This is a genomic window from Azospirillum brasilense (assembly GCF_003349955.1).
Lineage (GTDB): Bacteria > Pseudomonadota > Alphaproteobacteria > Azospirillales > Azospirillaceae > Azospirillum > Azospirillum brasilense_B.
In genome coordinates, this window is sequence record NZ_QLKQ01000065.1 from 1 (window position 1) to 44,337 (window position 44,337).

Sequence of the window (44,337 nt, forward strand, 5' to 3'; positions counted from 1 at the left end):
CTCCCTAACCCTCCCCCTCTGCGAGGTGGAGGGAACTGCCGCCGCTTCGCGGAAGGCACCCTCTCCCGCAGAGCGGGGGAGGGTCGGGGAGGGGGCAAAGTTTCCAGTAGGTTCAGTTCACCAGCGGCGGGCGGCGCATCCCCGGCAGGGGAGAGGGATTGCTGCGTTGCGGCCGGTCGCCACCGGATGCGGCCTGCTCCGCGGCGTCGAGCATGGCTTCGGCCTGCTTCTGCACGGCGGCGGCGCGGGCCTGGTCCATGGGGTCGGTGCTTTCCTTCCGGACATAGCCGGCGGCCTGCTCGGCGAGGTCGAGGGTTTCCACCACCTCGTCCATCGTTTCCTCCAGCGCGGTCACATCGACCTTTTTGCCGGTCATTTCGTCGTCTCCCGTCGTTGCGGTCGGACAAGCCAACAGGAGCTGGGCGTTCGCCGTTCCCGATTTGGTAATCCGTGCAGCCACCGGAAAAAAATCGGGAAGAGCGTGGGAATAGTTTTTTGCAGCGCACGTTCGTCTGTGTGTCCGGTGGCGCCCGCCACCCATCCTACCCAGGCTTGCGAAATCCCCACATGAGCAACCCGAAGCGTTCGATCCGGTCTGCGGCCTTGGCCGCGGCGATGCTCGCCGTGACTGCCGGCCACGCGTCCTTCTGGTCCTGGCGCAACGCGCCCACTCCTGTGGACGCCGTGCCGGGTCGCATCGAATCCGTCTCCTACTCCCCGTCGGGCCGCAGCTACGACCCGAACCACCAGCCGGTGGTCGATGCGGTGGAGCTGGACCGCGACATGACCGCCATCGCCGGCTTCGCCGACGGTGTGCGCACCTATTCCACGCTGGGCTCCCAGGGCGACGTGCCGGCCATCGCCGCCAAGCATGGCCTGGACGTCACACTGGGCGTCTGGCTGAGCGACGACAAGGCGCGCAACGAGCGCGAGGTCGCCCGCGCCATTGTGCTGTCCCGCACCGTGCGCGGCATCGAGCGCGTCGTGGTCGGCAACGAGACGCTGCTGCGCGCCGAGCTGACCGACGCGGAGCTGGCCTCCTACATCCGCCGCGTCCGCGCCGGCGTGCCGAAGCACATCAAGGTCGGCACCGCCGACGTGTGGTCGGAGATCGTCAAGGCCAAGGAGACCATCGCGGCGTCGGACTACATGGGCGTCCACGTCCTGCCCTACTGGGAAGGCGTGCCGGTGGACAAGGCGCTGACCTGGATCCGCGACCGGCTGGACACCGTGCGCAAGGCGCATCCGGGCAAGCCGCTGTTCGTGGGCGAGGTGGGCTGGCCGTCGGGCGGCGAGAACTTCCACGACGCCTACCCGACGCCGCAGGCCCAGGCCTTCGTCGTCCGCAACTTCGCCGCCGAGGCGGGGATGCTCGGCATCGACTACAACGTGGTCGAGGCGTTCGACGGCGTGTGGAAGTCGAGCATCGAAGGCTCGCCCGGCCCGACCTGGGGCGTGCTCGACGCCGACCGCGCGCCGAAATGGCCGCTGGCCGGCGACGTCCCGGCGCCCTGGGGCGACCGTGCCGGCGCCGCCGTGGCGCTGACCCTCGGCCTCGCCTTGTCGGCCTTCGCCGCCTTCCGCCGCCGCACCAACATGACCTACGCGCTGGCCGCCTCGGTGGGCGCCAACATCGTCGGCTTCGGCGTCGGCTCGGCCGTCGCCGGCGCCTACGCCGAATATTTCACCTTCGGCGCGGCGACCACCTGGGGTTCCGCCTTCCTGCTGGGCGCGCTGATGATGTCGGTGGCCTTCGCCGACCTGACCGAGGTGGCCCGCCGCCTGTTCACCGGCCGCGCCCCGGCCCTGCTGCCGCGGGTTCCCGCGGTGCCGGAGCACAAGCCGATGGTGTCCGTGCACATCGCCGCCTGCCGCGAGCAGCCTGACGTGCTGGCCGCCACGCTGACCTCGCTGGCCCGCGTCGACTACCCGGACTACGAGGTCGTCGTCCTCATCAACAACACCGAGGACGAGGCGCTGGTCCGCCCGGTCGAGGAGCTGTGCGCCGAGCTGGGTCCGAAGTTCAAGTTCCACTGGTACAAGACGATTTCCGGCTTCAAGGCCGGTGCGCTGAACGCCGCGCTGCGCCACACCGACCCGCGCGCCGAGATCGTCGCCGTGCTCGACGCCGACTATACGGTGGAGCCGGACTGGCTGAACAAGCTGGCCCCGACCTTCGCCGACCCGCGCGTCGGCATCGTCCAGGCCCCGCAGGAGCACCGCGACGGCCATGAGACGCCGCTGAAGGCCGCCATGACCGCCGAGTACCGCCCCTTCTTCGACGTCGGCATGCAGGAGGGTCTGACCTCCCAGGCCTTCGTCTGCCACGGCACGATGATCATGCTGCGCCGCTCCGCCATGGAACAGGTCGGCGGCTGGTCGGAGGAGGGCATCTGCGAGGACACCGAGCTGGGCATCCGCATCCTGTCGGCCGGCTACCGCGCCGCCTACACCGACGAGCGTCTGGGCCAGGGCCTCGCCCCCGACAACTTCATGCAGTTCCGCAAGCAGCGCGACCGCTGGGTCTTCGGCTCCACCCAGATCCTGCGCGCCCACTGGCGGAAGTTCCTGCCCGGCGCCACGGAGCTGACGCTCGGCCAGAAGGTCGGCTACCTGACCAACTGGGCGCGCTGGTGGTCCGACGCGGTGGGCGTGCTGGCCGCCGGTGCGGCGGTCACCTGGACCTTCGCCTCGCTGGTCCTGCCGCTGCACCTGCCGCCGGTCCAGGCCACCGCCGCGGTGCTGGGCGCCCTGGTCCTGCGCGCCGGGTCGAGCCTGCTGGCCTCGCGCTACGCCTCCGGCAACTCGTGGAAGGAGAGCTTCGGGGCCTGCGCCGTGGGCATGGCGCTGTCCACCACGGTGGCGCTGGCCGCTCTGCGCGGCGTGGTCCGCAAGCGCGACGCCTTCCGCGTCACCGCCAAGGGCGGCAAGCGGACCCAGGGCGCCTTCTGCGCCAAGCCGGAAGCCTGGCTGTCGGGTGCGCTGCTGGTCTCCGCGGTGACCGCGTGGCTCGCCAACCCGTTGGGCACCCTGTCGCTGGAGCTGTGGGCGATCCTGCTGACGGCGATGGCCGTGCCCAACCTGATGGCCGTGGGCCTCGCGATCGGCGACATGCTGCCCGCCGGCACCCCGCGCCCGGCGCCGCTGCCCGCCCCGCAGGGCGTGGTCCAGCCCGCCGCCGCGCCGGCCAAGGCCGCCAACGAGCCGGTCGCCGCGTAACCGCGCAGCTCTGAACGGAGAAAACCCCCTTGCCGCCGGCAAGGGGGTTTTTCTTTGTCGATGGTTCAGCGCTTGCCCTTCTTCCCCTGGATGCTGGTGATCTGCTGGGAGGCAAAGTTCCCCTGGCCCATGGCGGCGTTGAAGGCGGTGCCGACGTTGTTGAACTGGATGCCGCCGCTGGCCAGGGCCGCGGGCAGATGCGGCAGCGGGCCGAAGTTGGTCATCATCGGATCGAAGAAGCCCTCGGGCGGCAGGCCGCCGTTGCCGGTGGTCACGCCCGGCTGGGGTTTCGGGGTCGGAGCCTTCGCCGGAGGCGGGGCCTGCGTCGGAGCGGCGGCCTGGACCGGGATCGGCGTTTGACCGACGGGAGCCGGCGCGGCCGCCTGCTCCGCGACTCCGCCCCCAGCGCCACCACCGGAGCCGTCGCCGCCCTGGATGACGTACTGCTCCGTCACGTTGCTGTCGCCGAAGGACAGGGCCAGCGAGCTGTCGAAGTTGTTCACGATGAAGGGCGCGTCGATGAAGGTGAAGTTCGGCACGATGGGTTCCGGCGGCGGCTGACGGCTGGCGGCCAGCGCCTGCCCCTTGTTGAAGCCGCCCAGGAAGCCGGCGTCGCCGCGGATCTTGGCGATGGCCTGCTGGTGGGTGGCCTGCCGGCTGACGGTGGGGTTGGTCACCGTCGCCCCCGGAGGCGCGCCGCGCCGGGCGGCGTTGACGAAGACGGGCTGGCGCGGCAGCAGCGGCGGCATCCCCATGCCCATCCCCATCGACATGCCGACCGCCGCGCCGAGCTGCGGGTTGACGGAGAAGCCGCCGGCGTCCTGGGCGGCGGCGGCTCCGCCCAGCAGCGCCAGGGCGGCGAGGCCGGACAGCAGCGGCGCGAAGCGGCGGATGCGGATCATGGCGGGGCTCCTCTGTTCGGCGGTGTGCGCTGATCCTAGGGCGGCCGGGCGGGGCGCCGCTGTGAGGCGGACCACAGCTGGGGCGCTTTACGCCTCTTCCTCAAAAGGGAAGTTCTTGCCGAAGGGGTGATCGGGCATCGGGGCGGCCTGCGGGGGCATCGGCGGCATGGGCATCGGCTTGAGGTCGGGCTGCGACGGGCCGCGGCGGCAGGCGGTGTGGCCGTTGACGGTCTCGCAGGTCAGCGCGCCCGGCCCGGTCACGCAGGTCGTCCGGTCGTTGACCGTTTGGCACGACAGCGAGCCCGAACCGCGGCTGCACACCGTCTTCCCGTTGACCGTCTGGCAGGCGAGGTTCTCGGCGGCGGCGGTCTGCGGGGTTCCGGCCAGGACCAGGATGGCGGCGAGCGCACCGAAGACCGGCAGGGCGAAGCGGAGCATGGCGGCAGTCCTCCCATGAGGAATCCGAAAGGGGGCGCCGCCTTGCGGATTGGCGGCGCCGGTCGGGGTGGATCACTGGGTCTTGAGACTATTGGGCCTTGAGACCGAACAGATTCTGCCCGGCGGCGTTGCCGATGCCGGCGGCGACGTTGGTCGTCACCCCGACGTTGGTGTCGAGCAGGCCGCCCTTGCCGAAGCCGAAGGTGACGCCGGTGACGTTCTGCTTCGCCTTGTTGCCGATGCCGGCGGCGACGTTGGTGGCGACGCCGACGTTGGTGTTCACCAGCGACCCGCCGGTGCCCTGCTGCATGGTGAAGACGTTCTGCTTGGCCTTGTTGCCGATCCCCGCCGCGAGGTTCGTCGCGACGCCGACGTTGGTGCTGGAGAGCGATGGCGCCGCGGCGAAGGGGCTGCCGAAGCCCGGCTGCATCATCATCGGGTTGACCGGCATGCCGCCGGTCTTCAGGTCGTTGGCGAAGGCGTGGGGGGCGGCGAGCAGCGTGGTGGCGGCGACGGCGATCAGGGTCAGGCGGCGCATGGGCTGGGTCTCCTCCGGGGCTATGGGGCCGTGTGTGGCTCGATGTCCGTGGAGGAGAGGGTAGGCGGGTGCCGCCCCCGCCGCTGTGGCCTGGGCCACAGTCGGGGCGTGATTTGAGACGGTTCTAGAAGTCCGCTTGTCCGATCGGCTCCGCCTCGGCGTCGCGGTGCTCCAGGCTGGCGCGCACGGTGCGGCGCAGGTCGTCGGGCTGGATGGGCTTGTGCAGCAGGGCGCATTGCGCGCCGGCGGCCTCGCGCAGCCGGTCGGACGAGGTGTCGCCCGTCAGCAGCACCCCCGGCAGATCGGGTCCGAAGCGGCGGCGCAGCGTGTCCATCAGCATCAGCCCGGTGTCGCCGTCCGGCAGGCGGTAGTCGGTCAGCACGAGGTCGGGAGCCAGCGCGCCGTCCACCAGCTCCAGCGCTTCCGCCACCGAGCCGGCTTCCGTCACGCGGTAGCCCCAGCCGTCCAGCATCAGGGCCAGCGCCATGCGGATCACCGCGTCGTCCTCGACCAGCAGGACGGAGGCGTCGCCGTCCGCCTCACCGCTTCCGGCGGCGGAGTCGTCCGGTGAATCGCCGCAGTGCCGCTGGTCGAGAATGGCCCCCGCCGGCAGGGTGACGGCGAAGCAGGAACCCCTGCCCGGCGCCGAGGTCACCTCGATGGTGCCGCCGAGCATGTGGACGAGGCGCCGCGCGATGCTGAGCCCCATGCCCAGCCCTTCCCGCCGGTCGCGGGCGATGTTGCCGATCTGGTAGAAGTCCTGGAAGATGCGGTCGAGCTGGTTCTCCGGAATGCCGATGCCGGTGTCCCACACCTCGAAGCGCAGGGCGCCGCCGCGCCGCCGCGCGCCGAACAGCACGCGGCCCTGCCGCGTGTAGCGGATGGCGTTGGTCAGCAGGTTGCGCAGCACCCGCTCCAGCAGGCCGCCGTCGGTGCAGACGCCCAGCCGCACCGGCACGGTGCGCAGCGTCAGCCCGGAGGAGGCGGCGACCGCCCGGAACTCCCCGTGCAGCCGCTCCATGATCGACCCCACCTCCACCGGTGCGGAATGGGGGGTGACGAGGCCGGCTTCCAGCTTGGAAATGTCGAGCAGGCAGTCGAGGAGCCCGCCGAGCGAGGCCACCGTGTCGCGGAGCTGGGTGGCGATGCGCCGCGCCTCCTCGGGGATCGGCTCCTTCAGCAGCAGCCCGGACAGCAGGGTCAGGGCTTGGGCCGGCTGGCGCAGGTCGTGGCTGGCCGCCGCCATGAAACGCTCCTTGGCGTCCAGCGCCACGTTCAGGTCGCGCTCCATCGACTTGATGGCGGAAATGTCGGTGACGCTGGACACCACCGCCTCGGGCCGTCCGTCGGCTCCCGGCACCGGATGGCTGGAAACGCGCAGCCAGCGGGTCGGAGCCGCCGCCTCGTCGCCCTCGGCGATGCCGACGATCTGCTCGACCACCGGCTTTCCGCTGTCCACCGCCTTGGCGGCGGGCGGCAACCCGGTCAGCCGGGCGCCATCGGCGCCGATGAAGCGCCGCCGCGCCGCGCGGCCCGCCCGGTCGCCGGGCTTGCGGCTCTCGAAGGGGTGGGCAAGGGGATCGAGCAGCACGCCCGCCGGGCCGGCCATCAGCCGTTCCGCCATGGCGTTGGCGACCATCACCGTGCCGTCGCCCGAACGCATCACCAGCCCTTCGGACAGCGATTGGACCAGCGTGCGGTGCCGTCGCTCGCTCTCGGCGAGGGCCTGTTCCGCGGCCCGGCGGGCGGTCACGTCGCGGAAGGCGACCACCGCGCCGGTGATCGACCCGTTCTGGAGAATCGGGGAAACGGTCAGTTCCGCCACGAAATCCTCGCCCCCCTGGTGCCGCAGGAGCCCGTGGGCCACCTGCCGGACCAGCCCGTCGGCCAGCGACAGCGTCAGGGCGCGCCGGCCTTCCTCCTCGGCGTCGCCACCGATCAGCGCGGCGAAGGAGCGGCCGACCAGCTCGCTGGCGCCGAAGCCGGTCATCGACTGGGCCGCGGCGTTCACGAAGGTGACGGCGCCGCGCGCGTCCAGGCCGCAGATGCCGTCGGCCACCGCCTGAAGGATGTGGTGATAGGCGGCACGGGTGCGCTCCGCCTCGTCGCGGGCGTCCTGAAGCTCGCTGACCCAGGCGTTGCGCTCCGTCACGTCGGTGATGGTCAGCAGGACGTCGCCCTTGTCGACCCCGTCCGGCCCGGCCTCCAGCTCGACGACGCGCGCGTCGGTCAGCCCGTCGATGGCGCTGTGGGCGCCGACGAAGGCGTATTCCTGCCGCGTCCATTGCCCGGAGTCGCGCAGCCGGGCCAGCGCCGTGAACAGGCGGCCATGATCCAGCGACTCCACCATCAGGGTCAGCGGGCGGCCCTTCAGCCGGCGGAGCGGCAGGCCGAACTGCCGCTCCGCGGCGGCGTTGGCCTCGCAAATGATGCCGGCGGCGTTGACGGTGAAGCAGGCCAGCGGCACCGACTGGAAGAGCTGGAGATACTGGATGCGCGAGGCTTCCAGCGCCTGCTGGGCGGTGCGCAGCTCCTCGTTCTGGATTTCCAGCTCGGCCTGATGGACGTACAGCTCGTGCAGAACCTCCTTGAGCGTGGTCGCCGAGACCTCCGCTCCTTCGAAGCCGCCCGAGTTGAGAGCCTGTTCCGCGCGCTTGCGAAGCCGTTCGTTGCGGAATACGTTCACGCGGCGCCCCCGGCCGTCTGGTTCTTGGCAGTCAATGGTCCGGATTTCTTCTGGCCGTTCCGCCGTCCGCTGGCGCGCAGTTCCATCCGCTTCCGGTTGGTGATGTCGATGTGGCTGACCACCGCTCCCCCTGACAATCCGGCCAGACGGCAGGCGTGCATCATGAACCAGCGCTCCTCCTTGTCGGAGTGACAAGGGTATTCGATGGTGAACTGCTCGATGTCGCCGGACAGGATCCGGCGCAGCCCGTCGTTCACGGCACGGGCGATGTCTTCGCCTTCGGTTCCTTCCTCGGCGTTGCACACATCAAGATAATTGGTTCCCGGCCCGCAGCGGTCCAGCGCCGGGGCGCCGTTCTTCTCGCCGAACATGCGCCAGGCGTGGTTGACCATGGTGATGGCGCCATCGGAATCGATGACCGCCACATGCTCGGGCAGGCTGTCCAGCACCGTCTGGAGTCGGTGCTCCGCGGCCTTGGCGGCGGTGACGTCGACAAAGGTGACGACCACACCGGCCACCTGATTCTTTTCGGTCAGGTACGGAAGGATCCGCGTCTGGATCCAGCGGTCGCCGCGCACCGGGACATGGCGTTCCACCGGTTTGTGGTCGTGGAAGACCCGTTCGATGTCCTTGAGGAAATCCGGATACTCGATGTTGGTCGACAGGTGTGAGATCGACCGCCCGACGTCGCGCGGGATGATGTTGATGAAGCGCGCCGCCGCCGGGGTGAAGCGCCGGATCACCATGCCGGCGTCCAGGAAGACCGTGCCGATCTCGGTCGAGCGCAGCAGGTTGTCCAGGTCGTTGGTGACCTCCGTCAGCTCCTCCACCTTCGCCTGATACTCGGCGTTGACGGAATACAGCTCCTCGTTGACGGACTGCAACTCCTCGTTGGTACTCTGCAACTCTTCGTTGGAGGCGAGAAGCTCCTCGTTGGTCGCCTGCAGTTCCTCGTTGGCGGTCTCCAACTCCTCGATGGTGGCCTGCAGGTTCTCGCCGCGGGAAACCAGCTCCTGCTCCAGCCCGCGGATGCGCTCCGCGGTGTCGGTGTCGAAGTCGAAATCGCTGTCCGGCAGGGCCAGCGCCGGGGCGCTGGGGTCGAGCACGATCAGCGCGAAGCGCCGGCCGGTCTTGCGGGCGACGAAGGGCTTCACGCGCAGGCTGACGGCGGGCAAACCCTCGCGGTCCTTCACCGGGATGTTCGACAGGGCGAATTCCTCGCCGGAGCGGAAGGCCCGCGTCAGCGCGGTTCCCACCACCATGGAAACCGAGGAGGGCAGAAGTTTCAGCGCGTTCAGCGTGGCCTCGCCCGGCGGCACCTTCAGGATCGTCGACGCCTCGCCGAACACGTGCATGATGTTCATCTGCTCGTTGACCAGCAGGCTGGGCGGCACATAGGCCCGCATCAGGGTCGAGATCGCCTCGTCGATGGCGGCCCCTTCCTCCTGCGCCTGCGACATGGTCTCGTCGCCATGGCGGTGCACCGGGGCGGCGACGGTGGGGACGAGCAGCCGCGACAGCCTGTGGGTGCCGGTGCGCAGGCTCTGGAACAGCTTGTTCCGGCTGTCCAGCACGTGGAACTCCGCCGACAGGTCGCCCAGCGTCTCGCTGGTGCCGAGGAACAGGAAGCCGCTCTGCCGCAGCGCGTACTGGAACAGGCTCAACACCTTCCGCTGAAGGGGCGAGTCCATGTAGATCAGCAGGTTGCGGCAGCTCACCAGGTCGATCTTGGTGAAGGGCGGATCGCGCATGATGTTGTGGGCGGCGAAGACCACCATCCGGCGGATGTCGCGCGACACCAGATAATGGTCGCCGCGGGCGATGAAGTAGCGGGTCAGCCGCTCGTGCGACACGTCCTCGGCGATGGAGCGCGGGTATTCGCCCAGGCTGGCGATCTCGATGCTGTCCTGGTCGATGTCGGTGGCGAAGATCTTGACGTCGAAGGACCGCCCCATCCGTTCCTGCGCCTCGGCGAAGAGGATGGCGATGGAATAGGCCTCCTCGCCCGTGGCGCAGCCGCAAACCCAGACGCGCACCATGTCGGTGGGGCTGCGCTTGGCCAGCAGGGTCGGGATGACCTTGTCGGCCAGGGAGGCGAAGGCCCCCTCGTCGCGGAAGAAGCGGGTGACGCCGATCAGCATCTCCTTGTAGAGGCTGACCGTCTCGGCGCTGTTGCGGCGGAGCAGGGCGGCGTAGTCGCTCATCGAATCGAGGCCGGCGGTGTGCATCCGCCGCTCGATCCGGCGCAGCAGGGTCGCCAGCTTGTAATGCGAGAAATCCACCCCGGTGACCGAGCGGATGGCCGCCACGATCTGCGCCAGGGGGTCGTTGTCGCGGTCCTGCGGTTTGGTCGGGACGGGCAGGTTGCGCGACAGCACACGGCCGGCGTGTTCGATCAGGCAGCCCGGCAGCTTGTCCGCCGTCTTCACGGCGTCCACCTGCCCGGTGGCGATCGCGCTGCGCGGCATGCCGTCGAACTGCGCCGATTCGGGGTCCTGCGCGGCGGTGAATCCGCCCGCCGACTTGATCGCCAGCAGGCCGCGCGTTCCGTCCGACCCGGTGCCGGACAGCACAACGCCCAGCGCCCGCGGCCCCTGGTCCTTGGCGAGAGCGGTGAAGAAGATGTCGATGGGCAGGCTCATGCCCCCGGCGGCGTCCTTGGCGGTCAGGATCAACCGCCCGTCCTCGATGGACAGGTGCTTGGCGGGGGGCAGCAGATAGACGGTGTTGCGCTCCACCGCCATGCCGTCCGCGGCCTGCACCACCGACATTGCGGTGTGCTTGGCCAGCAGATCGACCATCAGGCTCTTGTGGACCGGCGACAGATGCTGGACCACCACATAGGCGAGGTCGCTTTCGCCCGGCACGTTGTCGAAGAAGCGCTGGAGTGCTTCCAGACCGCCGGCCGACGCGCCGATGCCGACGATGCAGCAGACCCGGTCACGCCCTTCCGGATAGGGGCCGTAGACGGAGACCGTGTCCTCACCCTCGTCGGGTGGCGTGGGGGCGTCGGCGATGGGGTGATCGTTGTCTTCTGGTTCCACGGAGCACTTCGGGTCTGCGGGAGTAAAGGACGGTCTACTGAATTATTTGCCGTCCGACCGTGACATTCAAACCCTCCCTCGCGCGGTGCCTTTCCTTTTTCATGCGCACCGGCGGTTTTAAAACGGCGAAGGGTTAGGCGGCTATATAGGAAGCGTTCCTGCCAGTCAATCCGGACAATCCGCCCCCTTCAGGAGCCGCATCGCGCCGGCATTCGGAAGATCAGGCGCGGAGCGGCGTGTGTTCTGTCCTTGACGTTGCGCATATGACTAATGGATTTTTGGCGATGTGTTTAATGATTTTCAATTTCAGCTTCGGCGCGGCGCTGAGCCGAGACTTTCGAATGTACGGTGATTTTCCATATCCATTTCCTTTCAATGCCCCGAGAGCGATTGCGTGAATTCATTGTACTCAGACGTCTCATTCCTTTTTGCGATCGCCGTGCTTCATGGCGGGGGTGAAAGATAAAAATCGATGGGATTTGCCACCAGCGCACAGCTTACCCAGAAGGTATGATGTGATACGGGCACAACACTGTGCAGGATCTGTTGCCCCGTTCGCTTATGTCGCTTTACGCGATTGGCGCTTTGCGCAATCTTTAATCCGTAGCCACTAATCATGAGAAACGTAGGAAAGGAGTGCGCCAGATGGAGCGCGAGGACGAATGTGCTCTCGACCGATATATCGCGGCGATTCCGCTTAACCTGAGAGTAGTGGCCAGGGCTGCTTACGAGGAGCTGTCGAACAATCCCTTCCTGCCGGTCTTTTCCAAGGACGAAATCGCGCGGTTGGTCTGCTCGCCAGGATTTCAGAGTTACTTGGAAAGTGAAAACCGGACCAACGCCGGTCCGTTGATGATGCTCTGTTCGGCGGGGTTTGCGACGCGCCATTGACGACGCATTTCTGACGAGACGCAGCCGTCACAACGCGACGCAGCCACTCTCCTGCAGGCCGGCGGCCACCCCGCCGGCCTGAATTTTGTCCGACGGTTTTACCGTTCGAGGCCCAGCGGCGGCATGCGGGCCTCCACCGCGCCGCTGCTGGCCGCCTTGATCAGCGGGGCCAACTCGGCCAGCGCCGGGCGCAACCCGGCCAGAACCGCCACGGCTTCCACCAGATCGCCCTTGCCCGAGGCGAGATCGAGGATTTCCCGGATCAGCGGCTTCGGGCGCGGATAGCCGGTCACGGTGACCGGATCGTCCGGCGCCAGCTTCGCCGCCTGCTTGGCGAGCGTCAGCGCGGTGGCGACTCCGCCCAGCTCGTCGATCAGCCCGAGATTTTTGGCCTGGGCGCCGGTCCACACGCGGCCCTTGGCGGCGTCCCGCGCCTGTTCGGGGGTGAGGTGCCGGGCCTCCGCGACGCGGGACAGGAAGGTGGAATAGCTGCTGTCGATGATGGCGTTCAACCGCTCCTCCCCGGCGGGGCCGAAGGGACGGAAGGGCGACCACAGGCCGGCGTTGGGGGCGGTGTCGAGGACGCCCCAATGCACGCCCAGCCGCTCCGACAGGCCGGCGACCGACATCTTGCCGGCGACCACGCCGATGGAGCCGGTCACGGTGGCGGGGGAGGCGACGATGCGGTCGGCGGCCAGCGCGATCCAATAGCCTCCGGACGCCGCCGTGCCGCCCATGGTGGCGATCACCGGCTTGCCCGACTGGCGGGCCTTGACCAGGGCGCGGCGGATCGTCTCGGACGCGGTCACGCTGCCGCCGCCGCTGTCGATGCGGAACAGGATGGCCTTGACGTCGGGATCGTCCACCGCGTCCTCGATGGCCGACACGATCGTCTCCGACCCGGCGGTGACCTCGCCCAGGCCGGGCTTGCCGCTGTCGCCGCCGGTGATGGTGCCGGTGGCGTGGATCAGCGCGATGGTCGGGCCGCTGCGGTTGGGCGGGCCGGCGATGCCCAGATAGTCCGCCGCCTCCATGGTGTCGGCGCCGGGCGCCGCCCCGGCGCGGCGCAGAGCCTCCTCCCGCGCCTCGTCGGCATAGCCCAGCCGGTCGACCAGCTTGGCGTCCACCGCCTCGCGGTCGATCAGGGGCGCGCGGTCCATCGCCGCCTTGACGGCGGCGGGGGGAAGGCGGCGGCTCACCGCCACGCCGTCGACGATCTGGTTGGTCAGGTCGCCGAGCAGGGATTCCATCATCTCGCGGTGGGCGGGCGTGAAGTCCGTCCGCATGACGCTGTCGGCGAGGCTCTTGTACTCCTCGCGCTGGAAGACCTGCGGCTGGATGTCCAGCTTGTCCAGCGCGCCGCGGGCGAAGGGGATCTGCGCCGACAGGCCGGTCAGGCCGAGCAGCCCCAGCGGCTGCATCCACACCTCGTCGAAGGCGCTGGCCAGCAGGTAGGAGCGGTTGCCCGCCCCGGTGTCGCCGTAGGATTCGGCGAAGGCGATGGCGAAGCGGCCCGACGCGCGGAACCGCTCCACCGCCGCCCGCAGCTCTTGCACCTGGGCGAAGCTGGCGCCGTCGCCGCCGAAGCGGGCGAGCACGCCCTTCACCCGCGGGTCGGTGCGCCCACGCTCCAGCGCGTCGAGCACCTCCTGGAAGGTCGTCTCGTGACCGAGGAAGCTGCCCAGCCGGTCCACGCTGCCTTCCGCCAGCGGGTCGCGGAGGTCCAGCTCCAGCACCACGGTGTCGGGCAGGGAGGGCTCGTGCCGGACCGCCAGGACGACCCCGGTGACCACGGCGGCCACCACGAGGAAGCCGATGAGGGCGAACAGGCGGACAAAGAACCTCAGCATCCGGGGGCTCCGGTGGTTGCGCGGCGTCAGCGGTCCTGCTTGTGGTAATCGCGGTTCGGCATCATGTCCACCGCCGAGGCGACGCGGTTCGACATGTTGTAGAAGGCGGCGGTGTCGGCGATGTCGAAGATGTCCTCCTCGCCGAAGCCGGCGTCGCGCAGCGCCTGCCGGTCCGGCTCGCCCATGGTCCAGGGCTCCTTGGTCAGCTTCCATGCGAAATCGAGCATGGCGCGCTGGCGCGGCTCCAGCGTGGCGGCGCGGTAATTGAAGGCGAGCATCTCGCCCAGCTCCGGATCGCCGGACAGCTTGCGCACCGCCTGCCCGTGGGCGACGAGGCAGTAGTAGCAATGGTTGGCCGAGGACACGACCACGGCGATCATCTCGCGCTCCAGCTTGGACAGGCCGCTCTCGCCGACCATCAGCTCGTTGTAGAGCTGGGCGAAGGTGCGCAGCTTCTTCGGGCGCAGGCTGTAGGCGCGCAGCACGTTGGGGACGAAGCCCAGCTTCTCCTCGCACTTGGCGAAGAGCGCGGCCATGTCCGGGTCGAGGTCGGGCGTCTCGGGAACGGGCAGGGCCATGACGTGATCGGGCTGCGGCATCGCGGTGGTCTCCTCCGGTGTGTCGGCTTCGTTTCGGCCGGCGTCGTTTCGGCCGTCAGGGTAGCCGGGCGGCGGCGCTTCGCAAAGCCCCACCTCCGGTCAGTCTCTCTTCACCGAGGGTTGCAACCCAGCCTTTCGTGCGTTGTCTCTCGCCAAGCCATGGTTGACCATGCGAAGACTGCATCCACTTCCAAAGCAGTGGTTCCAGCGATGAACGATCCGGGCGGCAAAGGCGCGCCCAGGCTCGGCCTCCTCTCGGTTCTGGTGGTCGAGGACAGCGCCTTCATCCGCAACGTGCTGACCGCGACCCTGCGCACCATCGGGGTGGGCGCGGTGCATGCCGAGCCGGGTGGGGCGGAAGCCATCCGCTTCCTGGAGGAGCGCCGTGCCGCCCTGCCGCCCGGCACGGCGCCGGTGGACGTGATCATCACCGATCTGGTGATGCCCGAGGTGGACGGGCTGATGCTGTTGCGCTGGCTGCGCTGCAGCCCGAAGTCGCCGGACCGCTTCCTGCCCGTGCTGATGCTGTCCGGCGCCGCCGACCGCCATTATGTGGAGCAGGCGCGCGACCTGGGCGCCACCGACTTCATCGCCAAGCCCTTTTCGGCGGCCATCATCGCCAGCCGCCTGCTGGCGGCCATAGCGCGGCCGAGGCGCTTCGTGCTCGCCAAGGGGTATTTCGGACCGGACCGGCGGCGGACGCAGCGGTCGGTGGCGATGGATTGCCGGATGACCGGACCCAGGGAAATCCTGGTGGTGCACAGCGCGTCCAGGGCGGCGGGCATCGACCGCTATCCGGTCGTCCATTTCGACCTGCCCAACCGGCTGGGCGCCAAGATGGGCATCGCGCCGAAGGACCCCGTGCCGACCCTGCCCGACGAGGTGCTGGCGGCGGCGGAAGCGGAGATCCAGAACCGGGCGGGCGATTACGCCACCTGGATCGCCGGGGAGGTGGACGAGCTGGCCCGCCGCGTCGACCGGCTGGGCGCGGACGCCGCCGCGGTCCCAGCGCTGGCGGCGCAGATCAACCGCTCCGCCCACGAGATGCGCGGGCAGGGCGGCATCTTCGGCTATCCGCTGATCACCCGCATCGCCAAATCGCTCTACGAGGCGACGCAGGGCGGCTTCCCTGCCGTCACCGGCAACGAGCGCCTGCTGCTGAAGGCCCATGTGGACGCGATCAAGGCGGTGATGGCCGGGCGGATCAGCGGCGACGGCGGGGCGATGGGCCAACAGCTTCTCGCCTCGCTGGACCGCGCCAAGAAAAAATACGCCAAGCCGGAGAGCGACGGCGATCCGGGCTGACCTCCCATTTGAAAAAACAGCCAGCACTGAAGCCGTGTCGCGATTCAGCATTCGTGTGTGGATCGAGGTTTTGCTTGGTCTGGTGGCCTGTATTGACAAGAAGGCGAATGAGGAGTGGTTTTTCCGGGACCGCTGATGCCAGAAAGACGATCGATGGGCGCAAGGGACACATTGCGGCGGGCATGGTTGGTCAGCCTGTAAGGTGAATCTGAACACCGCAGATGTCTCCGACTCCGCCGGAGCCCAGAAATGCCTGGGGGCGGGTTCGCGGTCATACCGTGGTGGTGAATCGTTGAACGAGTCTTCGGGTGGATGACCCGCTGGAGAGGTCTGGTCCGCGGCTATGAAGCCCGGATCAGGTATGACGCAGCTCACCATGGCAGGCCCGCAATCCCGCAATCGCTTGGGTTGTCAAGTGACCTCCCGGCACAGATTGCGTACGTTTCTGTCATGTTGGAAATAAAGTATGGGGCTGTTCGCAAGGGGAATCCGCCGCAAGGCCATCTCCCAAAAAACGTTTGTCTGAGATGCATCGTACATTGACGAGAGTATATATTATAAAATACAATTTAAAAAATCTTTGGGGAAAAATCATGTACAAGTACTTGTATTGGGTGAGATTGGACGCTGAAACGACAGGAGAAATGTATAAAATATTTCTGATAAACATAGCAAAGCTTGGTGGCGAGCCCGTCGGGCCCGGAAGAAGTTTTCAGTGGGTGGTGAGTAGCTCTTCCAATAATAAGGAAAATATAGCTACGGCATGCAAATCTGGCTTAAGCTCAAGCAAAGATATTGTTCATGTGGAAGAGATAACAAGGACAACGATTTTACAAAAACATCAATATTGCATGAGTGTCATTAAAAAGATTTTTGGGAAAGAGGATTATAAATTTCCTTACCCAAATTTCAGCGATAAATTAAGTTAGATAATTTTCTGTGTGATGCGTGATTTTAAGTTTGCTCAAAAATTCAAGCCGTGACGCGTCGTTTGGCGGCGAATCAAAGCATTGCTTGGCTGTGCTGCTCTCGGCGGCTTTTCCGTGATTGCGAGAGCCTATTCGAGACAAGCCTGCCGCGGCTCTCACCGCGATGAGCCGTAGCATGCTTCGGCGCTTGGCTCGACCATGGGGCGCCGCAATTCCGCGAACAGTCCGTAAGCGCCCTTTTTACTTCCAGCGGATTCCCGCCTCGCGGCGGATCTCCTCCATGCGCTCCAGCGCCGGCTTGAAGCCGGTCAGGGAGAAGCGCACCTCCGCCTTGCCGCCCGCCGGGGCGGAGCCGACGGCGGAGACCTCCTTGGCCGGAGTCAGCCGCTCGACCAGCTTGGCGTTTGTCTCCGGATCGACCACCGCGCAGGTGTTGGTCTCCCACTCGAAGCGTTCGCACGGGTATTCGGGTCGGAACAGCGCCCGGTCCACCCAGACGCGGACGATCTTCGACAGGTCCATCGTCTGCTCGTCCAGCCGGAAGCGCATCCCCTCCAGCCAGCGCTCGCTGGAGCGCAGCCAGACGAGGCGCGACCGCCGGTCGCTGCCGGGGCGGGACAGCAACTCGCATTCGACGCGGCGCGGCTCGCTCCAGACCTGGCAGTAGAGGCGCCAGTCCTTGAAGGTCTCCGCATGCTCGCGGTAGGCCGGGGCCGGGGCCGGGGCCTGGGATTGGGTCTGGGATTGGGTCTGGGTTTGGGCGGCGGCGGGAAGGGCGGCGACCAGCAGGAATCCCGCGATCACGCCGCCACACCACGCCGCCGTCCTGCGTCCCCGCATCGGGCTCAGCCCCGCGCGTAGGCGCGGTGGCGCAGCAGATGGTCGGCCAGAACGCAGGCCATCATTGCCTCGCCGACCGGGACGGCGCGGATGCCGACGCAGGGGTCGTGGCGGCCCTTGGTCAGGATGTCGGTGTCCTTGCCCTGCAGATCGACCGTCTGGCGCGGGGTGAGGATGGAACTGGTCGGCTTCACGGCGAAGCGCACCACAACGTCCTGCCCGGTCGAAATGCCGCCCAGGATGCCGCCGGCGAGGTTGGACCGAAACTCCGGCTCGCCGTCGGGGCCGGCGCGCATCTCGTCGGCGTTCTGCTCGCCGGTCAGGGTGGCGGCCTCGAAGCCGTTGCCGATCTCCACACCCTTGACGGCGTTGATGGTCATCATGGCGCGGGCGAGATCGCCGTCCAGCTTGTCGTAGAGCGGGTCGCCGAGCCCGGCGGGCAGGCCGGAGGCCACCACCTCAACCACCGCACCGATGGACGAGCCGCTCTTGCGGATGCCGTCCAGATAGTCGGCCCATTCGGCGGCGGCCTGCGGGTCGGGGCAGAAGAAGGGGTTGTTGTCGACCTCCGCCCAATCCCAGCGGCTGCGGTCCACTTTGTGCGGCCCCATCTGCACCAGCGCGCCGCGCACGGTCACGCCGTCGCCCAGCACCTTGCGCGCCACGGCACCCGCCGCCACGCGGCAGGCCGTCTCGCGCGCCGACGAGCGCCCGCCGCCGCGGTAGTCGCGGATGCCATACTTCTTCCAATAGGTGTAGTCGGCGTGGCCGGGCCGGAATTTGGACGCGATCTCGCTGTAGTCCTTGGACCGTTGGTCGGTGTTCTCGATCATCAGCGAGAGCGGCGTGCCGGTGGTTTGCCCTTCGAAGACACCCGACAAAATCCTGACCTGATCCGGTTCCTGGCGCTGGGTGGTGTAGCGCGACTGGCCGGGGCGGCGCTTGTCAAGCCAGGGCTGGATGTCCGCCTCGGTCAGGGAGAGCAGCGACGGGCAGCCGTCCACCACCACGCCGATCGCCGGCCCATGGCTCTCGCCCCAGGTGGTGAAGCGGAAAAGCGTTCCGAAGCTGTTGCCGGCCATGGCGAGGACCCCCGATGCGACGCGATGTTGCCGTACATTGTACGGTGGAGCGCGTTTCTTGCGGCGTTTCGGCCGGCGCGTCAAGCGCGAGGGGCTTAAAAAGCGCCCTTCTGCTCGCGCCGGCGGTCGAGTGCCACCTCGAACTGGCGCAGCAGCTTGTGCGTGGCTTCGAAGTAGAGCTTGCGCTGCGGGTTGTTCTTCATGCAGCGGGCGTCCAGATGGGACACGCTGGTCAAGGCGGAGACGCAGTAGCCCAGCAGCCAGTAATGGGATCGGATCTTGCGCAGATAGTCGCGGAAGGGTTCCGGCTGGCCGGCCATGAAAGCGGAGAAGCTCGCCTCGTAATCGGCGAGAATCTGCCGGATGTCCATCAGCGTGGTTTCCAGCAGCTTGCCCACCTTCTCGATGTGCATCAGAAGCTGGGTCTCATAGGGCTTGTGCATGCGGATATCGACCGGGATGCACTCCCGCGACTTCAGCCAGTTCAGGATGATCCGCGCCCGCGGCGCGATGCGGCGAAGCTGGTACTCGTAGAAGGTCGTGCCCTTCCAGGCGCTGAAGATCTGGTCCGCTTCGCTGCGGTCGATGCCGAAGGCCGAGACGAACAGGCCGGCCTCCTCAAGCTCGGGATTCCAGATCGCCTCCAGGAAGCGTTCGATGCTCTGGGCACCGCTGCCGCCGCCGTCGATGGCCTTGCGGACGATGGGTTCGATGCGCGCCCGGATGAGGCGGCGGAGCTGCTGGTCCTCGGTGTCGCTGATCGCCCAGTGCCGCTTGTCCACCGCGACCTTTTCGCCTTCGAAGCACGCCTTCAGCAGGAAGGCGTCGAGCGACGGCACGCTGTCGATCAGGGTGAGGGTGCGCAGGTCCGCGGCCGCGGCCTCGCTGTTGGCCTCGCCGATGCCGAACTGTTCGGCCAGTAGGAGGTTGCTGTTGCGGGCGCGCAGATAGATGGCGAGGCCGCCCGCTTCGGTGTGTTCGACGCTGTGCGGAATGTAGATGCCGGTTTCGACCGGGCGCGATGCGGCGTCGCCGTCCTCATCCTCGTCGGCGATGGGGTTGGCGTAGTCGTCGGCGTCTTCATCGAAATTCGGATACTTGAAGAGAATGGCCTTGTTCAACCCACGGGCACGAAACAGGCGGTTTTCTTCGGGGATCTCGCGGGTGATGGTGATCAAGTTCATCGAGACGCTGGAGCCGCCGTAGAGAATTTGCTCCAGAATCGGGGACACCGAATCCGATTGACGCCGTGCACGCATCCGACCGTCACCTTCCGCAACCTTCCGTATGTGTGAAGAATAGCGGTATGCTGCGGCGCGCAAAAGTAAGTAATACGACGTTCGGTAAAAAATGTCTCAAATGGGGTAAGGACGTTTCCGGCGGGCGTTCCGGAACGAACCGGACACGCCCGCCGTCGCCGGAAGCCTGGATCAGGCGGGCTTGCCCGCGCCGCCCAGCGACCCCAGGAGCTGCGACACCTCGGCCGCCGCGTCCACCGCGACCATGCCGACGGTGTGGTAGCCGGAGTCGACGTGCATGACTTCGCCGGTCACGCCGGTGCCGAGATCGCTCAGCAGGAACAGGCCGGCGCCGCCGACCTCGCCGATGGTGACGTTGCGCTTCAGCGGGGCGTTCAGCTCGTTCCACTTCAGGATGTAGCGGAAGTCACCGATGCCGCTGGCGGCCAGCGTCTTGATCGGACCGGCGGAGATGGCATTGACGCGGATGTCCCGACCGCCCAAATCGACCGCCAGGTAACGCACGCTCGCCTCCAGCGCGGCCTTGGCGACCCCCATCACGTTGTAGTGGGGCATCACGCGCTCGGCGCCGTAGTAGGAGAGGGTGAGGAGGCTGCCGCCGTCCTTCATCAGCGGAACGGCGCGCTGCGCCACCGCGGTGAAGGAGTAGCAGGAGATGTCCATCGTGCGCAGGAAGTTGGCCCGCGTCGTGTCGAGATAGAGGCCGTCCAGCTCGTTCTTGTCGGAAAAAGCGATCGCATGAACCAGGAAGTCCAGCTTGCCCCATTCCTTCTCGATGGCGGCGAAGGTCGCGTCGACGCTGGCCTCGTCGGTGACGTCGCAGGGCAGCAGCAGCGGGGCGTTGACCTGCTCGGCCAGCGGCTTCACACGCTTCAGCAGCGCGTCACCCTGATAGGTGAAGGCCAGTTCGGCGCCATGCTGCGCCAGCGTGGAGGCAATTCCCCAGGCGATCGACCGATCGTTCGCCACGCCCATGATCAGGCCGCGCTTGCCGTCCATGAGCGGCTTCGGGTTGGACATCCGTACCTCGTGCATCCAGAGTATGCTTTGAAAAGTGGGCCGCATCCTACACGAAAGACCGGCCCGGTCAAACCAAGGCGGGAGGCGTCCTGTGGCTGAAACCGAAGGCACTTCGAAAGGGGCGTGGAACCCCTTTGTGCGCGTTCGGGAAATCGGCGGCTTCATCGCCTATTCCTCCATGCGCTTCTACAACGACAATTGTTTCCAGACCGCGGCCTCGCTGACCTACACCTCGCTGTTGGCGCTGGTGCCGCTGATGACCATCGGCTTCGCGATCTTTTCCGCCTTTCCCGCCTTCAACGCGCTGCAGTCGCGCATCCAGACGCTGCTGTTCAAGAACCTCGTGCCGGAGAACAGCGACGCCATCCTGCAATATCTGGCGGCCTTCATGGCCAACGCCGGGCAGATGCCGGTGTTCGGCATCATCGGGCTGGCGATGTCCGCCGTCCTGCTGATCTGGACCATCGAGGGGTCCTTCGCCACCGTCTGGCGGGTGCGCGAGCCGCGCTCCTACGTCACCCGCATCCTGTCCTTCTGGGCGGTGGTGTCGCTGAGCCCGCTGTTCGCCGGCGCCAGCCTGTCGCTGTCCAGCACCCTGTGGACGGTGCTCCAGTTCGCCCATCTGGAGGGCTTTGCCGACCCGCTGGTCGGGATCGGGGCGATCCTGCCCTTCATGCTTCAGCTCGTCGGCTGCACGCTGCTCTACGTCATCATCCCGAACCGCGAGGTGGGGTGGATGGATGCCGCCTGCGGCGGAGCGGTCGCCTCGCTGCTGCTGGAGACGTCCAAGGCCGGCTTCGCCATGTACATGAAGGAGTTCCCGGCCTACCAGACGATCTACGGCGCGCTGGCGACCGTGCCGATCTTCCTCTTCTGGCTCTACATCGCCTGGTCCACGGTGCTGTTCGGCGCGGTCATCACCGCCTCGCTGCCCGAATGGCGGGCCGGCAAGATCACCCGCGGCGGGCCGGAGGGGCTGCTGCCCGCGCAGCGGCTGGGGCTGGCTCTGGCCGTCCTGCACGAGCTTCTGGAGGGCGCGCGGCTCGGCGTCGGCCTGCGGCGGCGGACGCTGGTCGGGCGCGTGCCGGTCGGCACGGTGCTGATCGACGGCATCCTGGAGCAGCTTCGCGACGCCCATTGGGTGGCCCACACCACGCACAACGCCTGGGTCGTCACCCGCGACCTCAGCGAGGCCACGCTCTACGACCTGATGAAGGCGCTGGGCATCGGGCTGCGCGGTTCCGTCCGCGGGCTGGGCGGGCTGGAGCTGCCCTGGCAGGACCGCACGGCCCAATTGCTGGAGCAGGCGGAGCGGAACCAGGAGGAGATGCTTGGCGTGCCGATCAAGGACCTGCTGTCCGACCGGCCGCTGGAGACGGGGCCGCTCGAAGCGGGGCCGCGGGAGCCGGAGTCGCAGGACACCGGAGCGGCGGGGGAGGGCTCCGGCGCGGTGCCGCTGCGGGCGAAACGCTGGCCCTGAAGGCTCGCCGGGAACGCCGGCCTTGTGGGCGTTTAAGCCCGGTACTTGGCGATGAGGTCCGCGGCGAAGCCGTCGAGATTGTTGTCGGCGGGCAGGGTCTGGACGTAGGAGCAGCCGCGGCAGGCGTCGATCTCGTCGCGGCGGCCTTCCAGATGCTTCAGCCGGAAATCGCGCAGCCGTTCGCCGTTCCAGATGTCGCGCAGCGACTCCTCGGCGACGTTGCCGACGATGGTGCCCATGCGCCAGTCGGCGCAGCAGACCGACACCTCGCCGTTGAAGTTGATGGCCAGCTTCAGGAAGGGTTCCGAGCACACCTTCCGGGCGGTGTCGGGGGCGGCGGCGAAGGCGCTCTCCTCGGCCAGCGCCTCGCCATGCAGGGGATGGACGAACAGGCTGTCGGCGATCGGCGTGAAGGTGTCGATGAAGCTCTGCCGCTCCTCCTCCGTCAGCTCCACGTTGATGATCTTGCAGTGGAGGTGAAAGTTGCGGCCCAGCTCGGTTTTGCGGCGGTAGAGATAGGCCACGTTGTCGACGATGGTCTGGAAGCGGTCGAAGCGCCGGGTGACCCGCTTGTACATGGCATCGCTGGCCCCGTAGACGGAGACGCGCATGGCGTCCAGCCCGGCAGCCAGCAGGGCGTCCGCCCGCTCCGGCGTCAGAAGCGAGCCGTTGCTGGTCATCTCGACATGGCGGGCCAGCCCCTGCGACTTCAGACGATGGACCATGTGTTCGATCCGCGTGTTCACCAGCGGCTCGCCGTCCTTGTAGAGATGGACGGATTTGATCGGCGCGTCGAAGTCGGTGATGTCGTCGGCGATCTTGGCGAACAGGTCGAACTTCATGGCGCCGCGCGGGCGGCCGACCTCCTTCAGCAGCTCCGGGTTGCCGGTGGCGCAGAAGACGCAGCGGAAATTGCAGCCGTTCGACGGGTCGATCAGCAGCGAGAAGGGGGTGGTCAGCGGCAGCACCTGCGACAGGTCGTTGCGGTCGCGGTGGCGGCCGTAGGGAATGTTCGCGGGGGCGGCCGCTTCGGTGCTCACTTCGGTCATGACCTTCGCCGGGCAGGGCTGCGGAAAGCGTTTGACTAGCAAGGGATCACGCGCACCGTAAAGGAATCCTTCATTCCGGAAACCGGACAGTGGCCCGGCGCCCCCAATGCCGTGGGCGCAAGGTGGATTCCAAGGGTATGCTCGACAATTTCTCCCATCGCGTCGTCTACAGCGACCGGCGATTCTACGCCTCCTTCCCGTCCACGGCGACTCTGGCCGACGGGCGGGTGCTGGTGGCCTTCCGGCGCGCCCGCGACCACCGTTGGCTGCACGGGGAGCCGGCGGAGGGCAACGGCGACTTCGCCAGCGTCGACCATGTGGACTCGCGCTCCCACCTCGTGATCCAGCGCTTCACCCCGGATTTCGAGCCGGAGGGCGCGCCGCAGGCTCTGCCCACCGACCCGGAGGCGGGCGACCAGGACCCCAGCCTTCTGGTCCTGCGCTCGGGGCGGATCGTCCTGGGCAGCTTCGGCTGGTACCCGATGCCGGCGCGCCACGGCCTGCGGCTGCGCGAGAAGGGCGTCCACCTGCTGGGCAACGCCGAAACGTCGGGCACCTTCTTCCTGTTCTGGGGCGGCAGCACCCGGGTCAGCGACGACGGCGGGCGGCACTGGTCGGCGCACCGCTACCTGCCGGAACTGCCGGACCAGGGGCCGATCCTGCCCGGCCTGCGCCCGATGTTGGGCGGTGCGGTGCGCGGGCGGGCGGTGGAGGCGCCGGACGGCACGCTCCTGATGGCGACCTACACGGGCGGCCCCTACACCAGCTATCTGTTCGCCTCCCGTGACCGGGGAGAAAGCTGGGCGCTGCGCAGCACCATCGCCCGTGACCCGGCGGGCCGGGCCGGTTTCTGCGAGACCGCCCTGCACCTGACCGCGGACGGGCAACTCGTCGCCTTCCACCGCACCACCGGGCTCGGCGACCGCCTCGCCACCTCGGTCTCCCACGATCTCGGGGAGAGCTGGGCGCCGTGGATCGAGAGCGCGGTCATCGGGCATCCCTACGACGCCTGCCCGCTGCCCGACGGGCGGCTGCTCGTCGTCTACGGCTACCGTCACCAGCCCTACGGGGTGCGCGCCCGCGTCTGGGACAGCCGGCGCGAGACGCTGGAAAGCGCGCCGGAGATCGTCATCCGCGCCGACGCCCCGTCGCCCGACGTCGGCTATCCCTGGGCGACCGTGCTGGCGGACGGGCGGGTGGCGGTCTGCTACTACATCTGCGACGCGGCGGGCATCCGGCACATCCAGGCGACGCTGCTGCGCGTGAGCGGCTGATTGACGGGACTCCGCGCACCTCCTATCGTCCCCGGCCATACCGCAATCCCATGTTCCGGGGAGTAGAGTGTCCATGAAGCCCGCCCGCCGGCCGTCGAACCCGCTGTTTTCCTCCGGCCCCTGCGCCAAGCGGCCCGGCTGGTCGCTGGACGCCCTGGATGGCGCGCTGCTCGGCCGCTCCCACCGCTCGAAGCCGGGCAAGGCAAAGCTGAAGGAGGTCATTGATCTCACCCGCGCCGTCCTGGCAATCCCCGGCGACTACCGCATCGGCATCGTCCCGGGCTCCGACACCGGGGCGGTGGAAATGGCGCTGTGGAACCTGCTGGGTGAGCGCGGCGTCGACATGATGGCCTGGGAGAGCTTCGGCAAGGAGTGGGTGACCGACGTCACCAAGCAGCTCCGCCTGTCCGATGTGCGGACCATCCAGGCCCCCTACGGCGAACTGCCGGACCTGTCGCAAGCCGATTTCCGCCGCGACGTGGTGTTCACCTGGAACGGCACGACGTCGGGCGTGCGGGTGCCGAACGGCGACTGGATTCCGGCGGACCGCGAGGGCCTGTCGATCTGCGACGCCACCTCCGCCGCCTTCGCCATGGATATTCCCTGGAGCAAGATCGACGTCGCCACCTGGTCCTGGCAGAAGGTGCTGGGCGGCGAGGGCGCGCACGGCATGCTGGTGCTCAGCCCGCGCGCCGTGGCGCGGCTGGAGAGCTTCCAGCCCGACCGCCCGCTGCCCAAGATCTTCCGCCTGACCAGTGGCGGCAAGCTGATCGAGGGCATCTTCGTCGGCGACACCATCAACACGCCGTCCATGCTCTGCGTGGAGGACGCCATCGACGGGCTGCGCTGGTCGCTGTCGGTCGGCGGCCTGACCCAGCTCATCCGCCGGTCGGAGCAGAACCTGCGCATCGTCTCGGAATGGGTGGCGGCCTCGGCCTGGGCCGGCTTCCTGGGGGACGATCCGGCGACGCGCTCGTGCACGTCGATCTGCCTGCGCTTCACCGACCCGGAGGTGACCGCCCTGACGCCGGAGGCCCAGGCCGACTTCGCCAAGAAGCTCGCGGCGCTTCTGGAGAAGGAGGAGGCCGCCTTCGACGCCGGTTCCTACCGCGACGCCCCTCCGGGCCTGCGCCTGTGGGGCGGCGCCACGGTGGAGAACGAGGACATGGAGGCGGTCCTGCCCTGGCTCGACTGGGCCTTCGCCACGGTCAAGGCGGAGACCTTCGGGCGCTGAACCTTGACGTTGGTGCTACTGGGTAGTACTTGGTTGGAGGGGGAGAGCAACGCATGACCGTGAAGACCTCGATCTCGCTGACCGACGAACAGGAAGCTTTCGCACGCAGCCTTGTCGAGACCGGGCAATATCCAAGCCTCAGCGCGGTGCTCCAGCGCGGTCTCGACATGCTTCGGCGCGACACCGAGAGAAGCAACGCTGAGATCGAAGCGCTGCGGCTCCTGATCGACCAGCGCCGCGCCGGTGCGTTCGTCGATCTTGATGACGGCGAGGCTGAAACCCGGGCGATGCTGGAGCGCAAGCGGCGTGCGCGTGCGGCTCTATAAGGTCCGCCGTGCGGCCTCCGTTACCCGAGACCTCGACCTGATCGAGGATCATCTCGTCCAGGCTTATCGGGACCTGGGCGACGATGGGGAGCGCGCGATGGAACGGGCTGCCGGGCGGATCGGCGACGCTCTTTCCTACATGCGGACGTTCGAGGCCCATCCACACCGTGGCACCGAGCATCCGGACCTTCGATCCGGCATCCGCACCATCACCAGTCGGAACTTCATCTTCTATTTCGAAATCGATGAAGGGCTGGTTGAGGTCCGGATTCTCGCCGTCTTCTTCGGTGGGGTGAATCACAGCCACCAGATACTGGACAGGCTGCGCGGCTGAGCCACTTCGGCGCGGCCTTTTTCATGGCCCGCTCAATCCCGCCAGAAGCTCGGCAGAATCAGCACCAGCACGGTGAAGACCTCCAGCCGGCCCAGCAGCATGGCGAAGCTCAGCACCCATTTCGCGGCGTCGGGCAGGGGGGCCATGGTGCCCGCCGGGCCGACCACCGGCCCCAGCCCCGGCCCGGCGTTGGCGAGCGCGGAGGCGACGGCGCTGGCCGCGCTCAGATAGTCCACGCCCATCGCGGCGACCAGCAGCGACAGGATGCCGAAGGCCGCCATGAAGGCGAAGGCGAGGTTGATGACCGAGCCGACCACATCCTCGTCCAGCACCTTGCCCTGGTAGAGCGGGACCAGCACACGGTTCGGCTTCAGCATCCGCTGCATCTGGTTCAGCATCGACAGGGCCAGCACCTGCCAGCGGAAGATCTTGATGGAGCCCGCCGTCGATCCGGTGCAGCCGCCGATGAAGTAAAAGAAGAAGAAGGCGACGACGGCGAAGCTGCCCCAGGTCGAATAGTCGGTGGAGACGAAGCCGGTCCCGGTGATGATCGAGGTGACGTTCACCACCGAATGGCTGAGCGCGTCCCGGAAGGGCAGGCCGACCACGATGAAGGCCCACAGGGTCATGGCGACGCCGGCCACCAGCAGGATCGCCAGCAGCGCGTTCACCTGACTGTCGCCGAAGACCGGCGCGTTGCGCTGGCCGCGCAGCAGGCGGATGTACCAGGTCAGCGGCAAGGCCCCGCCGATCATCGAGAACGTCGCCACCCACAACACCGCGTGGGAGTCGAACCAGCCGAGCGAGGCGTCCTTCGTCGAGAAGCCGCCGGTGGCGATGGAGGCCATGGCGTGGTTGATCGCGTCGAACCACGTCATGCCGGCCAGATGGTAGGCCACCGCTGACAGGACGGTCAGCGCCAGATAGATCATGGCGATGGCGCCGGCGGTGTCCTGCACCGTGGCAAAGGGTTTGTCGCCCTTGTCGGAGGACTCGGTGCGGAAGAGCTGCATGCCGCCGACCCGCAGGATGGGCAGCACCGCGATCGCCATGACGATGATGCCGACCCCGCCGAACCAGTTCAGCAGCGACCGCCACAGCAGGACCCCCGGCGGGGCGTCGTCCAGCCCGACGATCACCGTGCCGCCGGTGGTGGAGAGGCCCGACATCGCCTCGTAATAGGCGTCGGTGAAGGACAGGCGGGCGGCGGAGATCATGAAGGGCAGGGCGCCGAAGGCCGCCAGGACGCACCAGGACAGCGTTGTCAGCAGGAAATGCTGCTTTACGGTGAAACGCGCGTGCTCCTTGCTCGACGTCGCCAGGACCATGCCGCCGCTGACCGCCAGCGTCGCCGCGCTGGAGCCGACGAAGGCCGTCCAGTCGCTGTTGCCCGCCGCGGCGTCGGCCAGCGCCGGCGCCAGCATGCCGAGCCCCAGGATGGTCAGAAGGATACCGATGATGTGGAAGACCGGTCCCAGCGCAATTCCATTGCCGACGCCATTGCCCAAGGCTGTGCCCTTCGTCGCCGCGGAGGCCGATGGCGGCGCCCCGTCTTGTCCCGATGTGATGCGCTGATTATCCAAAGGGGCGTGTGCTGTCCATCCGCATCGGAGCGGCCGGTCCATGCGTGGCTCACACGAAGCCGGCTTCTCCCAACATCCGGTAGAAGTCGCGCAAGGCGCGCTGCTGCGCCCCGTCGTCGGGCAGGTCCTCCACGTATTTCCGGTCGAACTGCGGTTGGCGGAGATGCTCGACGACGCGGCGCCGGACCATTTCCAGGGCCCGCCGGCTGCGCAGGATGCCCGGTGCGCAGACTTGAAGCAGACGGTTCGCCCGCAGCCGCAACGCGTCGCCGGGATCGTCCAGCCGCTCGACCACCCGCTCCTCGGTGATGTAGGCCACCAGGAGCGCGTCGAGGTCGGCGGTCAGGCGGGTCCGTGCCTCCTCCGGCAGCGCCGAGTCGGCGGCTTGGCAGTAGAGCAGGGTCAGCGCTTCCAGATTGTCGCGGGGCGGCAAGCGAGGGTGGATGAAGCGGCCATAGCCCGCCGGGGTGCCGGTCAGCGCGTGCAGCAGCCGGGCGATGTCCCCGGCGTGCCCATGGCCGAGGTCGGAGTCGGCCAGCGCGAGCAGGAAGCGCACCCGGTCCCGCGCGTCGGGGATGCGGCCGGCCACCTCCGCGATGGCCTGCTTGCGGCCCGGCGCTCCGCCGCCCTCCAGGAAGCGCAGGTAGCGCAGGACCAGCGCCTCGGCCATCGGCCCGCCGCCGGCCGGTCCGTCGGGGCCGAGCGTGCGCTTCAGGATCTCCTGGAAGGCCTCCATCTCCAGAGACGGGTCAGAGCGGTAGAGCGGCTGCGTGCCCTTCAACTGGCGGCGCACCAGATCCAGGATGACCAGCCGCGTCTGGTCGAGGTCGTGGAAGGCGAGAAGCTCGTTCAGCTGGACGGCGCGGTCGCCCTCCGCCCGCTTGGCGGGGGACAGGCGGCCCCGCGACAGGTCGATCAGGTTGCACAGCGCCTCCGCCAGGCTTCCCTGGGCGCCGAGAAGCTCCTGCGCGACGGAGGGAGCGCCCAGGACGTCGGCGATCACCCCGTCGAGCAGCCCCAGCGGCCGGTCGGCCGCCGCCCCGTCCTCCCGCGCCAGTTCACCCAGGAAGTCCAGCTTGGCCAGCCAGTTGCGCATCTGCACCAGCTCGCGCGACAGCACGACGCGGGCGAGGAAGTCGCGCTCCTCCGCCGGCAGGCTCGAATCCAGCCGGTCGAACATGGGGCGGAAGCCGGTGGCGGCGATGGGAGGCAGGTCCTTGCGCGCGGCGGCGGCCCGCGCCCGGTCGGTCAGTTCGTGCATCAGCCGGTTCAGCGCGTCGCGCCGCCCGCGCCCGTCCGTCCCGGCCTTCTCCGCCTGGAGTGCTGCGACCCGCCCGACCGCGGTGGGCACGAGGTTGTCGGTGTTGAGAAGCCGCGCCAGTTCCGCGTGGTTGTGCAGCACCTCGGTCGGGGTGACCACCGCGCGCTCCACGTAGTTGCGCAGGACGCGGTTCATCGTCATGCGGCTCTGCACGCCGTAGCAATGGTCGAGCGTCAGGCAGAGCGCCGGCGCCTCGTCGATGGGGGAGGCGGCCACCGTGCGGGAGACTTGGCGGAACTCCACATGGACTTCCGTCTCGACATGGCGGCCGTCCGGGCGCCGCCAGTCGCGCACCACCCGCATGCCCTCGATCCGGCCGCCGGACAGCGCCTTGCGGCCGAAGGCCAGCGCCTCCGCCTCGGTGTCGAGGCGGGCTTCCAGAACCCAGTGGTCCTGGGCGTAGATCTGCACTTCGTAACTGGCGGACGGGCGTGCCATGGCGTCGTTCCCCCGCTGCTGCCGGCACGGTTCGTACACAGGATGCCGGAGGTTTCGCATCAAACTCAACAAGGATTCGATTGGAATACAATTCTGTTTCGAACCTTTCCGGGCGGGCGCCTGTCGTCGGCGCAGGGGAGACGGGCACAGGCTGCGGGGCTTTTCCGTTTGCATGAGGAAGGGGGGTGGGGTATTGACCCGCTCCGTATGCCCGAGCACCGCATGCCCACCGGACTTGCGGGCTCTCGCCATGCCGACGGTTTGCCACTTATTCGACGAGACGACGCAGGCCATGCCCGCTGATTCCCTGAGCTCCGCCCTGTTGCCCGCCGGACTGCACGATGTGCTGCCGCCCGAAGCGGCGCACGAAGCGGCGGCGGTGGCGCGCCTGCTGGCGGATTTCACGGCCCACGGTTATGAGCGCGTCGAGCCGCCGCTGGTCGAGTTCGAGGACCATCTGCTGTCCGGCTCCGGCGCCGCCATGGCGAAGCAGACCTTCCGGCTGATGGACCCGCTGTCGCAGCGCATGATGGCCGTGCGCGCGGACATCACCCCGCAGATCGTGCGCATCGCCACCACCCGCCTGAAGAACGGCGCCCGCCCGGTGCGGCTGTGCTACGCCGGACCGGTGCTGCGCGTGAAGGGCTCGCAGCTGCGTCCCGAGCGGCAGATCACCCAGGTCGGCGTCGAGCTGATCGGCCCGCTGGAGGCCGAGGCGGACGCCGAGGTGATCCTGCTCGCCGCCCACGCCCTGGAAGGGGTGGGGGTGCGGCACCTGTCGGTGGATCTCTGCGTGCCGACCATGGTGGCGCGGGTCTGCCGCGGCCTGGGGCTCGGCGAGGAGGAGACCGCCCGCCTGCGCGAAGCGCTGGACAAGAAGGACGCCGCGGCGGTGAGCGCGGTCGGCGGTCCGGCGGCCTCGCTGCTGCAGACGCTGATGGCCGCCTCCGGCCCGGCCGAGCGCGCCATGGAGGTGCTGTCGGCGCTGCCGCTGCCGGAAACGGCGGAGAAGGACCGGCGCCGCCTGACCGACGCCCTGCGCCTGCTGCGCGCCGCGCGCCCCGATCTGACGATCACCGTCGATCTGGTCGAGCACCGCGGCTTCGAGTACCAAACCGGCCTCAGCTTCACCCTGTTCGCGCGCGACGTGCGCGGCGAGCTGGGGGCGGGGGGCCGCTACCGCGCCGGGGTTCGTCCGGGCGTGGAGGAGGAGGGCGAGCCGGGGACCGGCTTCACCCTCTACATGGACACGCTCCTGCGCGCCGTTCCGGCGCCGGAGCCGGCCAAGCGCGTGTATGTGCCGCATGGCACCTCCTGGGCCGCAGCGGGCAAGCTGCGCGCCGAGGGCTGGGTCACCGTGGCGGGGCTGGCCCCCGTGGCGGACGCGGCGGCGGAGGCCCGGCGGCTGGATTGCGGCCACCGGCTGGACGGCGGCACGGTCACGCCGCTGACTTGAGACTTCACGAGAGGCGACCCCCGCGCCGCGGGGGCGCCTTTGCATGGGCAACGTTTCTTTCTGCCTTCTTTTTTTGCGGAGACACACATGGCCAACGTGGCGGTGGTCGGCGCCCAGTGGGGCGACGAGGGCAAGGGCAAGATCGTCGACTGGCTGTCCAGCCGGGCCGACGTGGTGGTGCGCTTCCAGGGCGGTCACAACGCCGGCCACACGCTGGTGATCAACGGCGTGACGTACAAGCTGAGCCTGCTGCCTTCGGGCGTGGTTCGGCCGAACAAGCTGTCGATCATCGGCAACGGCGTCGTCTTCGACCCCTGGGCCTTCATCCGCGAAGTGACGGCGATCAAGAGCCAGGGCGTGGACGTGTCCCCCGCCACGCTCCAGGTCGCCGAGAACGTTCCGCTGATCCTCCCGGTCCACAGCGCGCTCGACAAGGCGCGCGAGGAGGCCCGCGGCGCCGGCAAGATCGGCACGACCGGCCGCGGCATCGGCCCGGCCTATGAGGACAAGGTGGCCCGCCGGGCCATCCGCCTGTGCGACCTCGGCGACGAGGCGGTGCTGAAGGAGAAGGTGGACGCCCTGCTGGCCCACCACAACCTGCTGCTCCGCGGCCTGGGCGCGCCGGAGATGACCCCGGCCGACATCCTGGACCCGCTGCGCGAGATCACCCCGCAGGTGCTGCCCTACGCCTCGGTCGTCTGGAAGACGCTGGACGAGCTGCGCCGCGCCGGCAAGCGCATCCTGTTCGAGGGCGCGCAGGGCCAGATGCTCGACATCGACCACGGCACTTATCCCTTCGTCACCTCCTCCAACACGGTGGCCGGCAACGCCGCCGCCGGCAGCGGCATGGGCCCGCGCGCCGTCGGCTATGTGCTGGGCATCTGCAAGGCCTACACGACCCGCGTCGGCTCCGGCCCCTTCCCGACGGAGCTGTTCGACGACGTCGGCGAGCTGATCGGCCAGCGCGGCAAGGAGTTCGGCGTGGTCACCGGCCGCAAGCGCCGTTGCGGCTGGTTCGACGCCGTGATGGTGCGCCAGGCTGTGAAGACCGGCGGCATCGACGGCATCGCCATGACCAAGCTGGACGTGCTGGACGGCTTCGACGAGATCAAGGTGTGCGTCGGCTACCGTCTGGACGGGCAGGAGCTGGATTACTTCCCGGCCAACGCCGGCGCCCAGGCCCGCGTCGAGCCGATCTACGAGACCTTCGAGGGTTGGAAGGACAGCACCCAGGGCGCCCGCTCCTGGGCGGAGCTGCCGGCCCAGGCGGTGAAGTACGTCCGTCATGTGGAAGAGCTGATCCAGGCCCCGGTGGCCCTGCTGTCCACCAGCCCGGAGCGCGACGACACCATCCTGATGAACGATCCGTTCCAGGATTGAGCCGCAAACGCGGTTGACGAGTGGTTGAGGCGGGCCCCCACCCAACCCTCCCCCGCTTTCGCAGGGGAGGGCTTACTCTCCTCCCCCTGCGAAAGCGGGAGGAGGTCGGGAGGGGGGCCCGACGCGACCACTTCCCCCGCGTTAACAGTTTGTTTGCCCTTTTCGAGCGACTAAGGCTGGCACACGCTCGCAGGCTCCGGGGATTCGAACGCCATGCCATCCGATGCCATGACCGCAGCCGCCGCGGATCGGATGATGGCGAACGCCGAGCCGGTCAAGCTGGCCGAGCGGTACGAGATCATTCCCAGCGCGCCGCTCGCCGCCCTCAACACCATCGGCGGCAACGCCTACACGGCCAAGCCGCTGCGTGACAAGCGCTCCGAAGCCTTCGCCATCATCGGCCACGGCGCCACGCTGGCCCGCACCGACATCGCCGCCACCATCGCAAGCCTCGACAACCAGGCCCACATGCGCCTGCTCGACTGGGGCATGGTGGACTGGCCGGCGAGCCAGGGGCGGCGCCTCTGCATGATCTTCGAGCGCCCGGCGGGCAAGCGGCTGATGAACAGCCTGACCGAGGCCGCGGACCCGATCCCCGAAGACCATCTGACCCGCCAGATCATCCATCCGCTGGTCGCGGCGCTGAAGGAGCTGTCGAGCCGCGGCGTGGTCCATGGCGCGATCCGTCCGACCAACCTCTACTACCGCGATCTGGCCTCCAGCAGCCTGATGCTGGGCGAATGCCTGTCCACCCCGCCCGGCTACGGCCAGACGGTCCTGCTGGAGACGGTGGAGCGCGGCATGGCCTCGCCGGCCGGGCGTGGCACCGGCACCATGGCCGACGACCTCTACTCGCTGGGCGTCACGCTGCTGCTCCTGCTGCTGGGGCGCAACCCGGTGGGGGCGGCGGAGGACGAGGCGATCCTCCAGGCCAAGATCGAGCGCGGCTCCTACCCGGCGCTGGTCGGCCAGATGCGCCTGCCGCTGGCCATCAGCGAGGTGATCCGCGGCCTGCTGGTGGACGATCCCAAGCAGCGCTGGACGCTCCAGGACCTCGACCTCTGGGTCGCCGGCCGCCGCCTCAGCCCGAAGCAGCCGCAGGTGCCGCGCCGCGCCGCCCGTCCGTTGGAGTTCCAGGGACAGGATTACTGGCATTGCCGGACGCTGGCCCGCGCCTTCGCGCGCCATGTGGCGCCCGCCGCCACGGTCATCGAGGGCGGCGAGCTGGACAAGTGGCTGCGCCGCTCCATGGGCGACGACGCGCGGGCCGAGGCGGTGGCGAACGCGGTGCAGACCGCCTCGACCACCGGCAAGGGCGGCAGCATGGCCGAACGGCTGGTCGCCCGCGTCTGCATGGCGCTGGACCCTGGCGCGCCCATCCGCTACCGCGGCAAGGCGATGATGCCCGACGGCATCGGCACCATGCTGGCCGACGCCTTCCTGCGCGGCGAGTCGCCGCAACCGTCCGCCGAGGTGCTCGCCAACCAGCTTCCCATGTTCTGGGTGAGCGTGCAGAGCGACTTCAAGCCGGAGTTCGTGCCGATGGTGCAGAACTTCGATCAGGTCCGCGGTCTGCTGGACCGCACGGGCCACGGGCTGGGGGTGGAGCGCGTGCTCTACGAGATGAACCCAACCATGCCCTGCATCAGCCCGCTGGTCGCCAAGCAGATGCCGACCAGCCCGGCGGAGCTGCTGCGCGCGCTCGACTGGATGGGGGCGGGAAGCGAACGGCACAAGGACCCCATCGACCGCCACATCGCCGCCTTCCTGGCGGTGCGGCACCGGCGGACCGACGAGATGCTCTACACCCAGCTCGGTTCCAGCATCGAACCGATGCGCCGGGTAATCGCCATGCTGACCATCCTGGCCGACGTGCAGGCGCGCACCGGCACCGACGGGCTGTCGCACCTCGCCGCCTGGGTGGTGTCGCTGCTCGACCCCGCGTTCCGCCGCTTCCACAGCCGGCCGCACCAGGACAATGTGCGCAAGCTGGCCGACTCCGCGGCCCACAACGGGCGCCTCGGCGACCTGCTGAAGATCGTCGACGATCCGGAGGCGCTGCGCCGCGACAAGCTGGAGTTCGAAGCGGCCCAGATCGCATACCGCGAGGCCGACGCCGAGATCAACAAGTTGCGGCAGAGCATCGGCGACCGGAACAGCATCATCGAATCGTCCGGTCGGCAGGTGGCGGCCATCGTGTCGAGCCTGCTGTCGACCCTTCTGGTTGGCGGCATCATCCTCTTCTTCGCCTTCTGACGGCGGCCTTCAAACCAAGGATCGGGTGGCACCCATGGCGCGCGGCGGCAAGAGCGGCGGAAAGAAGAAGAAGCGCAAAGGCAGCATGCTGACGCTGATCCTGCTGATCATCCCGGCGGGTCTGGTGGTGTTGCCCACCTCGATCCTGTTCGGAATCGGCATGATCCCGACCATCGTCGCCTACGTCACCGACCGCGACCCGGAGAAATCGGCGCCGATCACCGTCGGCGGGCTGAATTTCTGCGGCTGCATGCCCTACGCCATCGAGCTGTGGAAGCACAACCACACCATTGGCGCCGCCGGCAAGATCTTCATGGACCCGCTGGCCTGGCTGGTGATGTACGGCGCGGCGGCGATCGGCTGGGCGCTCTACTTCGGCATTCCGCCGATGGTGGCGAATTTCGAGGTGATGCGCGCCGAGAAGCGGGTGAGCGCGCTGAAGGATGTGAAGGTCGGCCTCGTCCAGGAATGGGGGCCGGAGGTCGCCGGCGACCTGTTCGACGAGGCCGGCGGTCTGTCGGCGGACGAGCAGGACCCACTGGCCGAGCCCGCCGGGGCGTGAGGGTACCTCCGATCGCTTCCGATATCCCCTCTCCCCTCTGGGGAGAGGGTTAGGGTGAGGGGGGGGCGCATGGCGGGATGTTCGGCAAAAGCACAACCCCCTCACCGCCCGCTTCGCGGGCACCCTCTCCCCGCTTTCGGCGGACCGGAGGTCCGCCTGTCGCGTCAGCGCAAACGAAGTTTGCGCGTGAGCGGAGGGGAGAGGGTTAAGAGGAGACCGTTACCCGGCCAGCTTCTGCTCCACCGCGGCGTTGCGGATGGCCTTCTGGAGCTTCTCGAAGGCGCGCACCTCGATCTGGCGGACGCGCTCGCGGCTGATGCCGTACTTCTGCGAGAGGTCCTCCAGCGTGGTCGGGTTGTCGCGCAGGCGGCGCTCCACCAGGATGTCGCGCTCGCGCTCGTTCAGGTTCTCCATGGCGGCGGTCAGCAGCTTGCGCCGCTTGCCCAACTCCTCGTTCTCGGCGAGCGAGATTTCCTGGTTCGCCGTCTCGTCGACCAGCCAGTCCTGCCACTCGCCCTCGCTGTCGGCGCGCAGCGGCGCGTTCAGCGAATGGTCGGGGGCGCCCAGCCGGCGGTTCATGTTGACGACGTCCTGCTCCGGCACGTCGAGCGTCGTGGCGATGTGGCGCACCTGCTCGGGCGACATGTCGCCCTCCTCGATGGCCTGCATCTGGCCCTTCAGGCGGCGCAGGTTGAAGAACAGCTTCTTCTGGGCCGCCGTGGTGCCCATCTTCACCAGCGACCAGCTGTGCAGGATGTATTCCTGGATGGCGGCGCGAATCCACCACATGGCGTAGGTCGCCAGCCGGAAGCCGCGGTCGGGGTCGAAGCGCTTCACCGCCTGCATCATGCCCACGTTGCCCTCGGAGATCAGCTCCGACAGCGGCAGGCCGTAGCCGCGGTAGCCCATGGCGATCTTCGCCACGAGCCGCAGATGGCTGGTCACCAGCTTGTGCGCGGCGTCCGAATCCTCGATCTCCTGCCAGCGCTTGGCCAGCATGTACTCCTCCTCCGCCGCGAGCATGGGGAACTTGCGGATTTCCTGGAGGTAGCGCGAGAGGTTGCTTTCGGAACTGATGACCGGAACGCTGGATATCGTCGCCATGTTGGACCCTCTCCGACGGCTGTTGTTCGTGCCTTCTCACGGGCACACGGCCGTTCACTGTTCTGCGCCGCCTCGCCGTCCGCTTGCCCGTTCGATCCGCCGGGGATGGTCACGGATGCAAGCGTGAGCGTTGGTGGCTGTTGACGCGAAGAATAACCGACTTCTGCGCGCGGGTATAGTGGATTACAGGGATTCTAAGAAATCTGACAAATCTTTAATATCCGTGGGTAGCGGCGCCTGGAAGCGCACCGTCTCCCCTGTTGCGGGATGGCGGAAGGTCAATCCCACGGCGTGCAACGCCTGCCGTGGAAAGCCAACAAACCGCTCGCGATCGGGTTCCGGCAGGGCAGAGGCGTGCTTGCCGCCGGCGCGGCCGGCACGCCCCTTGCCGTAGAGCGGATCGCCCACGATGGGGTGGCCGATGTGCGCCATGTGCACGCGGATCTGGTGGGTGCGCCCGGTCTCCAGCGTGCATTCGACCAGCGCCAGCGCCGTGCCGAAGGAGCGGACGACGCGGTAGCGGGTCGCCGCGTGTTTCCCGCCGCCGGTGACCACGGCCATCTTCTTGCGGTCGCTGCCGCTGCGCCCGATGTTGCCCTCGATCCGGCCCTCGCGCGGGGAGGGGACCCCCCAGACGAGCGCCTGGTAGGTGCGGCTGAGCGTGCGGCCGGAGAACTGCTCCGTCAGCGCGTGGTGCGCGCGGTCGTTCTTGGCGACGACCATCAGGCCGCTGGTGTCCTTGTCGAGGCGGTGGACGATGCCCGGACGCCGCACGCCGCCGATCCCCGACAGGCTGTCGCCGCAATGGGCGAGCAGGGCGTTGACCAGCGTGCCGTCCGGATTGCCGGCGGCGGGGTGGACCACCATGCCCGCGGGCTTGTCGATCACCAACACGTCCTCATCCTCGTAGACCACGTCCAGGGGTATGTCCTGGGCCTCGGGCTGTGCAGGTTCAGCTTCGGGTATGAAAACGTCGAAAGTTTGTCCGGGCCTGACCTTCACGGACGGGTCGGTGACCGTCCGCCCGGTGCCATCCTGCACGCAGCCCTTCTCCAGCAGCACCTGCACACGCGACCGCGACAGGCCGGGAAGCCCCGTCGCCAGGGCTTTGTCGAGCCGCTGGCCGGCGGCGTCGTCCGGAACGCTCCAGCGCTGCCGCGTGCCTTCGCCGGTTTCGCCGTCCTGCGTTCCGGTGTATTCGTCCTCATCGTCGTCGAATTCGGTGCGTTCGGGCATCGTTCGGCAAAACTCCTCACATTCGCGCGAGAGTGGACCCCAAACCGTGCAGTTCCTCAAGGCACTCATCGTCATCATGGGCGTGATGATCATCGCCGGCTTCGCGTTCCTCGGCGTCGAACTCTACAAGCGCATCAACGATCCGGAGCGCCGGGCCGCCGTCGACGCCGAGCGAGCGATCACCGCCGCCGGCCGGACGGAGGAGGTTGTGCTGGGCCTGCCGGCGGGCGCGCGCCTGGGCGAGCCGGTGGCGGTGGGCAACCGTGTGGTCTTCCGCGTCACCATACCGGACGCCGCGGACCGCCTTTATGTGATGGACCCGCGCACCGGCGCCATCGCCGTGACCGTCACCGCCGGAGCCGCCGCGCCATGACCGACGCCATCCCGACCACGCCCTTCCTGTACGACTTCCGCAGCGACAATGTGGCCGGCGCCGCGCCGGAGGTGGTCAACGCCCTGGCCGCGGCCGCGGTCGGGTCCGCCGACCCCTATGGGCAGGACCCGCTGACCGCCAGCGTCACCCGCCGCCTGTCGACCCTCTTCGAGGCCGAGGTGACGGTGTTCCCGGTCGCCACCGGGACGGCCGCCAACGCGCTGGCTCTGTCGGCCCTGGTCCCGCCCTACGGCGCGGTCTACTGCCACCAGGAAAGCCACATCCACGTCGACGAGTGCGGCGCGCCCGAAATGGCCACCGGTGGGGCCAAGCTGGTGCCGCTGGCCGGGGAGGGCGGCAAGCTGACCCCCGCCGCGCTGACCGCGGCGCTCGGCGGTGCGGGCATCGGCGTGGTGCACCGGGTGCAGCCCGCCGCTCTCAGCCTGACCCAGGCGACGGAGGCCGGCACGGTCTATCGTCCGCAGGAGGTGGCGGCCCTGTCCGACGTCGCCCACGCCCACGGCATGGCCGTGCACATGGACGGCGCCCGCTTCGCCAACGCGGTGGCCCGGCTGGGCTGCGCCCCGGCGGAGGTGACCTGGAAGGCCGGTGTGGACGTGCTGTCGCTGGGCGGCACCAAGGGCGGCTGCCTCGCCGCGGAGGCCGTGGTGTTCTTCAACCCGGCGCTGGCCGAGGATTTCGGCTTCCTGCGCAAGCGGGCCGGGCATCTGGTGTCCAAGGGCCGCTTTCTGTCGGCGCAGCTCGACGCCTGGCTGGCTGACGGCCTGTGGCTGCGGCTGGCCCGCCACGCCAACGCCATGGCCGACCGGCTGTCGCAGGGCCTTGCCGCACTGCCGGGGGCGGAGCTGGCCCATCCGGTGGAGGCCAACGAAATCTTTGTGCATCTGCCCGCCGCGGTGGCCGATGGGCTGGAGGCGGCGGGCTATCGCTTCTACCGCTGGGAGGGGGATCTGCTGCGTCTGGTCACCGCCTTCGACACGCCGCAGGCCGTCGTGAATTCTTTTCTGAAAATCGCCAAGGATCTGTCAGAAAAGGCTTGATCGGACCGGGTGGGTTCGCTAAAAACCCGCCACGCCGACGACGCCACGTCGTCAGACGACGAAAGACTGTCCCCTTCGTCTAGAGGCCTAGGACACCGCCCTCTCACGGCGGTAACAGGGGTTCGAATCCCCTAGGGGACGCCACTTTCGTTCGGCTGGCAACCGAGCATCGCCCGATGAAGGTCCCCTTCGTCTAGAGGCCTAGGACACCGCCCTCTCACGGCGGTAACAGGGGTTCGAATCCCCTAGGGGACGCCATCCTTTCCGGCACCACGATCCACGGCCCGCCTTTCGGCGGGCCATCGTCGTTTTGGCATTACCGCTTTGTGCCGCCCGTCCGGGTGGACGTGCTCAACTCGGCGACCTCCTCCTGCTTGGCGGCGGGCAGGCCGGCCGAGCGCGCCACGCTCGAATCGTGGGGGTGGACGCGGCGCGGGTAGACGCTGTGGACCTTGACCACGTAATCCTGCGTCTCGCGGTAGGGCGGGACGCCCTTGTACTGGACCACCGCCCCTTCGCCCGCGTTGTAGCCGGCCAGCGCCAGGGTCACGTTGCCGTCGAAATAGGCCAGCAGCCAGCGCAGATACTTCATGCCGCCGCGCAGGTTCTGCTCGGGGTCGAAGGGCTTGGTCACGCCGAAGCGCTCCGCCGTCTCCGGGATGAGCTGCATCAGCCCCATGGCGTTCTTTTCCGACACCACATCGACGCGGTAGCCGGATTCCACGGCGATCACCGCCAGCACCAGATCGGGGTCGAGCCCGTAGCTGGGAGCCATTTTGGTGACCATGGCGCGGATTTCCTTGGGCGGCATGCGGATCACGCCCCAGCGCACGCTCGGCGGTTCGCAGCGGTCGGGAGCCTTCCCCGCCGTGCTCTTGCCTGTCCCGACCTTGACCATCTGCGCCGCGTCCTCGTTGCCCAGCAGCGCGGCGCGGCGCAGCCAGGAGCGGCCGAGATCCTCGTCCTTCGACACCGCGCCACGGCCGGCCATGTGCATGCGTCCGGCGCGGTAGGCGGCTTCGGGATAGTCCTGGCGGGCCGCCCGGCAGTAAAGGGAGAGGGCCATCCGCTCATCCCGGTTCACGCCTTTGCCGACCTCGTAGCGCATGGCCAGCTCATATTGGGCGCGGGCGCTGCCCTTGCTGGCGAGCGCCTCCAGCGCGCGGATCGTGCGCTCGGTCGAGCTTTGGAAGGCGGGGGGCTGGGCCGTCGCCGTCTGCACGGCCGGTTGGGCGGATGCGTCCTGGGCCATGGCCGGCGACGCCGTCAGAAAGGACGCGATCAGCCCGCCGGCGGCCAGCGCCACCGCGCTTTTCACCGTCTTGACGCAGCTTTTGCCGATTGGTGAAGCCGACCGGTCTTTCGGCGTATGCGGGAAGATCGCCGCCTTAGAGCCAACGTCCGGCTGTCCACGAAAGACGTAATGCGATATGGTTCCGGCCAAGAGAGGAAGCGGAACACAATGAAATAAGACTTCCGCTAAGGGACGGAAACGCCGCCTATACACAGAAGAAGAACCGCTGGCAGCGGACCTGCGGAAGGATGAATGAGCGAATTCATCGTTGGCCATAGACATGGCTATCCCGCAAAGGAGATTTGAGGTCGGTTGGTTAAAGCCAGCCGGCCTTTTCCTTTTGAGCAAAGTCATGAAGCCTCCCGTATGTCCGGAGACGATACCTCATCCCCGAACGAATGCTACGGGAGCAATCGGGCAATCCATGGCATTTAGGGGTAATCTCGCCAAATTGTTAAGGGGCTTAGCCTTTTTCCCAACTGGCAGCCCCTGAGGCGCGCCATTACGTACTGATGGACCGACGATTGTCGTTGGAGAATCCGGTTAAGCCCCGCGCGCTTTCGGCGCTCGGCGGGGTCCGGAGCGATGGTTCGGGCGTTGTCAGACGCGCCCGGCATGATCGGGACATCTTTCGGTACACAGGGAGGCAGCGTTCCACCGATGGCGAACCACGTCGCGAGTTCCTTGCGCCGTCCGGCAAGCAGCCCCGCGCCGCTTGACCCCGTCGCCCTCAAGCCGGTGATGGGAAGCCGCCGTGCGGACGAGGACGAGTTGAACGTTGCGGTCGAAGCCGAGGATGGCGTCGAAGCCGACGATCCGGCCGTCGAAGACGCGGCGGAAGCGCCCTCGGCGCCGTTGGCGCCCCCCGATCCGGCGATCATCGCGCAGATCGAGGCGGAGATTCCCCGCCTGCGCCGTTTCGCCCGCGCCATGGTGCGGGACGCCACGCTGGCCGACGATCTCGTCCAGGAATGCCTGGAGCGCGCCCTGTCGCGCCTGCATCTCTGGCGGCCCGGCAGCAACCTGCGCGCCTGGCTCTTCACCATCCTGCGCAACCTGCACATCAACGGCATCCGCCGCCGGCAGGCGGTCGTGGACATCGACGGGGAAGGGCAGGCGGCGATCGGCGCCGCCCATGGCGGCCAGTTCGTCCGCTTGGAACTGCGCGACCTGAAGCGCGCGCTTGGCCTGCTGCCGACCGAGCAGCGGGAGGTGGTCCTGCTGATCGGGCTGGAGGGCATCTCCTACGGCGAGGCCGCCGACATTCTCGGCATTTCCATCGGCACCGTGAAGTCGCGCCTGTCGCGCGGACGGCGGGCTCTGCGCCAGCTCATGGAAGGGCACAGCCCGACGGACGAGGACTGACCGGTCCTCGTGTCTTCCCCTCTGACGCCGGGCGCACAGAGAAACCGGCAACGCTCCGGGTGGGGCGTTGCCGGTCAGGTGCGAGGCTAACATCGAGAGGCTTTCGGGGTACTCGCGAGCCCGGCCTTGCGAGACGTGAAAGACCGGACAAGGGCGCGCTGCGGGAAACGCCCGCCCGGACGGTTCCGGGCGGGTGCTGGGTCTAGCGGCGCCTGACCAGGCCCAGAATCAAACTCGCCGCGAACAGGATCAGGAAGAGGAAGAACAGGATTTGCGCAATGCCCGAAGAGGCCGATGCAATCCCGCCAAAGCCGAGCGCGCCGGCGATCAGCGCGATCACGAAGAAAACAAGTGCCCAATAGAGCATCCTAACCTCCCTCGCTCGGTCCGAAGCGCGTTACGGCTCGTCCGGCGCGCAGTCTGTTGAACGTCGTACTCTGTGAAGAGCGTGTCAGTATTGTGCAGAACACGACTCAGCTTGCAAAGGTTCCCGGCCCCGGCCGCCGTAAAGAGCTTTTTTTGGGTAGGGTCGGTTCCAAAAGGGGGAGGGGCATCCCGATAACGCTGGCTTGACCGCAACAACCGCCGATGAGCGCTGTTGTCGGGGTCGCCAGCCTGCTTGGTTCCGGCCGGGCGGGCGAAAAGGCGCGGCACCGCTCCGCCGGTGCGAGACGCCCTATCGAGAGAAGAGGATGCCATGAACGCCAAACTGTCCCTCGCCGTTCTCGCCGCGACCCTGGCCGCCGCCCCCGCCGCGATGGCCCAGACCTACCAGAACAACGCGCCCCAGGTGCCTTACGAACGCTCCAGCCCGTCGGGCCTGCCGACCACCAGCCCGCAAGTGGAAAGCCTGCCCAACGAGCGGGCGGAGCCGTGGACCGATCAGACCCAGAACCGCCAGACCCAGAATCGGATGCCCGACGGCCGCATGCCCGACCGGGTGACCAGCGGCAGCGCCGAATCCACCGTCGGCGCCGGCACCGCGGGCACCTACGGCAGCACCGGCACCTATGCGGCGCCCGGCACCTACGGTTCGACCGGCACCATGAACAACAGCATGCCGAACAGCGGCGCGATGGGGACCACCGGTTCGGCCACCGGCTCCATGCACAACACCATGCCCAACTCCATGCAGGGCAACCGGCAGGTCATCATGAACGTCGACCCGAACACCGCCCAGCGCGCCGAGCGCGGCCAGAACCGCAAGGAGCTGATGCAGACCTCGCTGCTGAACTACTTCAGCGCCGCCGGCTTCACCTCGGTCCGCGATTTCCGCAAGCAGGGCGAGAACTACGTGGCGGAGGCCCAGTCGGCCAACGGCACCTGGAGCACCGTGCTCCTCGACGCCAACACCGGGACGATCTCCGAAATCCGCTGATCCCCGGCACTTGCGGATCTCGGTTTGCCGCGGCTCAGTCCATCAGCCGCGGCCATGATCCGGTCAGGCGGCCGTAACCCGCCGAAACCGACGCGTTGTACAGGGGCAATGGCTGGCGCAGCCGTTGCCCCGCGTCGCGTCCAAGGGTGCGCACCGCGGTCGCCAGCCGCCCGTCCGGGGGCCAGGAGCCGCCGGGGCTGAAAGGCACCGTCAGCGCGATTCCCTGCTCCAGCCGCCCGCCGTAGCGGCTCTGCGCACCCTCCGGCCCCTCGGTCCAAGTGACCTGGGCGGACAGGCGGACCCCACCGTCGAAGGCTCGCATCAGTTCGACCGTGCCGCCCCAATCCCCGCCGAGATAGCGGCCCAGCCGCAGCACGCCCGTGGTGGCGGCTCCCGGCGCCTCCCAATAGAGGCTGGCGTGGCCGGTGTTCCGGCCGCTTTCCGCGGCGAGGCGCAGCGCGTCCTTGGGCGGGCGCTTCCAGACGCGGTTGAGGTCGAGCCCGAGCGCCCAGCGCGCCGTCGGGGGGCGGTACAGCGCCTCGCCGCCGACGCCGCCGAACATTTCCTCGACATGCCCCAGGGACAGGCGCGTGCTCCACCTCTCGGAAGGTGCGGCCAGCCACGCCGCGTACAGCCGCTCGACCGTGGCGCTCCGGTCGGCGTAGCGCGGCAGGTCGCTGCGCACCGGGGCCGCCGCCGGGATGGCGTTGGTGTCGAGGAGGTGGAGGCTGTGGCTGACGTTCACCCGCAGCCCGCCGCTGAAGACCAGCCCGCGGAACGGTTCCACGGTCAGCACCGCGTCGCTGTAGGTCCGCTGCGCCAGCGGGGCGCTCTGCTCGAACAGGCTGGCCTCCACCGTTGGGGTAATGCTCAGGGCGAGCCGCGTCGGCCAGTCCGGAGGGGGGCCGGCGGAGCGTTCCACGCGGGTCGTCCGCCAGATCTCCTCGGGGCTGCCGCGCTTGCTGGCCGCCTGCTCGACGGCGCGACGCGACAGGGTGACGGCGGTGCCGTCCAGTCCGTTGCTGCCGGTGACGACGGTCAGCCATTCGACCTCCGGCGGCGCGCCGTCAGCCAGCAGGCGGGCGGCGCGCCCAACCTCCTGCGCCAGCGGGGCGGTGCCGTCGCCCGCCGGGTCCAGCCACAGGGCGGCGCGGTCGCCGTCGATCCGCGCGGTGCGGGCGGGCAGCCGGTGAAGCCGGGCCAGGGCGGCGATGTCCGGGGCGGGCAGGGC

Annotated in this window: 37 protein-coding genes and 2 tRNA genes; 19 read left to right on the forward strand and 20 right to left on the reverse strand. The window is 68.3% G+C overall.

Going from position 1 to position 44,337, the window contains the following annotated elements; translation table 11 throughout:
• Nucleotides 1-112: 112 nt before the first annotated feature.
• Nucleotides 113-376, reverse strand: coding sequence for a hypothetical protein (locus DXK32_RS23760; protein ID WP_114860762.1), 264 nt, complete (start codon nucleotides 374-376; stop codon nucleotides 113-115).
• 191 nt (nucleotides 377-567) lie between these two features.
• Between DXK32_RS23760 and DXK32_RS23765 the strand changes: the two genes are divergently transcribed.
• Nucleotides 568-3,219 (forward strand): glycosyltransferase, encoded by a 2,652-nt coding sequence (locus tag DXK32_RS23765; RefSeq protein ID WP_114860763.1) that lies wholly within the window; start codon nucleotides 568-570, stop codon nucleotides 3,217-3,219.
• Between the two features lie 65 nt (nucleotides 3,220-3,284).
• On the opposite strand, the gene DXK32_RS23770 is transcribed toward DXK32_RS23765, so the two are convergent.
• From DXK32_RS23770 to DXK32_RS23790, 5 genes are all read right to left on the reverse strand, one after another.
• Entirely contained in the window at nucleotides 3,285-4,121 is an 837-nt protein-coding gene (locus DXK32_RS23770; protein WP_114860764.1) for a hypothetical protein, read from the reverse strand.
• 87 nt (nucleotides 4,122-4,208) lie between these two features.
• Entirely contained in the window at nucleotides 4,209-4,559 is a 351-nt protein-coding gene (locus DXK32_RS23775) for a hypothetical protein (protein ID WP_114860765.1), read from the reverse strand.
• Between the two features lie 88 nt (nucleotides 4,560-4,647).
• Entirely contained in the window at nucleotides 4,648-5,097 is a 450-nt protein-coding gene (locus DXK32_RS23780; RefSeq protein ID WP_014240906.1) for a hypothetical protein, read from the reverse strand.
• Nucleotides 5,098-5,221: 124 nt separating this feature from the next.
• Complete coding sequence (locus DXK32_RS23785) at nucleotides 5,222-7,783, reverse strand: PAS domain S-box protein (protein WP_114860766.1); 2,562 nt, start codon at nucleotides 7,781-7,783, stop codon at nucleotides 5,222-5,224.
• On the reverse strand, nucleotides 7,780-10,827 hold the full coding sequence (locus tag DXK32_RS23790) for a chemotaxis protein CheB (protein WP_114860767.1): 3,048 nt from the start codon (nucleotides 10,825-10,827) through the stop codon (nucleotides 7,780-7,782). Before DXK32_RS23790 ends, DXK32_RS23785 begins: the two co-directional genes overlap by 4 nt.
• 645 nt (nucleotides 10,828-11,472) lie before the next feature.
• Here DXK32_RS23790 and DXK32_RS23795 point away from each other — a divergent pair.
• A complete protein-coding gene (locus tag DXK32_RS23795) occupies nucleotides 11,473-11,718 on the forward strand; it encodes a hypothetical protein (RefSeq protein WP_109069585.1) in 246 nt (81 codons plus the stop codon).
• 98 nt (nucleotides 11,719-11,816) lie between these two features.
• Here the strand turns inward: DXK32_RS23795 and sppA are convergent, their stop codons facing one another.
• Together sppA and DXK32_RS23805 are read right to left on the reverse strand one after the other, a co-directional pair.
• Nucleotides 11,817-13,568 carry a signal peptide peptidase SppA gene (sppA, locus tag DXK32_RS23800; protein ID WP_114860768.1) on the reverse strand — a complete coding sequence of 584 codons (1,752 nt, stop codon included), beginning with the start codon at nucleotides 13,566-13,568 and terminating at the stop codon, nucleotides 11,817-11,819.
• Nucleotides 13,569-13,594: 26 nt separating this feature from the next.
• Nucleotides 13,595-14,167: a peroxidase-related enzyme gene (locus DXK32_RS23805; protein WP_114860769.1), complete on the reverse strand. Its 573-nt coding sequence runs from the start codon at nucleotides 14,165-14,167 to the stop codon at nucleotides 13,595-13,597.
• Nucleotides 14,168-14,377: 210 nt separating this feature from the next.
• On the opposite strand from DXK32_RS23805, the gene DXK32_RS23810 reads away from it, so the two are divergent.
• Together DXK32_RS23810 and DXK32_RS32335 are read left to right on the forward strand one after the other, a co-directional pair.
• On the forward strand, nucleotides 14,378-15,472 hold the full coding sequence (locus DXK32_RS23810) for a response regulator (RefSeq protein ID WP_114860770.1): 1,095 nt from the start codon (nucleotides 14,378-14,380) through the stop codon (nucleotides 15,470-15,472).
• A gap of 593 nt (nucleotides 15,473-16,065) precedes the next feature.
• Nucleotides 16,066-16,401: a hypothetical protein gene (locus DXK32_RS32335; protein ID WP_162801327.1), complete on the forward strand. Its 336-nt coding sequence runs from the start codon at nucleotides 16,066-16,068 to the stop codon at nucleotides 16,399-16,401.
• A 240-nt stretch (nucleotides 16,402-16,641) separates the two neighbouring features.
• On the opposite strand, the gene DXK32_RS23815 is transcribed toward DXK32_RS32335, so the two are convergent.
• From DXK32_RS23815 to fabI, 4 genes are all read right to left on the reverse strand, one after another.
• Complete coding sequence (locus tag DXK32_RS23815; RefSeq protein WP_247877310.1) at nucleotides 16,642-17,205, reverse strand: hypothetical protein; 564 nt, start codon at nucleotides 17,203-17,205, stop codon at nucleotides 16,642-16,644.
• Between the two features lie 41 nt (nucleotides 17,206-17,246).
• Complete coding sequence (gene aroC, locus DXK32_RS23820) at nucleotides 17,247-18,323, reverse strand: chorismate synthase (protein WP_114860772.1); 1,077 nt, start codon at nucleotides 18,321-18,323, stop codon at nucleotides 17,247-17,249.
• 95 nt (nucleotides 18,324-18,418) lie between these two features.
• Nucleotides 18,419-19,555 carry a hypothetical protein gene (locus tag DXK32_RS23825; RefSeq protein WP_247877311.1) on the reverse strand — a complete coding sequence of 379 codons (1,137 nt, stop codon included), beginning with the start codon at nucleotides 19,553-19,555 and terminating at the stop codon, nucleotides 18,419-18,421.
• Nucleotides 19,556-19,753: 198 nt separating this feature from the next.
• Nucleotides 19,754-20,602 (reverse strand): enoyl-ACP reductase FabI, encoded by an 849-nt coding sequence (gene fabI / locus DXK32_RS23830; protein WP_014240881.1) that lies wholly within the window; start codon nucleotides 20,600-20,602, stop codon nucleotides 19,754-19,756.
• A 136-nt stretch (nucleotides 20,603-20,738) separates the two neighbouring features.
• On the opposite strand from fabI, the gene DXK32_RS23835 reads away from it, so the two are divergent.
• On the forward strand, nucleotides 20,739-22,082 hold the full coding sequence (locus tag DXK32_RS23835) for a YihY family inner membrane protein (protein ID WP_114860774.1): 1,344 nt from the start codon (nucleotides 20,739-20,741) through the stop codon (nucleotides 22,080-22,082).
• A 32-nt stretch (nucleotides 22,083-22,114) separates the two neighbouring features.
• Here the strand turns inward: DXK32_RS23835 and DXK32_RS23840 are convergent, their stop codons facing one another.
• On the reverse strand, nucleotides 22,115-23,131 hold the full coding sequence (locus DXK32_RS23840) for a radical SAM/SPASM domain-containing protein (protein ID WP_114860775.1): 1,017 nt from the start codon (nucleotides 23,129-23,131) through the stop codon (nucleotides 22,115-22,117).
• 137 nt (nucleotides 23,132-23,268) lie between these two features.
• Here DXK32_RS23840 and DXK32_RS23845 point away from each other — a divergent pair, with 137 nt between their 5' ends.
• The 4 genes from DXK32_RS23845 to DXK32_RS23860 all read left to right on the forward strand — a co-directional run bounded on the left by DXK32_RS23845 (nucleotide 23,269) and on the right by DXK32_RS23860 (nucleotide 26,299).
• Nucleotides 23,269-24,405: a sialidase family protein gene (locus DXK32_RS23845; protein WP_114860776.1), complete on the forward strand. Its 1,137-nt coding sequence runs from the start codon at nucleotides 23,269-23,271 to the stop codon at nucleotides 24,403-24,405.
• Between the two features lie 73 nt (nucleotides 24,406-24,478).
• Nucleotides 24,479-25,639 carry a phosphoserine transaminase gene (locus tag DXK32_RS23850; RefSeq protein WP_114860777.1) on the forward strand — a complete coding sequence of 387 codons (1,161 nt, stop codon included), beginning with the start codon at nucleotides 24,479-24,481 and terminating at the stop codon, nucleotides 25,637-25,639.
• A gap of 53 nt (nucleotides 25,640-25,692) precedes the next feature.
• Nucleotides 25,693-25,965 carry a ribbon-helix-helix domain-containing protein gene (locus tag DXK32_RS23855; RefSeq protein ID WP_114860778.1) on the forward strand — a complete coding sequence of 91 codons (273 nt, stop codon included), beginning with the start codon at nucleotides 25,693-25,695 and terminating at the stop codon, nucleotides 25,963-25,965.
• Nucleotides 25,946-26,299, forward strand: coding sequence for a type II toxin-antitoxin system RelE/ParE family toxin (locus DXK32_RS23860; protein WP_114860779.1), 354 nt, complete (start codon nucleotides 25,946-25,948; stop codon nucleotides 26,297-26,299). The genes DXK32_RS23855 and DXK32_RS23860 overlap by 20 nt, the downstream gene beginning before the upstream one ends.
• Before the next feature lie 32 nt (nucleotides 26,300-26,331).
• Here DXK32_RS23860 and DXK32_RS23865 read toward each other — a convergent pair whose 3' ends face one another.
• Complete coding sequence (locus DXK32_RS23865; RefSeq protein ID WP_247877312.1) at nucleotides 26,332-27,807, reverse strand: TrkH family potassium uptake protein; 1,476 nt, start codon at nucleotides 27,805-27,807, stop codon at nucleotides 26,332-26,334.
• Nucleotides 27,808-27,931: 124 nt separating this feature from the next.
• Nucleotides 27,932-29,641 carry a hypothetical protein gene (locus DXK32_RS23870; protein ID WP_114860780.1) on the reverse strand — a complete coding sequence of 570 codons (1,710 nt, stop codon included), beginning with the start codon at nucleotides 29,639-29,641 and terminating at the stop codon, nucleotides 27,932-27,934.
• A gap of 292 nt (nucleotides 29,642-29,933) precedes the next feature.
• Between DXK32_RS23870 and DXK32_RS23875 the strand changes: the two genes are divergently transcribed.
• The 4 genes from DXK32_RS23875 (at nucleotide 29,934) to DXK32_RS23890 (ending at nucleotide 35,295) form a co-directional block, all read left to right on the forward strand.
• Nucleotides 29,934-31,097, forward strand: a complete 1,164-nt coding sequence (locus tag DXK32_RS23875) for an ATP phosphoribosyltransferase regulatory subunit (protein ID WP_114860781.1) — start codon at nucleotides 29,934-29,936, stop codon at nucleotides 31,095-31,097.
• An 87-nt stretch (nucleotides 31,098-31,184) separates the two neighbouring features.
• Entirely contained in the window at nucleotides 31,185-32,477 is a 1,293-nt protein-coding gene (locus DXK32_RS23880; protein ID WP_114860782.1) for an adenylosuccinate synthase, read from the forward strand.
• 213 nt (nucleotides 32,478-32,690) lie between these two features.
• Nucleotides 32,691-34,733 carry a serine/threonine protein kinase gene (locus DXK32_RS23885; protein ID WP_114860783.1) on the forward strand — a complete coding sequence of 681 codons (2,043 nt, stop codon included), beginning with the start codon at nucleotides 32,691-32,693 and terminating at the stop codon, nucleotides 34,731-34,733.
• A 34-nt stretch (nucleotides 34,734-34,767) separates the two neighbouring features.
• Nucleotides 34,768-35,295, forward strand: a complete 528-nt coding sequence (locus DXK32_RS23890) for a hypothetical protein (protein ID WP_114860784.1) — start codon at nucleotides 34,768-34,770, stop codon at nucleotides 35,293-35,295.
• Nucleotides 35,296-35,514: 219 nt separating this feature from the next.
• On the opposite strand, the gene rpoH is transcribed toward DXK32_RS23890, so the two are convergent.
• Nucleotides 35,515-36,399, reverse strand: coding sequence for an RNA polymerase sigma factor RpoH (rpoH, locus tag DXK32_RS23895; RefSeq protein ID WP_114860785.1), 885 nt, complete (start codon nucleotides 36,397-36,399; stop codon nucleotides 35,515-35,517).
• Nucleotides 36,400-36,582: 183 nt separating this feature from the next.
• On the reverse strand, nucleotides 36,583-37,635 hold the full coding sequence (locus DXK32_RS23900; protein ID WP_114860786.1) for an RluA family pseudouridine synthase: 1,053 nt from the start codon (nucleotides 37,633-37,635) through the stop codon (nucleotides 36,583-36,585).
• 46 nt (nucleotides 37,636-37,681) lie between these two features.
• Here DXK32_RS23900 and DXK32_RS23905 point away from each other — a divergent pair, with 46 nt between their 5' ends.
• The 4 genes from DXK32_RS23905 to DXK32_RS23920 all read left to right on the forward strand — a co-directional run bounded on the left by DXK32_RS23905 (nucleotide 37,682) and on the right by DXK32_RS23920 (nucleotide 39,327).
• Entirely contained in the window at nucleotides 37,682-38,008 is a 327-nt protein-coding gene (locus DXK32_RS23905; protein ID WP_114860787.1) for a hypothetical protein, read from the forward strand.
• Nucleotides 38,005-39,069, forward strand: coding sequence for a threonine aldolase family protein (locus tag DXK32_RS23910; RefSeq protein WP_114860788.1), 1,065 nt, complete (start codon nucleotides 38,005-38,007; stop codon nucleotides 39,067-39,069). Before DXK32_RS23905 ends, DXK32_RS23910 begins: the two co-directional genes overlap by 4 nt.
• A 68-nt stretch (nucleotides 39,070-39,137) precedes the next feature.
• Nucleotides 39,138-39,213 (forward strand) — tRNA-Glu (locus DXK32_RS23915).
• A gap of 38 nt (nucleotides 39,214-39,251) precedes the next feature.
• Nucleotides 39,252-39,327: transfer RNA gene (locus tag DXK32_RS23920), tRNA-Glu, on the forward strand.
• 58 nt (nucleotides 39,328-39,385) lie between these two features.
• On the opposite strand, the gene DXK32_RS23925 is transcribed toward DXK32_RS23920, so the two are convergent.
• Nucleotides 39,386-40,375 carry a transglycosylase SLT domain-containing protein gene (locus DXK32_RS23925; RefSeq protein ID WP_114860789.1) on the reverse strand — a complete coding sequence of 330 codons (990 nt, stop codon included), beginning with the start codon at nucleotides 40,373-40,375 and terminating at the stop codon, nucleotides 39,386-39,388.
• 648 nt (nucleotides 40,376-41,023) lie between these two features.
• On the opposite strand from DXK32_RS23925, the gene DXK32_RS23930 reads away from it, so the two are divergent.
• A complete protein-coding gene (locus DXK32_RS23930) occupies nucleotides 41,024-41,728 on the forward strand; it encodes a sigma-70 family RNA polymerase sigma factor (RefSeq protein ID WP_114860790.1) in 705 nt (234 codons plus the stop codon).
• Nucleotides 41,729-41,930: 202 nt separating this feature from the next.
• On the opposite strand, the gene DXK32_RS23935 is transcribed toward DXK32_RS23930, so the two are convergent.
• Nucleotides 41,931-42,095: a DUF1328 domain-containing protein gene (locus DXK32_RS23935; protein ID WP_035674837.1), complete on the reverse strand. Its 165-nt coding sequence runs from the start codon at nucleotides 42,093-42,095 to the stop codon at nucleotides 41,931-41,933.
• Nucleotides 42,096-42,425: 330 nt separating this feature from the next.
• Between DXK32_RS23935 and DXK32_RS23940 the strand changes: the two genes are divergently transcribed.
• Entirely contained in the window at nucleotides 42,426-43,106 is a 681-nt protein-coding gene (locus DXK32_RS23940) for a hypothetical protein (protein ID WP_114860791.1), read from the forward strand.
• 34 nt (nucleotides 43,107-43,140) lie between these two features.
• Here the strand turns inward: DXK32_RS23940 and DXK32_RS23945 are convergent.
• Nucleotides 43,141-44,337, reverse strand: a 1,197-nt coding sequence (locus DXK32_RS23945) for a YjbH domain-containing protein (protein ID WP_162801328.1), incomplete at its 5' end; no start/stop codon positions are given.

What these genes read in the sequence shown, in the direction of transcription:
- DXK32_RS23900 (WP_114860786.1), bottom strand. Translation starts at nt 37,635, where the DNA reads ATGCCCGAACGCACCGAATTCGACGACGATGAGGACGAATACACCGGA.
- DXK32_RS23805 (WP_114860769.1), bottom strand. Translation starts at nt 14,167, where the DNA reads ATGCCGCAGCCCGATCACGTCATGGCCCTGCCCGTTCCCGAGACGCCC.
- DXK32_RS23770 (WP_114860764.1), bottom strand. Translation starts at nt 4,121, where the DNA reads ATGATCCGCATCCGCCGCTTCGCGCCGCTGCTGTCCGGCCTCGCCGCC.
- DXK32_RS23765 (WP_114860763.1), top strand. Translation starts at nt 568, where the DNA reads ATGAGCAACCCGAAGCGTTCGATCCGGTCTGCGGCCTTGGCCGCGGCG.
- DXK32_RS23760 (WP_114860762.1), bottom strand. Translation starts at nt 376, where the DNA reads ATGACCGGCAAAAAGGTCGATGTGACCGCGCTGGAGGAAACGATGGAC.
- DXK32_RS23795 (WP_109069585.1), top strand. Translation starts at nt 11,473, where the DNA reads ATGGAGCGCGAGGACGAATGTGCTCTCGACCGATATATCGCGGCGATT.
- fabI (WP_014240881.1), bottom strand. Translation starts at nt 20,602, where the DNA reads ATGTCCAACCCGAAGCCGCTCATGGACGGCAAGCGCGGCCTGATCATG.
- DXK32_RS23935 (WP_035674837.1), bottom strand. Translation starts at nt 42,095, where the DNA reads ATGCTCTATTGGGCACTTGTTTTCTTCGTGATCGCGCTGATCGCCGGC.
- aroC (WP_114860772.1), bottom strand. Translation starts at nt 18,323, where the DNA reads ATGGCCGGCAACAGCTTCGGAACGCTTTTCCGCTTCACCACCTGGGGC.
- DXK32_RS23780 (WP_014240906.1), bottom strand. Translation starts at nt 5,097, where the DNA reads ATGCGCCGCCTGACCCTGATCGCCGTCGCCGCCACCACGCTGCTCGCC.
- DXK32_RS23880 (WP_114860782.1), top strand. Translation starts at nt 31,185, where the DNA reads ATGGCCAACGTGGCGGTGGTCGGCGCCCAGTGGGGCGACGAGGGCAAG.
- sppA (WP_114860768.1), bottom strand. Translation starts at nt 13,568, where the DNA reads ATGCTGAGGTTCTTTGTCCGCCTGTTCGCCCTCATCGGCTTCCTCGTG.
- DXK32_RS23885 (WP_114860783.1), top strand. Translation starts at nt 32,691, where the DNA reads ATGCCATCCGATGCCATGACCGCAGCCGCCGCGGATCGGATGATGGCG.
- DXK32_RS23845 (WP_114860776.1), top strand. Translation starts at nt 23,269, where the DNA reads ATGCTCGACAATTTCTCCCATCGCGTCGTCTACAGCGACCGGCGATTC.
- DXK32_RS23870 (WP_114860780.1), bottom strand. Translation starts at nt 29,641, where the DNA reads ATGGCACGCCCGTCCGCCAGTTACGAAGTGCAGATCTACGCCCAGGAC.
- DXK32_RS23850 (WP_114860777.1), top strand. Translation starts at nt 24,479, where the DNA reads ATGAAGCCCGCCCGCCGGCCGTCGAACCCGCTGTTTTCCTCCGGCCCC.
- DXK32_RS23890 (WP_114860784.1), top strand. Translation starts at nt 34,768, where the DNA reads ATGGCGCGCGGCGGCAAGAGCGGCGGAAAGAAGAAGAAGCGCAAAGGC.
- DXK32_RS23875 (WP_114860781.1), top strand. Translation starts at nt 29,934, where the DNA reads ATGCCCGCTGATTCCCTGAGCTCCGCCCTGTTGCCCGCCGGACTGCAC.
- DXK32_RS23940 (WP_114860791.1), top strand. Translation starts at nt 42,426, where the DNA reads ATGAACGCCAAACTGTCCCTCGCCGTTCTCGCCGCGACCCTGGCCGCC.
- DXK32_RS23810 (WP_114860770.1), top strand. Translation starts at nt 14,378, where the DNA reads ATGAACGATCCGGGCGGCAAAGGCGCGCCCAGGCTCGGCCTCCTCTCG.
- DXK32_RS23855 (WP_114860778.1), top strand. Translation starts at nt 25,693, where the DNA reads ATGACCGTGAAGACCTCGATCTCGCTGACCGACGAACAGGAAGCTTTC.
- DXK32_RS32335 (WP_162801327.1), top strand. Translation starts at nt 16,066, where the DNA reads ATGTACAAGTACTTGTATTGGGTGAGATTGGACGCTGAAACGACAGGA.
- DXK32_RS23840 (WP_114860775.1), bottom strand. Translation starts at nt 23,131, where the DNA reads ATGACCGAAGTGAGCACCGAAGCGGCCGCCCCCGCGAACATTCCCTAC.
- DXK32_RS23930 (WP_114860790.1), top strand. Translation starts at nt 41,024, where the DNA reads ATGGCGAACCACGTCGCGAGTTCCTTGCGCCGTCCGGCAAGCAGCCCC.
- rpoH (WP_114860785.1), bottom strand. Translation starts at nt 36,399, where the DNA reads ATGGCGACGATATCCAGCGTTCCGGTCATCAGTTCCGAAAGCAACCTC.
- DXK32_RS23775 (WP_114860765.1), bottom strand. Translation starts at nt 4,559, where the DNA reads ATGCTCCGCTTCGCCCTGCCGGTCTTCGGTGCGCTCGCCGCCATCCTG.
- DXK32_RS23910 (WP_114860788.1), top strand. Translation starts at nt 38,005, where the DNA reads ATGACCGACGCCATCCCGACCACGCCCTTCCTGTACGACTTCCGCAGC.